Genomic DNA, 43,487 nt, shown 5'->3' with positions numbered 1-43,487 from the left:
AACCGAGCTGGTCAGCATCTCCCAGCAGCGAACCCAGCACGCGGTCCCACGTGCCATCACCGCTGTAGCGTCGATGACGCTTCCACACCGTCTGCCACGGTCCGAACTCCGCTGGCAGATCCCGCCAGGCAATACCGCACCGAAACCGGTAAATAATGCCCTCCACCACCTTCCGGTCATCACCAAACGGACGACCCGGCCGCCCATCAGAAGAAGGCAACAACGGCTGAATCAACGACCACTGATCATCACTGAGAACACTACGAGAAGCCATACTCCCAGCCTGCCCGCCAAAGCCACATCAGTTTAGGAGACACGCCCTAGCGCGTCCGTTCACCGAGATAGCCCCTCGCCTGTATGCGGAAGTCCTCGGCAACGCGATGCGGCAGGGCCCCGAGAACGCGAAATAGTCCCTCCCCGCCGAGGTAGCGGGTTGCAAGGGGCTATTTCGCGGCTCGGGCGCTACTTCGGCACGGCTCGGACCCTACTTCGGCACGGCTCGGGCCCCTCCCCGCGGGTGAGGTGCCACGCCGCGCCGCATACGCTACTTCTTCGGCGGAGCGGTCTTGACCATCTTCTTGTTCACGAACTCGTCCATGCCGTACTTGCCGAGCTCGCGGCCAATGCCGGAGCGTTTCACGCCGCCGAAAGGTAGCTCGGCGGCGGTGCCGGCCGGTTCGTTGATGAACACCATGCCGGTCTCCAGGCGGGAGGCGATTTCCTCGGCCTGCTTGGGATCGGCGGTCTGCACCGACGCGCTGAGCCCGTAGGCAGTGTTGTTGGCCATCTCCACGGCATGGTCCGGTCCGGACACCTTGTACAGCACGGCGACGGGGCCGAACAGCTCTTCGGTGTAGGCGCGCATTTCCTCGGTGACTCCGGTCAGGATGGTCGGCTGGTACCAGGCGCCGTCGCGTTCAATCGGTTCACCGCCCGCCAGCACCGTGGCCCCCTTGTCGACGGCGTCCTGCACCTGGGCGGCAAGTCCGTCGCGTGCAGCCACGGAGGACAGCGGGCCCACGAAGGTGGAGCCCTCGGACGGATCGCCTACGGAAATGCCCTTGACGGCCGAGGTGAAATTTTCGGCGAATTCGTCGTAGACCTTCTCGTCCACGATGATCCGCTTCGCGGCGTTGCAGGCTTGCCCCGTGTTGCCGAAGCGCCCGATCATGGCCAGCTTCGCCGCCTTCTTGGTATCGGCCGAGTCCAGCACCAGGAACGGGTCGGAACCGCCGAGCTCCAGTACAACCTTCTTCAGGTTCCGCCCGGCGGTCTCGGCCACCGAGGCACCCGCGCGCTCGGAACCGGTCAGCGAAACGCCCTGCACCCGCGGGTCGGCGATGATGTCGGCGGCCTGCTCATTGGTGGCAAAGACGTTGACGTAGGCACCCTCGGGAGCACCGGCGTCGAGGAAGATCTGCTCCATCGCCAGCGCCGACTCAGGGCACTGCGGAGCGTGCTTGAGCAGGATGGTGTTGCCGTTCATCAGGTTAGGCGCGGCGAACCGAGCCACCTGGTAGTACGGGAAGTTCCACGGCATGATCCCCAGCAGCGGGCCGAGGCCTTCCTTGACGACTTTGGCGGTCCCGCCGGAGACCACGTCCAGCTCTTCATCCGCCAAGTAGGTGGGGCCGTTGTCCGCGTAGTAGCGGTAAATCGAGACCACAATGTCGATCTCGCCCTCGGCCTGCTTGACCGGCTTGCCCATTTCCCGGGTGATGATGGCCGCCAGTTCGTCACGGCGCTCGGCGTAGATAGCGGCGACCCGGTTGAGCAGGTCGACACGGCCCTGCCGGGAACTGTTCTTCCACGTACCGAATGCCGAATCCGCGCTGGACAGTGCCTGCTGGATCTGTTCGTCCGTGGCGGTGGGGTAGGTCTTGAGCACCTCACCAGTGGCTGGGTTGGTTACGGCGTACTGCGTCATGGCGATCTCACTTTCAGAAGTGTTGGGTCTGGCTCTACGGTAAGGCGATCTTCTGATCAGTCACAACATGGATCAGGGCCGGACGGCGCTGTTCGGTCACCGTTTTCAAGGCGCGTTCGACGGCGTCGGCTGCCTGTTCGTCACCGGTCACCGTCTCGCCGTGCCCGCCGAAGGCCTGCATATACGCGGCGAAATCGGGGTTCGCCAGCTGGGTGCCGCTGACCCGGCCGGGAAAGTGCACCTCCTGGTGGGCCCGGATGGTGCCGTACTGGCTGTTGTCCATCACAATCACCAGCATGGCAGCCCCGTACTGTACCGCCGTCGCCAGTTCCTGGCCGTTCATCAGGAATTCACCGTCGCCGGCTACAGAGACGACCAGCCGCTCCGGTTCCTGCAGTGAGGTGCTGACGGCGGCGGGGATGCTGTAGCCCATGGATCCGTTGCGGGTGCTCAGCTGGCTGGGGAAAACGTTGGTGGGCAGGTAGCGCTGGGCCCACAGGCAGTGGTTGCCGGCGCCGAAGGTGTAGACGGCGTTGTCGGGCATCCTGGCCGCAACTTCGCCGACGACGGCGGTCATATGGGCGGTGCCGGCGGCAGTGGGTGCCAGCTCATCGATAGCACGCGGGGTCTGGACGGCGGCCTGCGCGTCACGGCCGGCTGCCCGCCAGGAGTCCCACTCGGGCGCCTTGCCCAGGTCGAGGTCTGCGATGGCGTCGGCGAAGGCGCCCGGGGTGGCGAGGATATGGTCGCTGACCGCTCCGCTGCGTCCACGCAGTGCGGGGTCGATGTTGACCAGGATATTGGTGGCCTCCATCGACTGCCGGAGGGTGTATCCGTCGGTGGGTACATCCGTGGGCAGCGCCCCGATCGCCAGCAGCACGTCGGCCTCGGCGAACATGTCCGCAGCGTGATCCGCGCGCCCGTAGCCGAGCCAGCCTGCGTTCACCGGGGAGCGGAACGGAACCCGGTCGGAGGCCCGCCAATCCTGGATCACGGGGATGCCGTTGGTTTCGGCAAAGCGGGTGATGGCGGCCGCCGACTCCGGGGTCCAGCGGGGCCCGCCGGTGAAGATCATCGGCTTCTCGGCCGACTGCAGGGCCAGCTTCAGCCGGTCGAGCTGGTCTGCCGAAACGGCTCCGTCGGTGACGGGCAGCACCGGGTGCAGTCCGCCGTCGGCCGCCTGGGTGATGACATCTTCGGGCAGGCCGACGACGACGGGTCCCGGCCGGCCGGAACGGGCCGCGAAGAAGGCTTCGGCCACGACCTCGGAGGCCCGGGACGCTTCCTCCAGCACGAAGACCCGCTTGGATTGGGTGCCGAACCAGGCATTGGGATCGAATTCCTGGAAGGACTCACGCTGCCGGTCGTTGACCGGGATGAGCCCGACGAACAGCACCATGGGAGTGGCGTCCTGCCAGGCCGAATGCACGGCCACGAACGCGTTCGCGGCGCCCGGGCCGCGGGTCACCATGGCCACGCCCGGCTCGCCGGTGAACTTGCCGTGCGCCTCGGCCATGTATGCCGCGCCGCCCTCCTGCCGGCAGACGACGGTGTCGATCGCGGCCTGGTGCAGTCCGTCCAGGACGGCGAGGTAGCTCTCGCCCGGGACCGCGAAGACGCGTTCGACGCCGTGGAGGGCGAGCGAGTCGACTATTACCTGTCCGGCGTGGCTGTTACTCAAGGGTGCGCTCCTGATTCGGGATTGTGGGGCTTGCCTCTCAGTATTGGCCTGCGCAGCCATGCTGTCTAATACGGATTAAGTCTCTGGCCCATATCCGCACGGCATTGTTGCTCGTTTACAGGCCCAAACGGCGTCTTCGAGCGTTTGCCCGTGGCCATCTCACATTCGGAACCGGTCGAACGTCTGCGAAGTGGAACGCATTGCGATCCCCCGGGCCGGGAGTCCGTGCCCGGGCACCTTCCAGATTGGAGACATATGTCCACCGCACTCGTCACCGGCGCCACCCGCGGACTCGGAATGGCCGCGTCGCGTGCCCTGGCCGAAGCCGGGAACCGCGTATTGCTCACCGGCCGCACGTCCGCCGACACCGAACGTGCCGAAGACTCGCTGCGCCGGGAAGGGCTCGACGTCCAGGCCCTCGAACTCGACGTCACATCCCCCTCCAGCGTCCGGGCCGCCGCCAGGGAGGTCGAGCAGCGCCAAGGGTATATCGACGTGCTGGTCAACAACGCGGGAATTCTCCCCGAGGCCACCGACGCGGCCGAACGCCAATTCGCCAACCCCGACTTATTTCAACCGACGTTCGCGACCAACCTGTTCGGAACGGTTGCCGTGACCGAGGCTTTCCTCCCGCTGCTACGTCATAGCACGGCCGGCCGCATCGTCAATGTTTCCACCACGATGGGGTCGCTTAACGACCAGGCTGATCCCGACTCGCCTTACTACGGTATGGTCGTGCCCGCTTATCAGAGCTCGAAGGCCGCCCTGAACAGCGTCACTATCAGCCTCGCGAAGTCCCTGGCCGACACCGACATCAAGGTCACTTCCGTTTGCCCCGGGTTCGTCCAGACCGACTTGACCCCGGTTAACAAGGAACAGGCACCACTTACCCCCGAACAGGCTGCCAGGATCATCGTTACAGCTGCCACCCTGCCAGCCGACGCCGACTCGGGAACCTTCATCGACGACAACGGCCGCGTCAGCTGGTGACTGGCCACTGAGCGCACGGTGTGGGCCATGCCGCCGGCCGAGTTGTCCGGCTCGGCCGGCGGCACTCATGCTTTTGATGCCGTTGTCGGCTGGCCTACGGTGTGGTTCATGTATTTGGAGAATCTCATCATCGACGCAGTCGAGCCCCAACGGCTGGGCAGGTTCTGGGAGGAAGTGGTCGGCGGTGAGCGGCTCACCGACGAGATGGACATCGTCGAGACCCGGCTCGCCATTGACGGCGGACCGGAGCTCGACCTGTGCTTCCAGCGCGTCACCGAGCCGCCGTCGACCGGGTCCCGGCTCCACATTGACCTTCGCGGCGGGGCCCGCCAGGACGACGAAGTCGACCGGCTGCTTGGGCTGGGGGCACGGCACCTCGACATTGGCCAGGGGGACGTGCCCTGGGTGGTGCTCGCCGATCCGGAAGGTAATCCCTGCTGCGTGATGGAAGACCGGGCCGCATACACCGACACCGGACCGATCGCGGCGTTTCCGCTCGACTCCGCCGACCCGGACCGCGACGCGAAGTTCTGGTCCTGGCTGACCGGCTGGACGCCGATGCCCGGATCGCCTCGGGCCCTGCGCCATCGGTCACAGCGGGGCCCGCTTCTTGAGTTGTGTCCTGAGCCTGCGCCAAAGGGTACGACGAAGAACCGGCTGCACCTCGACATCCGGCTTGAGAGCGGCGACGATCCCGATGGAGCCGCGGCAGGCATCGCCGAGCGCGGCGGTCGCGAGCTCCATCCGGACTGGGGCGAACTGCCCTGGCGGATCTACACCGACCCGTCAGGCAACGAGCTGTGCGTGCTGCCGGCACGGTGATCGCCGTGCCTGTCAGTGGCGTCGCGCATCCAGTCACCGAGTTGGCGCTGCAGTCGCCGGGATCTCTCGAGCGCGCCGGTCATTTGGAAGAACCCGTGGATCATCCCTCGATAGCGACGTAGCTCCACAGGTACCCCGGCCTGGTGCAGAGCCTCGGCGTGGTGTTCGCCGTCGTCGCGTAAGGGGTCACACTCTGCGGTCACGATGAGTGTGCGCGGCAGGTGCTCCAGGCTGCGTCCGTACAGCGGTGAAACTGCCGGCGCGCGCCGGTCGAGGCCAGGCGGCAGGTACTGGTCGAAGTACCACCGCGACTTCTCGCCGGAGAAGCCGTCGCGGCCGATCACGAAGCCACCGCCATGGAAGAACAAGATCGGATCCAGCGGTCCTGGATGGGGCCGATACACCCGCACCGGCACGCCGCCCGCCGGACCTGTCGCGTCAACGTCCGCCACCGAGTGCAGTTCCCCGGGATCCCGTTGCAGATCCAACACGGCCAGGTCGTCCGCGCGCACTTCTGCCGCGGTCAGCTCGCTGGCCGGCGTACCTGGCGTGGCCGCCCAACGATCTAGCAGCGCGCGGACTTCAACATCGAGTTCAGGCATCGAGACCACTCCAGGGGGAGCAGGTCACCGTGCCTACAGGTGGGTTCAATGCGGCTCCTTAACAGTGAAGGTGAGAATGAGCAGCAGGACGGGGAGCGCGGCACCCAGGCCGAGAATTGACGGCAGCCCGCCGCGCACCAGCATCGCTCCGCTCATGCCGTACCTCGCTGCGCGTGGTTGCCTGTGGTGTTTTCGGGTGCGTCGTGCCGGGCTTTCAGCGCCTCGATGACCAGCGGGATCTGCCCGGGCAGCTGGACGATCGCCGCGGTCTTCAGGAGTGCTGAAGGTGGGTCTCTGCGCCACCAGTTGAGCGCGAGCTGGACCTTCGCAGGCGTCACAGCCACGAAGAAGATCGCGGCGAGCGTTCCACCCAGCCGCCGTGTTCGCGGCATCACAATCGCTGCCGCGGTGCCGAGCGCCATGGCACCGGAGGCACGCGTATACGCCCGCGCCTTGCCGGGCAGTAGCCGTGGGATGATTCGGTCGAAGAAGTCGGGCGCGGTGAAATGCATGAGTCCGCCGAACGTGAGCACCGCCGCTGTCCGCAGGGCCGGGCCCTGGGTGGCCCGCCCACTGGTACGGGGTCGAGAACCCGGTCTGGTGCACTGCATGCTACTGACGGGCTTTCTCGATCATCTCGGCCATCTTGCGATCCCGCTCGGTTTCCGGGGGCATGGCTTCGAGCAGGGCTTTGCAGCGGGCCTGGATGGGTTCTGCCATGAGGCGATCGGGCTGGCAGTAGAGCCGGTCGTTGTGGATGGCGTCCAGCACCATCGTGCCGACTTCGTCGGGGTCTTGACCCAATGGTTCGAAGAGCGCCTCGAATCGCTCCAGCTTCTCCTTGTACTCCGGATCCATCGACTCAGCTTGAGCTTCTGCCGGGTCGAGCCGGCGGGTCGTCTCGGCGATCCGGGTGTCGACGAAACCCGGACTCACCAGGGTCAAACCAATCCCGTACAGCTTCAGCAGGTTGGCGATGGCCTCGGAGAGGCCGGTCACGGCGTACTTCGAGGCGCAGTACATGAACTGGGCCCCGCCGGTCACAGCGAGCCCGGAGCCCGAAGACGTGTTGACGACATGCGCCGGCCCGCCCCGCTCGACCATGCGTGGCACGAAGGTTTGCACGCCGTTGACGACGCCGCCGAGGTTGACTCCCAGCGTATGGTCCCAGTGCGCATAGCTCATCGTCTCGAGATTCATCCCGCCCATTCCGCTGCCGACTCCGGCGTTGTTGCACAGCACGCGGACCGGACCGAGCTCCCGCTCTGTACGATCGGCCGCTGCCGCCATCGCATCGCGATCACGGACGTCGAGGGTCATGGTGATCACCTCGGTGACGGTATCCAGCTCGCGCTTGACCTCACGAAGGCCATCTGCGTCGAGATCGGCCAGAGCCAGTTTCGCCCCCTCGGCGGCGAAGGCGCGCGCCATGCCAAGGCCTATACCGCTGGCTCCGCCGGTGATGAAGACGGTGCTGTCAGAAACGGTCTGCATCGGATATCTCCTTGTGTCGGGATAGTGGGCTGTCGCCCCTCCCATTTACGATACAGTGCTGTATCGGAATGGTAAAGAGGTGTGAGACGATCGGGATATGGCTGGCCGACCCCGTAGTACTGACGTCGATCGCCGGCTCGAGCGCGCCGCCCTGATGCTCTTCGCCGACGGCGGCCGGGCGGCGGTGAGTTTCGACCAGGTCGCACGACGGGCGGGGGCCAGCCGGACCGCGATCTACCGCCGGTGGGACACTCGTGAGGCGCTGGTCGCCTCCGCTCTGCGCGCCTTCCGCGCCGAGTCCGAAACGGGACTGGAGGATTGGGCCGACCGACCGCTCGAGGAGGTCCTCGATCTGTTCGTCGAACGCGCCGCCGCCGCGCTGGAAGATCAGTTCGCCCGGGATCTTCTGCGTCAGCTGGTTGCGCTGGGTCCGGATGGCGGCGCGATCACGCAGACCTATCTCGTGGAGATGTTCGCTCCCAGACGCGATGCCTTCTCGGCAAAGATCCGCGAGGCCCAGGATGACGGTCAGATCGATCCCGCCCTCGATCCCGATCTCATGCAGGACCTGCTCGCCGGCGCCCTGATCCACCGGCTGCTGCTCTGGGGAGACCTGGCCACGGATGCCGCCCCGAAGGCCTACATCGAAGCCGTGCTCGAGGCCGCAGGGTTTCCCCGCCGACCCGGTCACAAGACGTTGGGGGCATAGTCCGTCCACTCATTGATCAGCAACCCTTGCTCCTCTACGAGTCGTCAGGAACTCCTGCAATCTCAGGGACAGGTCCTCGATGATGCCCGCCGCGAAGTGGTCCGGGAACCAAGCCGCATGCAAGGGGAGCTGCAGCACCTGCTGCTCCGTGGCCGACGTCGTAATGGGTATGGAATATGTGCCATAGTCCGACAGCTCGGTACTGACACCGACACCCTGACCAGCCGCGGCGAGGGCGAAAATGGTCGGTCCGTCGTCGCACTCGGCCAATTTCCGGGCCGATAGTCCGGCCGCGCTCATCGCATTATCCAGAATGTAACGGCTCACGCTGTGATGCGAGGGAAGGATCAGCCCTGCTGCGCAGAGTTCGGTCAAGGGCAGTTCGGTGCGTTGCTCCTTGGCCCATTGATGAGCGGTATGGACGTGGGCCATCAGCGAGACATTGCCCAGCGGAACCCTGTGCAGACCTTCCTCCGGAGGGGCGGGCGAGACGATGAAATCGGCGCCGTGCAACAGCGAATCGCTGATTTCGAAGTGCCCGGTTTCCCGGGTGATGATCAGTGGATCGTCACCCGTCGTAGTGGCGATAAAGGGGGCCAGGAAACTTCGAACGGAGGCCGCCGTAGCTGCCGCCACGAGGCTGGACACCCGGCCCGCCCGCAGCACCTCGACGGCGTCGGCCATTCCTTGAGTCTGTACCAGCAACCGCCGGGCCATCGGCACATAGGCCCGGCCCGCGGCCGTCAGCACCAGCCGGTTGCCGCGGGCCTCGAACAGCGGGATCTTCAGTTCGCGTTCCAATGTCCTGATCTGCCGGCTCAATGCGGGTTGTGCCATGTGCAGCAGCTCTGCCGCAGCGGTGACTGTGCCGGCGTCGACGACGGCCAGGAAGTACTCAATGCGGCGGAAGTTCATGAGCTGATCATGCCGGTTGGGTATGGACCAGCACAAGAGCCGGCAGCGGTCGGCATGCGCATGGAACGCCACGTTGTTGGCGTCCTCGCACGTCATGGTCCTGCCGCGTCGTTGCCCGCCTCAGATGTTGGGGCCGATGCGGGCAACCCACTTCGCGCCGCCGGATGCCACCTCCTTGAGCACGACGGCGGCGGCTCCGGATGCGAAGGACCGCCGCACACTGTCGTCGCGCCGGGTGAATTGGACTACCGCGTCCCTTCGTCCGAGGCTGATGGCCCGGGCGACGTACCGCGTGGAGTGCGGCTTCGGCGTGCGGCCCTGGGCAAGGCGCACCAAGGCATTGGCCGCGTGCGAGGCCTGCGGAGTCGCCGTCTGGCAGGCGGGCCGTGCCCCGGGCACTGCGGCGCAGTCGCCGATGACGAAAATCCGGTTGTCGCTGACGCTGCGCAGGAATTCGTCCACCACGGCACGTCCTTCCGGATTGACCTCGAGACCGCTGCGTGTGGCGAGATCAGGGGTGCCTGAAACGACAGCCCACAGGGTCAGGTCCGAAGTGAACTCCGCCCCCGATTGCAGGTGTACGGTTCCTTCGAATTGCCCTGCGCCCGCGGAAACCTCCGTCACGTCGTCGTCGATAACCTCGGCGTTGAGCCGTTGCAGTCCGGCTCGGATCCGCTGCCGCGCCGCATCGGAGAAGCTTCCGGCAACGGAAGTTCCCACCAGGCGAACCCGGAGATCCGGCCGGGCGCCGGCGACTTCGGCCGCAGTCTCGATGCCGGTCGGGCCACCTCCGATCACCGTGACCGTGGCACCGGAGGGCAGGGAAGCCAGCGCCGCCCGTGCCCGTTCGGCGCTTTCCCAGGTGCCCACCGGGACGGTTCGGTGCATTGGTGTGACCGTGCTGCCCACCGCCAGCAACGCGTAGTCAAAGTCGATGCTCCCGCCGTCGTCAAGTGCCACGGTGCCGTCACCGATCTTCTCTACGGTGCCGATCCGGGCCGTGATGCTGCGGTGCAACATTGACGCCAGAGGCGTCGCGGCTGTTCCGGTTCCTGCGATGTGCTGGTGCAGTCGTATACGCTCCACAAAGTCGGGACGGGGACTGATCATCGTGATCTGCGCAGATTTGACCTTCCGGGCCAGACGGTTCGCGGCGAGCGTGCCCGCGTAACCGGCGCCTATTACTACGACCTTCATGTCTGCCTCCTTGTTGGAAAACTGGCTGTCAGTAACTGACTGCCCACAAGACACCGGTGACCGGTTGCGTGTGACATGGAAGAATTCATGGAAGCCGGGGCGAAGAGACAGGAGCAGGAAATGAGCGAGGACAGGCGTCCGGATCCCGCGACAGAGGCGTTCGTCGCCCACCGCAACCTGCTGTTCACCGTGGCGTACGAGATGCTTGGCTCGGCGGCGGACGCGGAGGACGTGCTCCAGGAAACGTGGATGCGGTGGGCCGACGTCGATCTCGACACGGTGCGGGACCAGCGCGCCTACCTGGTCCGGATCACCACCCGCCAGGCCCTCAACCTGATGCGAACGCTGGGCCGGCGCAAGGAATCATACGTCGGCACCTGGCTCCCCGAACCGCTGCTGACCACGCCGGATGTGGCCGACGACGTCGAGTTGGCTGACAGCGTCTCGATGGCGATGCTGCTGGTGCTGGAGACGCTCAAGCCGACCGAGCGGGCGGTGTTCGTGCTGCGTGAGGTGTTCGATCTGGGATACGACGAGGTGGCCGACGCCGTCGGGAAGTCTGCCGCTGCGGTCCGGCAGATCGCCCACCGCGCGCAGGCCCATGTTGCGGCCCGCCGGCCCCGGGAGATCGTTTCTCCAGCCGAGACCCGGGCAGTGTTCGGGGCGTTCCAGCGTGCGGTCGAAACGGGCGACTTGCAGGGATTGCTCGATGTCCTCGCACCCGACGTCGTCGTGCTCGCCGATGGTGGCGGGGTCAAGAAGGCTATGCCGCGCCCCGTCGTCGGCGCCGGAAAGGTGGCTCGCCTGGCGACCATTGGATTGGAATCGGTCCGTCTCCAAGCGACGTTCGAGCCGGTGGAAGTCAACGGCAATCCGGCGCTGATCATCAGGTTCGACGGCGGGATCGACACGGTCGTGTCGGTGCGGATCGAAGGCGGCCTCGTGACTGGACTCTACGCCGTGCGCAATCCCGGCAAGATGACACATGTGGACAGTGCGATCGTTGTGACCCGTTGAATCCGGTCCATCAGGACAATTGTTGTCCGTCGTGCGCTGGTAATGCCGGCTGCCGGGCGGTACAACGGGAACATGACAGCCGCCAGCCGTTCCCAGGTTCTCGCTTACCGGTGGGAGGTGCAGGGACTGCGCAGCGAACCCGGTGCCCTCGCCGTCAGTGACATTCCGATCCTGGACTCCGGGGTGCAGGACACCGGAGTCGATGGTGCCCGCTGGGCGCTGGTGAACCGCGGCGCCGATCCGCAGCTGCCCTTGGACGATCCGGACACGGCACTGGCGTGGACCCTGCGCAGCGCACCGCATCTCTATCGGCGCCAGGATCTTCCGCAGGTAGCCGCCGCGGTGCGCCCCTTCTCGAACGCCGACGCCGGCAAGCGGATCATCGATGCGGTCAAGCCGTTGAAGGCTGCGGGGATCGAGCCGCTGGATGCGCTCGATGAGGTCGCCGCCGCGGAACGGAAGATCGTGGAATCGCCGACCGTCAAGGGCGAGCTGTCCGGACGGTTGAACGAGGTCCTGGACGAGCCGTACCAGCGATTTTGCCGTCCCTGTCATGCCACGCATGTGTATGAGGTGCCGTTTCGCATCTCAGCGTTACAGGCCGGCCTGGAGCTGCAGCCGGGGAGCTCGCCGCCGGTCCTGCAGCGGATTCCGGGGTGGCCGGATGCGCCTCCTGCCGAGGCGTCCGAACGGGTGGACGTGATCCGGAATTATCTGCATTTCAACGGGCCGGCAACGCCCACGCAGGTGACCGGTTTCCTCGACGGGGCACTGGCCGATGTCAAGGCGCGCTGGCCGGACGACGCCGTCGAAGTGGAGGTGGACGGCCAGGTTCGCTGGATGCTGGCCGACGACGTGGCGGCGTTGGAAGCTGCAGGACAGGACGGCGGGGCCAGCGATCCGGAAAATGGCCGGCCGGCTGTCCGTCTGCTTGGACCGTACGATCCCTACCTCCAGGTAAGGGACAGGGAACTGCTGGTGCCGGATGCGGCGCAGCGCAAAACGTTATGGCCTACACTCGGCAGGCCCGGAGCGGTGCTGGCCGGGGGCGACGTCGTCGGCGCCTGGCGCCCCAGGATGGCCGGAAAGAAGCTCACCGTTCGGATCGAGGACTTTGGTTCCATGGCGACGGCCGGCCCCTGGCTGAGTACCGCCGTCGAACATCAGGCTGAGCTGCTGGCAGGTTTCCGAGGCGTGAGACTGGCCGCGGTTGAGTACAGCCAGTAACTACGCGTCCGACGGCGGGGGAGGTGCCGGGTTGCCGCCGAGGTAGGGGGTTGCCGGCGAGGTAGCCCGTTGCAACCCGCTGACTCGGCGGTAAGGCGCTACCTCGGGCGGCGGTCAGCCAAGATCGATTCCGGAGGGTCGGATGTTCAGCGACTCGATGACTGACTCTTCGGTGGTGTCGACTGCCATCCGGACGCCCTTGGCCACCTGTGCCGGGCGGATCCAGGCGCCGGGGTTATAGTCCTTGCCTTCCCAGTCGTGCAGTTGCTGCTGCATGTCGGTTGCAACCCGACCGGGGTGTATGGAGCTGACGCGCACGCCGTTGGACCGTTCCTCCTGCCGGAGGGCGTCGGTGAAGGCCCGCAGGGCGAACTTCGTACCGCTGTAAATCGCCCCTCCTGCGCCGGAGCTGTAACCGGAGCCGGAGTTGATGGCGATTACTTGTCCGCGTGTGTTCCGCAACGCGGGCAACAGGATGCGGGTCAGCCGGGCCACTGCGAAGACGTTGACGTCGAAGTTTTCCTGCCAGTCTTCGGCGGTGAGCTCGGCAACGGTTCCCATCTTCAGGATGCCGGCCGAATGAACCAGCACGTCCAGGGAGCTGATGCTTGCAGCGGCGGATTCGACCGCGTGCGCGTCACGGACGTCGGCGGCGAAGGGCTCGGCGGAGGGGAAGCGCCCGGCCAGAGGCACCAGACGTTCGCTGTCCCGCCCACCCAGCAGCAGGTGGTGGGTGGAAGAGAGTTCCTCGGCGATCGCCAGGCCGATTCCACGTGAGGCGCCGGTGATCAGGGCAGTAGGCATTTCGGTCATGGTGTTCATCCTATGATGTGCCGGTGGCCGATCATGGGCGGGAACTCAACAGGTGCCAGCGCCTCGTTAGATGCCATCGTCCTCGCGGCGCACCATCTCACCGATCCACAGCGGCACGAACGGGGAGGTGCAGCCCGGAGGAGTCGGGTAGTCCTTGAGCACCTCCAGGCGCTCGCCGATGTCGATTGCGCGGGCACGGTGCTCCGGATGCTTGATGCCGATCTGGCCCAGGCATTCGTTCATCGACCACTGCAGGCGCTCCGGCGCATCCTTCATCTGCGCCTCGACGACATCGAGCAGTGCAGTGAGGTCGAGGCCTTCGGGCTTCTTCATGACGCGTTCAGTGGTCAGCGCCCACCCGGCGCTGGCGACCACGGGATCCGGATCGGCGGACCAGGCCCGGCGCAGCTCTTCGGCGTGCGGGTTCTTCTTCACCACGTAGTTCACCAGCCAGTCGTGCACCTTGGGTGTGCGGGCCTGCCGCAGCATGGTGTCCAGTTCGTCACGCTCGAACCCCTTCGGTCGGCAGATCAGCAGCGCCAGCAGCCTGGCGGCGCTGTCATCCGTCTCCCAGAGCCGGCGCGCGAGTTCCTGCTGCGTCTTCAGCCGCTTCGCAAGTGCGCGCAGCTTGCTGAGGTTCACGCCGTGATCGTCACCGTGTTTCTCGTTCACTTTGCGTGTCTTCGGGTCCTCGAGCTCCGCGAGCTCGGCCATGACTTCGGCCACCGTCGTGTCGGTCAGCGTCGTCTGAGCCACTGCAGCCCTCCTGTCCATCATCTGCTGGATTCAGCTTACGGTGGAAAGCCGGCGGCACGTTGTACAGTGGTACGCGCGGTTCAACGCGGATGACGTTCCGAAGCGCGAACTTGCGGGGTTCAAGCCGGTCACGCCCGGGGCCGGCGATCCTGCCCAAAGAAGGGACGACAATCTCCACGCCCCCGAAGTCCGCTCGCTCCGTCCGGCCGGCATTCCACCCTGAGCTGAAGGCCGGCCGCTTCCTTCCCCCTCTGCCGATCGGACCGCTGCTCACACAGGTGGTGCAGAAGCTGCCAGCGAAGCGCACCGTTACGCCCGAAGACCTCATCGTCGAGGACATCCGTGTTCCGGGTCCTGCGGGTGCACCCGATGTGCTGCTCCGCTCGTATCGTCCACGCGCCGGACGAAGCCCGATGCCCGCGCTGCTCTGGCTGCACGGAGGCGGGATGGTGAGCGGTAACTGCGGTGTGGACGAAGAGGCAAACATTGCCCTGGCCCGGACCTTGGGCATCACGATCGTCTCGGTGGAATACCGGCTGGCCCCCAGGCATCCGGCTCCTGCCGCGGTCGAAGACTCCTATGCGGCATTGACCTGGCTGTTCGCGCACGCCACCGAACGGGGGATCGACTCGAGCCGGATCGCAATCGGCGGCGGCAGCGCCGGTGGCGGTCTCGCAGCCGCCCTCGCGCTTCTCGCGCATGATCGGGCAGAGGTTACGCCCGTGTTCCAGCTTCTGGTCTATCCGATGCTCGACGACCGCACAGTGCTGCGCTCCGATATGGACACCAGGGGGCACCGGATGTGGTCGAGGTCTAACAACAGGTGGGGGTGGACCGCGTACCTCGCCGGGGAACCGGGCAACCCGAACGTGTCACCCTACGCAGCGCCGGCCAGACGGTCCGACTTGAGCGGGCTGCCTCCTGCCTGGATCGGCGTCGGGACCCTCGATCTCTTCCACGACGAGGACCTCGCGTACGCGCGCCGGCTGCAGGAGAGTGGAGTTGCCTGCGACATCGAAGAAGTTCAGGGCGCCTTCCACGGATTCAACGGCGTCTTTCCGCGCAAAGACGTCTCGAAGAGTTTCCGGCAATCCCAGGTCTCCGCCCTCCGCAGAGCTCTGTTCCCGCACCAGGCATGATCGCCGGCGATGAAAAACAGTTTCACTTAAGCATCTATGCGTGAATATCCTTGACACTCTGATCCGCCGTGTGTTTATGTCTTGTCGTGCCATCCCGTTCCAGTGCAGTGCATGACGCGGGAGGGTGCACCCACAGTGACCCACAAAATATCGGCGGTATCGATGGCGATGAAAGACCTCAGCCGGGAGTTGGGCGAGCTCGAAACCGAGCGCTCCCGTGCCGATCTGGCGGACCTCGATGTGCTCGGCACCCGCACCCTGGTGGAGCGGATCGCGGCTGAAGACGCCACGGTGCCCGCCGCCGTCGACGCCGCAGGCGATGCCATCAGCTCCGCCGTGGACGCGATCGTTGATCGGCTGCGCGGCGGCGGCAGGCTGATTTATGTTGGCGCCGGCACCCCCGGCAGATTGGGCGTGGTGGACGCCGCCGAATGCATTCCGACGTTCGGCACCCCCGATGGGCTCGTCGTCGCAGTTATCGCCGGGGGAGCGGAGGCGATGACCCTGTCGACGGAGGGCGCAGAGGACAGTTCAGGCGCCGGCACCGCCGATATGCAGTCCATCCACCTCGGGGCCAACGACGCGGTGGTCGGCATTACGGCCTCCGGGCGCACCCCGTATGTACTGGCGGCGCTGGAATATGCTTCAGCGGCCGGAGCGGCGACCATCGGCATGTCCAATAACCGCGACGCTGCGTTATCCGCCGTCGTCGATGTCCCGATTGAGGTTCCAACCGGTCCGGAGGTTGTCGCCGGGTCGACCAGGATGAAGGCCGGCACCGCGCAAAAGCTGGTGCTCAACACGCTGTCGACGGCTTCAATGGTCCGGCTCGGCAAGACGTACGGCAACCTCATGGTTGATGTGAAGGCGAGCAACGAGAAGCTCAAGGTGCGGGCGCGGCGCATTGTGGCCGAGGCGACCGGGGTGAGTGACGAGCAGGCCGCCGATGCCTTGAACGAGGCGGACGGCCATCTGAAGACGGCCGTCGTCGCACTGCTGGCGGCAGTGCCGACTGGAGAGGCCCGACGCCGACTGGACGCCGCGGACGGATATGTCCGGGCCGCCTTATGAAATCGTGACCTGCTGCACCCTTGACACTCGCGCGGGGTGCTAATAGTTTTTCAAACTATAGGGCAAGCGAGAAATGGAATTTCATCTGATGGTTCGCACGAATCTTCATTAGGTACTTCACAAGGGAGTGGAAAACGTGAGGGGAACAAGAAACCGCTGGATAACCTCCGCGGTTGCATCTATCGCAGTACTCGGCATGGTGGCAGGGTGCGGCTCAGGCTCTGACGGGGGCGACAGCGGAGGCGGCGACGGCGGCAGCGCCGGCGGCAGCGCCGGCGGCGAAGTCTCCGGCACTTTGGAAATCCAGTACTTCGTCGGCGGCTACGGCGACGAGTGGTGGAAGTCGGTGATCTCGGACTTCAAGAAGGAATATCCGGACGTCACCGTGAAGCAGCATGCGGGGCCGAATATTAATAAGGAGATGCAGACCCGCTGGATCTCCGGCAATCCGCCGGACGTTGTCTACATTGACGGCGCGGGCATCAGCCAGACCCAGATGGTCGACGACGGCCAGTTGATGGACCTCACCGAGTGGATGAAGGGCGTCAAGCTGCCCGACGGCACACCGATGATGGACAGCTTCATCGTGCCGCCCAATGAATACGACGGCAAGATCTACAGTCTGCCGCTGATCTTCGACACCTGGGGCACTTGGTACGACCAGGCCTGGTTCGAGGAGAACGGCTGGGAGGTTCCCACGGACTTCCCGTCCTGGATGGACTCCATGGGCCGGATCAAGCAGGACGCCAACATTGCACCGTTTACCACTGCCGGCCAGTATCCGTACTACTTCTCCCGGGGCGTGCTCTACCCCGCATTCGCTGCTGAAGGCGGCGACGAGTTGCTCAACGCCATCATCGACGGCGAAGAGGGAGCCTGGAAGAGCGACGGCGCGATCGCGGTGATGGAACGGGTCAAGAAGATGGTCGAGGCCGGCTACGTTGATCCTGGCTTCGCCGGCATCAGCCATACGCAATCGCAGTCGAACTTCCTGCAGCACCAAAACGCCTACATTCCGGTCGGGTTCTGGCTGCCCAACGAGATGGCCAAGGACACCCCGGAAGGATTCGAATACGGCTTCATGCCTACTCCGATGAATGCCGAAGGGGAGAAGCAGGTGCTGGTTCCGGACTTGCGCTCCCTGGCGATCGCGGACCAGGCGGAGAACCCGGCGGCGGCCAAAGCCTTTGTGGAGTTCGCCTTCCAGAAGAAGTACGCCACACAGTTTGCTGAAATGACCGGTGCGCTGCTCAATATGCAGGGTGTTGACCTGTCGGGGAACAAGAATGTTCCCGGTTACCTGAAGCAGGCCAACCAACTGATCAACTCGGGCGATGTGGCCATCCACCACAAGCAACACCCGATGAGCTCCGAGATGGAACTGCCCATCGGGGATGCTCTGGTGAAGTTCCTGCTGGGCAAGACCACCGTCGAGCAGTTCACCGATAAGGCGGCATCCATCGCCAAGGATTACCGCAGCAGCAACTAGTCAGCACCAGGCGGAGGGCGGCCCTGCCCGTCCTCCGCCTGCCCACCCATAAAGGAAGGCACGGATGGTCCAGTCGAAAAAGCAACGGTTCCTGTTCCTTGCTTTTTGTTTGGGCCCCACGCTGCTCGTCTTTTCGGTCATCACCCTGTACCCGCTGGTGAACGGGTTATACCTCTCGTTCTTCGAGTGGTCCGGGATGAGCATCGAAAAGACATTCGTCGGGCTGGCCAATTACGAGAAGCTGTTCAACGACCCGATCATTCCTCAGACCATCTGGCATGACTACTTCCTGGTGGTCACCAAGGTCATCGGCATTATGGTGCTGGCGACCTATTTCGCGGTGGCGCTGACGCAGTTCCGGATCAAAGAGGCACCGTTCTACCGGATCGTCTTCTTCTTCCCGAACATCATGTCCGTGGTCATCATCGGCATCCTGTGGCAGTTCATCTACAACCCCGACGCCGGTCTGGTGAACTCGGGATTGGAAGCCATTGGGCTGGAGGAATGGACCCAGCCATGGCTTGGCGACCTGAACTGGGCGTTACCGAGCCTGGTGCTGCCATCGGTGTGGGCCGGTATCGGGTTGTTCATGCTGCTGCTGATGGGCGGGATCATGAGCGTTCCCAAGAGCCTGTATGAGGCAGCAGACCTGGACGGTGCAACGGAGTGGCAGCAGTTCTGGCGGATCACCGTGCCGATGATCTGGCCGCAAATCCGGGTATCCATTATCTACATTGTCATCACCACGCTGAACGGATCTTTCATTATCGTGCAGATCATGACCCGCGGCGGCCCCAGCAGCTCCACCGAAGTGATGGGTTCGTACCTCTACGAACAAGCCTTTGAGCAATTCCACTTCGGCTACGGCGCCGCCATCGGCATGATGATCCTCGTGCTGTCGCTGGCGACGGTGGCCGTGCTGCAACTGGTGCTGCGGCGTGAACGGGTGGAGCTCTGATATGAGAAAAGCACTGATGCAGACGGTGTCCCGTATCCCGCTGGTGGTGTGGGCCGTCATCGTCATCTACCCGATCATCTGGATGTTCCTCGGGTCGTTCAAGGACTATGGCGAGATCTTCCGCTCGCCATGGGCGCTGCCGGAAGCCTTCGAATTCGACAACTTTGTCCAGGCGTGGAACGACCACGGTATCGGACGCAGCTTCGTCAACAGCCTGCTGGTCACCGTGCTCGGGTGCACATTGTGCATGTTGTTCTCGCTGCCGACGGCGTACGCCATCGAGCGGATACGGTTCCGTGGCAGCAAGGTATTGTTCAACGTCTACCTGGCGTCGATGATGATTCCGATGGTGCTGGGCTGGATCCCGCTGTTCTTCCTGTTGCTGCAGCTGAACCTGCTGAACAACCTGCTGGCGCTGTCGCTGATCTACGCCGTGACGCAGGTTCCGTTCACCGTTTTCATCCTGTGCAGTTTCCTGTCCGGGGTGCCGAGGGATCTCGAAGAGGCAGCCGCGATCGACGGCATGTCGCAGTACGGCATCCTGTTCAAGATTGTCGCCCCGCTGGTCACCACCGGCATCATCACCGCCTCCATTATGAACGCGGTGATGTATTGGAACGAATACTTTATGGCGCTGATCTTCCTTCAGTCGGATGAAAAGAACACCCTCGGCGTGGCGATGGACCTGCTGGCCAACGAGGCTGAATACACCAACGCGTGGGGCGCTTTGTTCGCCGGGCTGACCATCGCGATCATTCCGATCATGGTGATCTACGCGATCTTCCAGCGGAACATCACCAAGGGGATGACCGAAGGCGCCCTGAAGGGATAGCTGACGAGACCGACCACCGGCTACGAAAGGACCTGCAGGTGACGCACGAGGTAGAGGATCAGCCGAGCTTCGACTCCGATAAGATCTCCGCACGCATCCGTGCCACCCTGCCTTCGTTGTCGCCTGCCGCGGCGAAGGTCGCCCGGCTGGTGCTGGAACAGCCCGAGGTCATCACCCGCTCCACGGTGCTGGACATCAAGGCGGTGACAGGCGTCAGCGAAGCCACTATTGTGCGAGCGGCCCGCAGCATGGGGTTCGACGGATATCCGCAGCTGCGGCTGGCGCTGGCTGCGGCCTCCGGCGGGCGTCCCGGCCCGCAGGCACTGACCGGGAACGTGTCGCAGGACGACCCTGTCGACGTCGTCGTCGGCAAGCTGGCCGGCGCCACGCAGCAGGCGCTGCGTGAGACCGCGGCACATCTGGATCCGCAGGCGCTGGAAGCGGTGGCCGACGCCATCGTAGGCGCCCGGCGGATCATCTGTTTCGGCATCGCCGCCTCCGGGCTGGTGGCAGACGATTTCCAGCAGAAGCTCACCCGGGCCGGGTTCATCTGCCACTGCCCCACGGATATTCACCTGGCCGTCACCGAGGCGGCGCTGCTGCAGCAGGGCGATGTCGCCGTCGTCGTCTCCCATTCCGGTGAGACGCGCGAAGCGCTGCAGGTGCTCGAGGTGGCTGCCGGAGCCGGGGCGGTCACCGTGGTGCTGACCGGGTCCGAGCAGTCCTCGCTGGCCACGCGGGCCGACCAGCTGCTGATCGCGGCCGGGCATGAACGAGGGCTGCGGCCGGGAGCGCTGTCCAGCCGCATCGGGCAATTGTTCGTCGTCGACTGCCTGTTCGTCTCGGTGGCGCAGAAGACCTTCGACACCGCCAGCGCCTCGATCCAGCTGACCCGCCAGACCATCGAGGCCATGTATGACGGGCTGGGGCGATGACCGGCAGCGGTACTGTCGGCGCGTGCGGGGTGGATATCGGCGGCAGCGGATGCCGGGTCGCCGTGGTGGCCCTGCTTCCGCGGACGACGCCGGTGGTGCTGGAGGGCGCCGGCGTCCGGATTGGCGACGGCGGGCTGCAGGTCGCTTCACTGCTCGACCAGATTGAACAACTCGCCGGCCGCGCCGCTGCAGACGCCGGCGTGGAACGGATCGAATCGGTGGTGCTCGGTTCGGCCGGGCTGTTGGAGTTGCTGCCGGACAAGGGCGCCATGCACCGGATGCTTGCCGCACGGGTGGAGGCCCGGGTGACGGTGCTGGCCTCGGACATGGTCACCTCACACATCGGTGCGCTCGGGATGGGATCCGGCGGCGTGCTGGCAGCCGGCACCGGGGCGGTGGCCCTGGGCACCGATTTCGACCAGGTGTGGAACCGGGTCGATGGCTGGGGGCATGTGTTGGGCGATGCCGGATCCGGAGCCTGGATTGGCGCGGCGGGGCTCGACGCGGCGTTCCGTGCCTTGGACGGGCGGCCGGGCGGGTCGGCCGACCTGCTGGACCGGCTGCGGGCGCGGTTCGGTTCGCCGGAACAGGTGGTCCACGACGTCTACACTCGCGACGACCGGGCCGGGCTGCTGGCCACGTTCGTGCCCGACATTGCGGAGCTGGCCGCCGCCGGGGACCGCGTCGCCACCTCGATTCTCCACCACGCCGGAGCCGAACTGGCCTCCACCGGGCAGGCCGCGCTCGCCGGCGGGCTGCCACCGAGACTGGCACTGACGGGCGGACTGTTCAATGCCTCGCCGCTGCTCAGGGAGGGGCTGGTCGACGAACTGACGGCCGCCCGGCCGGAGATCGAACTGGTGGATCCGGCCGGCACTGCGCTGGACGGCGCCGTTGAACTGGCGGTCCGGGCGGGAGAGGGGAACGAACTTCTGCATCATCCACCGTTTGCGACCTCGATGGCCCACTGACGGTCTCCGGCGGCTCGCCGAGGGTGCCTGGCGGCCCGGGGCGCGACACATTCGATCCCGGCGGTGCGGCGTCTTGACCCGTGCGCGTGCTGCGCGGAGGCTGGGTGGATGAGAGGGCAAGCAGCCTTTGGTCCAGGCCCCCGACGGGCGGCGATGGCGTCGGGGCTCGCCGCTGTGCTCGCGCTGACCGGGTGCATGATGGACCCGGAAGGTGCCGGCAGGCGGGGAGCGCAGAGCATCGAGGCGGATTCGGAATCAGGCGTTCCGGCGGTGCAGCTGGCCTCGACCAGCGCCGCTCCGAAGGTTGTCGCGGCGCAGCAGGACGCTCCCGGTCCGGCGATCGAGACCAGCCGGGCGCTGTTCGACTCAAGTCCCGTGGCCGTCGTCGTCGCGCCGCCACCCGCTCAGAACCCCGACAAGAAGTCCGGAGAGCCGGCATCCAATCACAAAAAGTCTTCCCGGGAAGCCCGCAAGGCCGCTGCCGAACTGGGTGCGCCCATGCTCGTGGCCGGCCGGGACGGAATGAGCCAGGAACTCGAGCGGCTGGGCGTGCAGACCGTGCTGGTGTTCGGAAACGACGCCGGGTGGCAGCCGAAGGAGTCGCTTGAAGTAGTGCGGGGCGGGGACAATATTGACCAGCTTCCCGACTTTGAACCGGCATCCGGCGAAGCTCCAGCGGTAGTGCTGACCACCGGGGCGGAAACCACGGCGACGACGGCGGCCTTGGCCACCGCTGAAGCGGCGGGAGCGGTGATTCATCCGGTCGGGAAAGCCGATCCGCGGGCATCGTCGACAACCATTGAGTTGCTCAAGAAACACCGCGGCAAGCCTGTTCTGGCCATAGGTGAGGGCTTCAGCAGCACATCGACCTTCACCGACCGGGTGGAGGTGGCGCGCCATGCTCCACAATTGCCGGGCGGAGGGCAGTTGGTATTTCCCGGCCGCCGGATGGTCGCGCTCTACGGCCACCCGGGGACGTCGTCACTTGGCGCACTTGGAGAGCAAGGGGCCGATGCCGCCGTCGAGCGCGCCACATCCCTGGCAGCGCAGTACCAGCCATACAGTGACGAGCCGGTGATTCCCGCCTTCGAGATCATCGCCACGGTCGCCAGCGCCGCGGCCGGACCGGACGGCGACTACTCGAAGGAAGCCAGTGTCGACGAGCTCAAGCCATGGGTCGACGCGGCGGCTGACGCCGGGGTCTACGTGGTCCTCGACCTGCAGCCGGGCAGGACCGATTTCCTGACGCAGGCGAAGCGGTACAAAGAGTTGCTGAAACGCCCGAACGTCGGACTGGCACTCGACCCGGAATGGCGGCTGGAACCCGGCCAGCAGCACATGGTGCAGATCGGCTCCGTCGATGCTGCCGAGGTGAACCAGGTCAGCGACTGGCTCGCGAAACTGACGCGGAAGAACAACCTGCCCCAGAAGGTGTTCTTATTGCATCAGTTCAGTCCGTACATGATCACCAACCGGGAAGCGCTCAACCTCGGGCACGACGAATTGGCCACCGTCATTCATGCCGACGGTCACGGCCTGCCGGGCTCGAAGCAGCAGACGTACTCGGTGCTGCAGAACGGGCTGGATCCACAGACATGGATGGGGTGGAAGAACTTCATTGACGAAGACACCCCGATGTTCACGCCCGAGCGGACATACACGCAGGTGAATCCGAAGCCGTGGTTCGTCTCGTATCAATAGGGCACCGTCCCGGGCGCACCCCGGGCGTACCATCCCGACCCGGACGCTCGCTGGGCCCGCCGTCCCGACCCGGACGCTCGCTGGGCCCGCCGTCCCGACCCGGACGCTCGCTGGGCCCGCCGTCCCGCCCCGGGCGCACCCCGGGCCCGCCATCCCGACCCGGAATGCCGCAGAGTATGCCCTTCCCTAAGGAATCGCCGGTTGCAATCGGCGATTCCTTAGGCTAAGCCCGATTCTGCTCAGGGGACCGGCTGTTCTTTAGCTAACCGGCGATTCTGAGTCCGGGGGTAACGGGCAGGGCCACCTCCCCGCCGAAGTCTGACGCTCGCAGCTGCTCGTTTCGCCACCCGTAGGGGACCGAGTCTCGAATACAGCGCCGGCGGAGGTGGCGGACCTATCAGCACCGCGCGCCGCTCATGACCAGGCGACCACCAGCCGGGCGGCCTGTTCAGGGACCAGCACGTCAATGCCGGTGAGGTCGCCGAATCGGCGGAGCCGGTTCATCACCGTATTGCGGTGGCAGAACAGCCGGCGCGAAGAATCCGCCACACTGCCGGTCGCCAGGTAGGCTTGCACAGCCTCGACCAGCCGTGTCCGCTCAGCGCCACCGCAGCCGGCCAAGGCAGTATCGACGTCGGCAGCAACCGGAATGCCGGTCTCGGCGAGCCTGGTGCGGGCGATCCGCGCCCACGCTGCCTTGAGCGTGAGGGCACCTTGCTCGCCGTCGTGCAGTTGATCCGCCAATTCCCGGGCGATGCGTGCCGCCGGCGCCAGCGATGCCAGCCCGCCGGCGCCCTCCACCAGGCCGCAGCGCAGTTGGCGGATCTTGCCCGCTGCCTCGCGCAGGATGGATCCTGGTGCTTCCACCGCGGGCCAGAAGGCCACCAACCCATCCGGCAGCGGGTGGGTGAAGATCTCCTGCCCGTGCTGGGACGCGAACGTTACCGCAACGCGAAGGCCGGGAACTTCCTCGCCGGCGGCGACCGCCACGTTCATCGGCTCATCCTGCTCGACGCCCAGCGCCCCGGAGATCTGTGCCAACCGCTCCGCGGTGGGGGTCGTGGGGCCGAAGATGCCTGCGATGTATCCCTGCCGCACGGAGGACGCCTCGTTCTGCATCCGCTGCCGTTCGGCAACGTACGTTGTCTGCACCTGGCCGGCGTAGGAGTCGACGGTCAACCAGACGCTCTCGGTATGGCGGACCAGCAGGTCAGAATCCGTGTTGTCGGCCAGGGCGCGCAGCTCAGTCCAGAGCACCGAAAAGTCCTGTCGCACGGCTGTCATCAGCGACTCGACCGGCACTTCGGCGCGGGCGCGGGAGACGCCGACGTCGGCAGCGATGCGGAACCGTTGGGCCGCCAACTCTTGGGTGTCGACGTCGTGCCTGAGGCTCTGGATCAGCAGCTGGAACGACGCCGCGCCGGTGCGGCGGAGTTCGCTAAGCGGTAGTGGGGCATCGTTGTAATCCGGCAGCTTCAGCAATTTCGAGATGAAGATGTCCGTGAGCCGCGGTACGGAGAGGCGGTCAAGGAGGGTGTGCCAGCGGGCGGTATCGCCGGCATCGGTGGCTGCGGTATCGGCGGCGGTAACGGAATCGATGTTTTGCGGAGGCGGGATGGGCTGCATATGCCTCATAATATGTGCTTTTGCACAAGTTGGGGCAAGAATCCAGTGCCTTTCCGTGAGGCAATGAGCTGGCTCACAGATGCAGGCTGTTAACCAGGAACAATAAGCCGGGTCCACCCCTATGGGTCCGGCTTCAATGCGATTGCGGAGGCTGCCGATGGCTCAAACAGCAAACGTCGAGGCCGGGACCACCCGGACCCTGACCGACAAGGAAGCGACAAAGGTCGCCATAGGTGCGCTGGTCGGTACCGCGATGGAATGGTACGACTTCTTCCTGTTCAGCGCTGCCGCCGCACTGGTCTTCAATATCCAGTACTTCGTCTCCGAGAACGCGACAGCGGCCATTCTGGCGTCTTTTGCGACGTTCGGTGTCGGGCTGGTCGCCCGTCCCCTGGGTGGCATGTTCTTCGGCGCCATGGGTGACAAGATCGGGCGGCGCAAGACACTGATGATCACCATTGTGGGGATCGGCGTGATCACCGGCCTGATTGGCCTGCTGCCCTCCTACGCGGCCATCGGCATTGCTGCGCCCATCCTGCTGGTGCTGCTGCGCGTATTCCAGGGCCTGTTTGTGGGCGGCGAATGGTCCGGGGCGATGACGATTGTGGTGGAGAACGCGCCGCTGAAACGCCGCGCCCGCTACGCTGCACTGCCCCAGATCGGTTCGCCCATCGGGACCATCTTTTCCTCCGGCGGCTTCTACCTGATGACGCTCTTCTTCTCCCAGGAAAACTTCGCCGCCTTCGGCTGGCGCATCCCGTTCCTGGCCGCGTTCCCCATCGTGCTGGTCGCGCTCTACATCCGCAGCAGGCTTGATGAGTCACCGGTCTTCACCGAACTGAAGGAACGCGACGCCACCGAGAAGGCGCCCATCCGTGCGGTGGTGTCCAAGCACTGGGGACAGATTATCGTCGGGATGGCCGCCGCCCTGCTCGGCGTCGGCGGGTTCTACCTGGTGACCGCCTTCGTGGTGTACTACGGCAAAGCCATTCTGGACTATTCGGCGTCGCTGATGCTCCTCGGCGGTCTCGTCGCTGCCGCGTTCGAGATTCCGGTGCTGATCGCCGGCGGGCGGCTGGCCGAGCGGTTCGGCGCGAGCAAGGTGATCATTTATGGCGGGCTGCTCTCCGCCGTCGTCGCCGTTCCGGCCTTCCTGTTGATTGAAAGCGGCAACAGCTTCCTGGTGGTGTTTGGGATGACGGTGGCCGTTGCTGCACTGTCCTTCCCCTACGCCGCATCGGGAACCGTGCTGACGGGATTGTTCCCGGCCAGCACCCGTTATACCGGGGTTGGTTTCTGCCAGAACGTTGCGGGGATGATCAGCGGATTCGTCCCCCTGATGGCCACGGCCTTGGTCGCGTCCGCGGCAAACCATTGGTGGCCGGCGGCGGCTATGCTGGTCTTCCTGTCACTGTTCACCACGGTCGCGGGCATTATCGCTCCGCGGATGAGCGTGGACCTGCCCGGGTTCAAGCACTGATACTTGACGGAAAGATTGGGGGCGGCCAATGTTGCTGGATCTGATTTTGCGTGACGCGGAGATCATCACGCTCGACGACGATCGGCCGACGGCGCACAGCGTGGGCGTGCTGGACGGGCGCATCGCGGGATTCGATGAAGAGCTGGACGAGTGCACTGCCGAGCGGGTCGAGCATCTGGATGGCGCCACAGTGGTCCCGGGATTTATCGACGCGCATTGCCACACCACGTGGTGGGGGCTTGGCCTGCAGGCGGTCGATCTGGGGCAGGCCCGCGGGCTCGAGGAACTGTACGCGCTGCTGGAAGCGGAGACGGAGCGGTTGGCTGGGCAACCGGATGCGTGGGTGAACGGCACCGGCTTCAACCACAAGCACCACGACGGCCGGCACCCGGACATCGCCCGGCTCGATGCCATCACGGGCGACCGCCCGTTGTACCTGCGCCACGTCTCCGGGCATTCGTCCATCACCAATACCGCCACGCTGCGGCTGGCCGGCGTCTTTGAACCGGATTTCGAGGACCCGACCGGGGGAGCAGTGCTCCGTGACGCGGAGGGGTATCCGACCGGCGTCGTGGAGGAAGCGGCCCAGGCGTTGATCCAGGACATGCTGATGCCCTATCCGGTATCGCAGATTGTCGACGCGCTGGATCAAGCCACCACTCGCTACGCCGCCCAGGGGATCACCAGTTTCACCGAGGCCGGCATCGGCGGCGGCTGGATCGGACACAGCCCCATCGAAGTGCAGGCCTACCAGACCGCGCGCCGCACCGGACGGCTGCACGCCCGCGCGCAGTTGATGCCTGCGCTGGACGCGCTCCGTCCGGTCTCGGGCAACGACGACGATATGCACGGTGAAGGCGCCGGGCTTGGGCTTGACCTGGGCGCGATGGCCGGGTTTGGGGACGAATGGGTGGCGCTGGGACCGACCAAAGTGTTCATGGACGGCTCGCTGCTGGGAGCGACGGCGGCGGTCACCGAAGAATACTGCGGGCACCGGCATAACACCGGTTACCTGCTCGACGACGCCGATTCGTACAAGCAGCGGGTGGCTGCGGCGTACCGGGCGGGATGGCCGATCGCGCTGCACGCGATTGGCGATGCGGCCATCGACTTGGCCGAGGACATCATCGCCGACTGCCAACGCCGCTACGGACGCAATGCGCTGCCCAACCGCATCGAGCACTTCGGCATTGCCCGGCCCGACCAGGTCGAACGTGCGGCCGCCGAAGGTATCGCCGTCACACCGCAGGCCGCCTTCATCGGACCGCTGGGTGACCAGTTCGCCACCCTTGTCGGTCCTGACCGCGAAGGATGGCTCTACCGCGGCCGTTCACTGGTCGACGCCGGCATCGTGGTGGCGGGCAGCTCGGATCTGCCGGTCGCGGACAACAATGTGCGCCGCGGAATGCAGTCCTGGGTGGACCGGACGACCGACAACGGCCTGGTGCTCGGCGGGGCGGCCGAAGGGCTGACTCCGGAGGAAGCGCTGCGCACCTATACCGACTGGGCTGCGAAGGCGACCGGCAACGACGTCGACCGCGGCACCCTGCAGCCCGGGAAGCTGGCCGACTTCGCCATGCTCTCCGGCTCGCCGCTGACCGCGCCCGATATTGGTGACCTCGATGTCCTCGCCACCATCGTCGGCGGCGAGATCAGTTACGACGGCCGCAGTGAAGCGCCACGAACTTAAAGACAGCAGCCAAAGGAGAAGAAATGGCATATGAAACGCCCCCGGACGACGCATTCCTTGCAGACTTCAGGTCGCTGAGCACGATCGGTGCCACCGCCGGAGGCGGCGTGGACCGGCAGGCGGCGACGCCCGTGGACGGCCAATCCCGCACCTGGTTCCGCGGGCTGATGGAAGGGCACGGCTTCGACGTCCACTACGACGAGGTGGGGAACCAATTTGCGCTGCTTCAGTTGGTCCCCGGTGCGCCGTACCTGGTGCTCGGCTCCCATCTGGACTCGCAGCCTCTCGGCGGACGATTCGACGGGGCCTACGGGGTGCTGGCCGGCGCGCACGCGGCACTCCGGCTTGCCGGGCGGCTGGCGGCCGAGGGCCGGACGCCGGCGCTCAACATCGCAGTGGCCAACTGGTTCAACGAGGAAGGATGCCGGTTCAAACCCTCAATGATGGGCAGCTCGGTGTTTACCGGAAAACTGCCCGCCGAACAGGCGCTGCAGACCACCGACCCGCACGGAGTGACGGTCCAGCAGGCCCTTGAGGATATCGGCACCCACGGCGACTTCACCCTGGATATCGCATGCTACGCGGAGATCCACATCGAACAGGGCCGGTCGCTGGAGGATGCCGGACTGACCATCGGGCTGGTCGAATCGACCTGGGGCGCCAACAAGTACGAGTTCGTGGTGCACGGCGAGCAGGCCCACACCGGTGCCACCGTTATCGCCGACCGCCACGACGCCTTGCTGGGGGCCTCCTCGCTGGTGGTGGCCGCCCGGGAAATCGCCGAGCAACACAGCACCGACGACCACATGGTCATCACCTCCTGCGGTGAGTTCACCGTCTTTCCCAATTCGCCGGTGGTGGTGGCCAGCCAGGTCAAGCTGCTGGTGGACGTGCGCAGCACCGACGCCGACGTGCTGGCCGCCGCCGACGCCGAACTGCATCGCCGGATTGCCGACATCGAACAGCGGGCCGACGTGCGTATTGAGCGCGGGGCGGAGCACATCTGGGATGCGAAGGCCTACGACCAGGCAGGCATGGAGCTCGCCGCAGCCAGCGCCGACGAACTCGGACTCAGCCATGGCACCGTCCGGACGCTGGCCGGGCACGACTCCACCAATCTGAAGGACATCGTCCCCACGATCATGCTCTTCGTCCCCAGCGTCGAAGGCATTTCGCACAACGAGCGCGAGTTGACCAGCGACGAGGACATGCTGGACGGGGTGCGGATGCTGACCGAGGTGGCCGGCCGGGTGCTGGCCGGTGAGTTCGTCCGGTAACAAAGTTAGGGTTACCTAACCAGGCGGTGCTAAGGTGGCTCTGGCCGCCCGACGTCGGAGGCGGACCCCAACCGAGGACGATGCATGACCAGCGATTCGCGCCCCGCACGGCCGCAAACCATTCTCACCGTGCAGGAAACCGAGTGGATTAACCCGCACACAGTCCGCCTGATTGCGGGTGGACCAGGTTATGCGGCCTTCCAGGACAAAGACGCAACCGACAAGTACGTCAAGATCTACTTCACCCGGCCCGAACTCGGCCTCGAGCCTCCGTATGACATGGCTGCGCTGCGGGAAGTGCTGCCGCCCGAGGACCTTCCGACCACGCGCACCTACACCGTGCGGTGGTCGGATCCGGCGGCACAGCGGCTGGCCATTGATTTCGTCGTCCACGGCAACGAAGGGCTGGCGGGGCCATGGGCGGTGTCGGCGACGCCGGGGGACAGGCTGGTCTTCGGCGACCCCGGCGGGCAGTATGCTCCGGATCCGGCTGCAGAGCGGCACCTGTTCGTCGGCGATGACTCCGCCGTGCCCGCTATCGCCGCCGCATTGGAGGCATTGCCCGCCGATGCCCAGGGAGATGTGCTGCTCGAAGTGGACGGGCCGGAAGACTGCATCTCTCTGGTGAAGCCTGAGGGGCTGCGGGTGCAGTGGCTGTACCGCGATGGTGCTGTCCCCGGCACGCAGCCGTTGCTGCCCGAAGCGGTGAGCCGATTGGAATGGCAGGCCGAGGGGACCCAGATCTTTGCCCACGGCGAGCGTGGGGCAATGAAGTCATTGCGGTCCATCTTTAAGGAACGCGGTGTCACCCGGGACCAGCTCTCGCTGTCCGCCTACTGGGCACTGGGCCGCGACGAACTGCGATTCCAGGCCGAAAAGCGCGAACCCGTGGGCGTCATCGCCCCGGTGTAGGACCCCGACCGCGCTCGGAAGTTTCTCCGGACGTCTCATTGGCGCCATCACCGTGCCGCTGCGATACGGTATCCCTGCAGCAGACGAATTGAGGGTTTCCTGGTGGACAGATTGAGGCAGTCGGGTGCGAAGCCGACTCCCGGAGCCGGCTCATCGCATCTTAATACCGGACGTGCACTGGTTTACCTCGCGGTCTGTATCGTGCTGATCGGGCTCAACCTGCGCACGTTGTATTCCAGCTTCTCGGCGATCCTGCCCGAGATTACCTCCGCCACCGGTATGTCTGCGGCGCTGGTGAGTGCGCTGACCACCGTGCCGGTATTGCTGCTCGGTGTCTGTGCGCCCGCGGCTCCTTCCCTGTCGCGGCGGTTCGGCGCGGAACGGGTGATCCTGGCCGCCATGGTCGTGTTGACCGCCGGACTTGCGGCCCGCGGACTCGGCGCGGCGCCGGCGCTGCTGGCCGGAACCATTGCCTGTGGTGCGGCGATCGCGGTCGTCAATGTACTGCTTCCCTCGCTGGTGAAACGGGATTTCCAGCACCGGCTGGGAACGATGAGCGGGCTCTATACCGGTGCGATCTGCGCCTCCGCCGCCCTGGGGGCCGGCTTCACGCATCCCATCTACGCCGCCACAGAATCGTGGCAATTCGGGCTGTTCTCCTGGACGCTGCCGGCCGCCGTCGTCGTCCTGCTGTTTGCGCCACTGGCCCTGCGCCGCAAGCCGGCCAGAATCTCCAAGGCCGTGGGCGGGCCGTCGGTGTGGCGCTCGCACACCGCCTGGCAAGTGACAATCTTCATGGTTCTGCAGGCCATGATGTCGTTCAGCGTCTTCGCGTGGCTGGCGCCGATCCTGCGCGAACGCGGGGTCGACGGCGGCACGGCGGGACTGATGGTCGCCGTCTCCATCCTGCTGCAGGTGGCCGGTTCCTTCCTGGCTCCCGCCATCGCCGCCCGCTGCTACGACCAGCGGACCATCAATCTGGTGATCGCGCTGCTCACCGGTGGCGGTTTCGCGTTGAGCATCTTCGGGCCGTTGGAACTGATTTGGGTCTGGATCGCCATGCTGGGCCTCGGGCAGGGAAGCATGACGGCGCTGGCGCTGACCATGATCGTGCTGCGCACCCGCGACGCCGCAACAGCGTCCCACCTGTCCGGCATGATGCAGGGCGTCGGCTACGGCGTTGGCTCATCCGGCACATTGCTGGTCGGGGTGCTGTACGAGGGAACCGGGACGTTCACCGCCGCGGGGGTGATGTTCCTCGTCGTCGGCGTGCTTGGAGCCGTCTTTGGATATCGGGCCGGGCGGCGGCGGATTGTTGGAGAGGACATGCAGTCGTAGCCACCGCGGCGTAGGCCCACTCGTCGCGGCTGCGTGGCCGATAGTCCTTACCGATATGTTGTTATGACCCATATTCGATCAAACTGGATATGGATGAATCAATGCCGCATTGAGGGGTGGTCGATTATGGAGGAGCCGGTTGCGCACCAAGCCGACGTAGACAAATGGATGCGCGAATATTCGGACGATGACAGCAAGTACAAGAGCGCGTCCAAAGCGATACTCGCGGCTGTGAGAGCCCGGTTGGATGATGATGGGCTCAACTATCACGTGGTCGACGAGCGGGTGAAAGAGAGTAAGTCTCTCCGCCGTAAACTAAGCCGCACCCTTTCCGACGGATCTCCGAAGTATATCAATGGGACCGACGACATCGACGATATTATCGGACTTCGAGTGATTACCTATCTCAACGAAGACGTCGAACTGGCAATGGCGGCGCTTCGCGGAAGTTTCAATGAGATTGAGCATGTTGACAAGACTTCCGAGCAGAAACGCAAGGGCGAATTTGGGTATTCAGGGCAGCACTTGGTTCTGCAGATTGGCCAGACCAAGCCTCCCAACGGATGTTCCGCCTACACAGGGCAGCGGTTCGAGGTTCAGGTTCGGACAGTCTTGCAGCACGCCTGGGCTGAGTTTGAGCACGATGTGCGGTACAAGGCGGCCAGCCGTGCGCGCCCCGAGATAAATCGTGCGTTCACCCTGGCATCGGGTCTGATCGAACTGGCAGATCAGCAGTTCACCGAAATCAATAAGATGGTGTCGGGGCAAAAGGCTGAGGGCGAGGTCCCCATCGACGATGACGACGATGTGCTTACAGGAAGTGGGCTGCTGACGATACTGGAGGGTAATTTGCCGGATAATCCCCGGAGCAAGATGGAGCAATACGGGTGGCTTGTGGAGCTGTTCAATGCGAATGGAGTCACCACAGCCAGTAAGGCCTCGTCAATCCTGGGATCCGCCGATTGGCAATTCATCAGGGACAGGATCAAGTACAAATTCGACCCCGGACATGTACGAATTGTTGATGACTTTCTTCTAAACCGCTGGAAGCACGATTACATAGATCGGACCGAAGATCTCGGCGAAGACGGCCGGAGGAGAGATAAGTTGGAGTACCGGTTGCATCAACTCGAAGGATCGACCGTGGGATAGCAGGTCAGGGCACCAACGACTACCCAGCCTCGCCCGCGTCCTCAATGTCGACGACGCCGGGGATCGGCGTGGAGTCCGGGAAGTCATCCCTCATTTCATTGACGCCGTGCTGCGGGTTGGCATGTTCGACAAACGTTTGCCGGTCGGCTCGCTTCGCTTCAGTGTCGAGTTCCATAGCAGTGTCACGGTCTTGCTGCAGGTCCTCGTCGCATTCGCCGTCACGGTTGAATGACCACATCAGCTTGGGGTCGCCGTACGGGAGGTCCATGCCAGGGCGGCCGCCATGGTTGCTGGTGTGCCAGGTATGCCAGGTCTTGCCGTAGGAATTCAGCAGCAGCTTGAACAGGGCCTTCTCCGCGGCCTCGGGAAGGCCCGGTGCCACCAGCTGGCCGGAGAGCAGTTCGTAATTGTGGGGATGCCAGTAGGTTTTCTCCGCGTCCGGCATGGTGTCGAACAGGCGTTCGGAGACGATGTACTCGATGCCGATTAAGTTGGCGTCCTTGGTGTTTCCATCGAACAGGACGCACTGCAGCAAGTCGTCATTGACCACCCGGCAGTAGTGGTGGGCCTCCATTTGGAAGCCTGGTTCGCCCTTGGCGCAGTGGAACCCGACCACGTAGGCGTTGAATCCCTGCATCGGCGCGTTGTCCTGCAGCAGATGCGCGCCCTGTTCAAGCATCCCCAGCCACGCTCCGGTGCCTTGGCCCGCCGGAGTGCGCTGGCGTCCACGGTCTTTGATGCGCGGATTCAATCTCATGTGCCGCTCCCTCCCCGGACAAGCATCCCACACCGGCCCGTCGTGCGAAAAAGTAAGGCTGCTTGTGATATGGGTGGATCGGTTTTACCGTAAGGAGAGAAAGCTGTGTCGTCAGGAGGCTGAATATCGATGACTGAGCCCAACGTGAACCGGGACCGTGCCGCACAGGACGCGGAACCGGACAAGGATCCGCCGGTCAAAATCGACATCGGCCACGATGAGATCATCATCAGCAACCGGTACGAGTCGCTGTCGATCATCAACGACATCCTGATCGGAATCTTCTTCTTTGTCGGCAGTGTTTTGTTCTATTTCAAGCCACTGGAATTTTGGGCGATAACCTTCTTTGTCCTCGGGAGTATCGACTTCCTGTTGCGTCCCGTGATTCGCCTGGCGCGGCGGTTCCATCTGCAGCGGATTGGCATGCGGCAGGGCGACAATGCGTCGCAATACTACTGACAGGCGCACGGGCGACGATGATTCCACTATGAGCTCGTGATTCCCCGAGTGTAGTCGGGCCAGGGCGCCGCTGGCATGGCGGTCGTCCTGGCCCAGCATTTTGTGTGTGGCGCCAGCGTCACGTGATTTACATTATGAGATTCAGCTCATAGTATGGGTTCCGTTCTGTGCTGGTGGTCACACGCGGCGCGAGGACCTTCGATTCAATGACCTGAAACGAACGGATCAGAATATGTCTGACATCGCTATCATCATCAATACCGCCGTCGCCGTTCTGGCGGTCGTGGTTTTGATCGTCCGATTCCGGACCAATCCGGTCATCGCACTGGTGATTGGTTCTGTCTATCTCGGGCTCTCCACCGGACTCGGAGTGACAAAGACCGTCGAAACTATCGCCGGAGGATTCGGCGACATTATGACCGACGTCGGTCTCCTCATCGCCTTCGGCGTGCTGATGGGAGCCATCCTCAATGAGACGGGCGCGATCCGGCGGCTCGTTGATCGGCTGCTGGATGTCTTCGGTCCGAAGCGACTTCCCTACGCACTCGGGCTTTCGATGGGAACCTTCCTGCAGTCGATCTTCCTTGACGTGCTGCTGGTCATCTCGGCCCCGCTGGCCAGAAAGCTGGCCCCGAAGATCGGCAAGCTGGGACTGCCCCGGGTCGCCACATCGATGGCTATCTCCCTCGAGTGTGGCATTGTGCTCATGGTCCCGGGCGTTGCAGCCGTTGCCCTGGCCGGTGTGCTGGGCGTCCCGTTGGGAAAGATGCTGCTGTTTGGGCTGATCCTCATTGTGCCAACCATCATCATCTCCATTGCCATTATGACCTTCTTGTTCCGCAGAGGCTTCTGGAATGAAGAGAAGGACCAGATCGCCGACGTCGAAGATGACGACGACCCAGCCGTAGACGACGAAGAGGCCATGTCCGGCGCAGCGCCCGCGCCCGCCGCCGGCGGCCCGGCGGATACCAACGACGGGGAGCTTGCAGGTGAGCCGTCATCAGTGCAGGTGCTGGACCGGCAGGAACGGAGCACTCCGCTGATGGTGCTCTTCGCCCCGATGCTGTTTGCCCTGGTCCTGATGGCCGCCGGTGCCATATTGGAGATCGCCAAGATCGAGATTTCATGGCTGAAATTGATCAGCGAACCGACCATTGCCTTGCTGATTGGCCTGATCGGTACCGCGTTGGTGGGCCGCTACAGCATGGGACAGAGCCGTGTGGAAGAGGCAATCGGCAGCGGCTTCAAGGAAAGCGGCCAAATCCTGATCCTCACCGGCGTCGGCGGTTCTCTCGCCGCGACCGTTTCAGCCGCCGGAATGGGGGACATCCTCGGGGGCTTCTTTTCCGCCAATACGGTGGCCCCACTGATCATGGTCTGGGCCATCGCAGCGGTGCTGCACATTGCCGTGGGATCTGTGACGATCTCGGCCATCACCTCAGCGGGGCTGCTGGCGCCGGTTGCTGCAACCATCGGGCTGGAGCCGGTGCTGCTTGCGCTGGCGGCCGGCGCAGGTTCGCTGTTCATGGTCCACGTCACCAGCAACACGTTTTGGTTGCTGCAGTCGCTGCTCGGCCAGAGCGTACGAGGAGCGCTGAAGTCGGTATCCGTCGGGGTGTCAGTGGCATCCGTCGTCGCCCTGTTGCTGATCCTGCCGATGAGTCTCTTCTTCTAAGGAGCCTGGCCATCCATACTGACAAGACAAACGAAAGAGGGGACATGACTGACGAAACTATCGCTCCGCTGGAAGGCGTGAGGGTGCTGGAGCTGGGGAACTATATTGCGGCGCCCACCGCCGGCCGGCTGCTGGCCGACTTCGGCGCCGAAGTGATTAAGGTCGAGCGCCCCGGCACCGGTGACGAACTGCGCAACTGGCGGCTGTACAAGGGCGACACGTCAATGCTGTACCGGACCCTCAACCGGAATAAAAAGTCGATCGTGCTGGATCTGCGCAGCGACGCGGGCCGTCAGGCGGTGCTGGAGCTGGTGAAGCAGTGCGACATTCTGCTGGAGAACTTCCGCCCCGGAACATTGGAGAAGTGGGGCCTGGGACCGGACGTCCTGAACGAGGTGAACCCGGAGCTGATCATCACCCGGATCTCCGCCTTTGGCCAGACGGGGCCGATGTCCAGCCGCCCGGGCTTCGCCGCCGTCGCTGAGGCGTACGGTGGATTCCGCAATCTGGTCGGCGATCCGGACCGGCCACCGGTACGCGTGGGGGTTTCCATCGGAGATTCCATCGCCGGGCTCTATGCAGGATTTGGTGCAGTGATGAGCCTTTACCGGCGGGAAGTGAAACGGCGCGAGGCCGGGACGGCATCGCCGCTGCAGGAGCGGATTATCGATGTCGCCCTGAACGAAGCGATGCTCTCCATGATGGAGTCCCTGGTGCCCGACTACGAAGCCTATGGTGTGCATCGTGAACGGGTCGGCGGCCGGTTGCAGGGGATCGCGCCGTCCAACGCCTACTTCTGCAAGGACGGATCCAGCATCGTCATCGCGGGTAACGGCGACTCCATCTACCAGCGCTACATGGAACTCATTGGCCGTCCTGACCTCGGCTCAGCGCCGGACCTGCAGAGCAACGCCGGCCGATGGGAACGGCGGGAAGAACTCGACGGAGCCATTGGCAACTGGACGATGCAGCGTACGGCCGCCGAAGCGCTGGAGGCACTCGACGCGGCCGGAGTCCCGGCGGGGCCGATCTACAGCGCTGCTGACATCTCGGCGGACGAGCAGTACAGCGCCAGGGGTATGATCCAGAAGTTCGACGTCTCCACTGGCGAGGAAGTGCTGACCGACGTCGGATTCCCTGGAGTGGTGCCCGTGATCGGCGAAACATCACTGCCTGTCCGCAACCTCGGGCCGGACCTGGGGGAAAACACCACGGAGATCCTCGGCGGGCTGTTGCGCATGTCCGACGAAGATATCGATGCCGCATCCAATCCTCAGGAGGCTGTCCAGCCATGAACTTCACCATGGAACCTGCCGCGGAACTGCGCGACGTCACCCTGCGGGACGGACTGCAGCTGACAGGGAAGATGCTGTCCGCCGAACGGAAAGTGCAAACCGTCCGGGAACTGCTGCGCCTGGGAGTGACATCCATCGAACTGGGATCCATGGCGCGGGGAGACCTGGTGCCGCCCATGGCCAATACGCTTGAGGTGGTCCAGGCCCTGAGTGCGGAGGAGCTGGATGCGTGTTGGATCTGGGTGGCCACTCCAGGGCACGTGGCCAAAGCCGCGGCTGCCGGAGCGCGGAATTTCCAGTATTGCCTGTCGGCAACCGATTCACACAACAAAGCCAACATCGGACGCACCACCGACGCGAGCCTGGAAGCGTTGCCGGAGGCAGTAAAGCTGGCAGAAGACGTCGGCGGAAGGATCCAGCTGTGCATCGCGACGTCGTTCACCTGCCCCTTCGAAGGGATGGTGCCCGAACAGCGGGTGCTGGACATCGCAGCTGATCCACGGGCCGATGGAACAAGCGATGTGGTCATTTGCGACACGTTGGGCCAGGCCGTTCCGGCCCAGGTCGCCGGCCTGATTGAGCGTGTCCGGGACGAAACTCCCGCCCGCCGTGTCGTCTACCACGGGCACGACACGTGGGGCCTGGGCGTGGCAAACACCCTGGCCGCGATCCAAGCCGGAGCCACGATGGTCGACGGAGCCCTGGGCGGACTGGGCGGCTGCCCCTTTGCCCCGGGCGCCAGCGGCAACACCTCCAGCGAGGACATTCTGTTCGCCACCCGTCCGCCATGGCTCACGCCCGCGAAGTTCGGCGACCTGGTCCGGCTCTCGGAAGGACTGGTCAGCGAGCTGGCCGAACCCAATCGTTCGAAGTCCGCCCAAGGCGCCCGGTCCAAGGCAGAAGCGTTCGACTGGGTGATGAGCCCCGCTGCGTCCGCGGATGACGGCGCACGGACCAGCTAACAGCCACCATACGGTTGACGGCGGCTCACGCTCCGGCTTCGCCGGGGTAGCGTCCGCCGATCAATCGTGTCATCTTTTCGGCTGTCTGCAGCAGGATCTCCACCCAGTCTTCGCACACGGACAGCGGCATGCGCAGTGTCGGCCCGCTGATGGTCACAGAGCCGACGAGCCCGACGGCGGAGTCGAACACCGGTGCCGACAGGCCGGATGCTCCGTCCTCGCGCTCACCGGTGGTGATGGCAAAGCCATCCCGGCGGGTATGCTGCACGGCCGTTCGCAGGCTTTCCGCAGTGGTGATGGTGTAGTCGGTGATAGGTTCCAGCGGCCCCGTGACGATGCGGTCGAGCAGCTCGGGCTCCCATGCCAGCAGCACCCGGCCCGCCGAGCCGGCATGCAGCGGAAGAATCTTGCCCAAATGCATTTCGCGGCGCAGGGCGTGGTTGGTTTCAGCAATTCCGACACACACCCGGTAATTCTGCTCCGACTTGAAGAAGCATGCGGTTTCACCCGTGGCGTCCCGCAGCTCCTTCAACAGCGGGCTGATCAGGTCCAGCACCTCGATCCCCTTGGTGGCGGGGGCCGCCCAGTACGCCATTTTCAAGCCGATCCGGTACGTTTCGCCGTCCCGCTCCAGGAATCCCTGATCCGTGAGGTTCCGTACCAGCCGCTGCACGGTGGAGGTGGGCATGTCCGTCGCGGCACGGATGTCAGCCAGGCTCAGCTCGGGGCGGGTCAGCGAAAAGGAATCCAGGATCGCACTGATCTTGTTGAGGACGAGCAGCGGACTGGCACTGGATTTACCCGGGGTCTGGCTGGCTGGCATAGCACCACGCTAAACGGTCCCTCGGCGACGGTCCAACACATCGGCGGCTACACCAGCTCCGGCTGATCGATCCTGGACAGCGTCGCGGCAGGTTGTACGCTTCAGACTATGAGCCCATCCCGCTCCGTGCCCGGCGATGCCTCACTGCCCAAGGTGCCGGCGCTGTCCGAACCCACGGTGAACGTGCGCGCCGGCTGGGTTGCCGCCGTCGTGCTGGTCAATGTGGGAATCAACGCTGCCTTCTTCGGGCCGCTGCAGGTGCTGCTGGCCCAGCAAGCGCAGGCTTTGGACCCGGTGAATAAGGAAGCCATCCTGGCGCTGGTGACCGGCTGTGGTGCCGCCGTATCGCTGGTCGCCAACCCCATCTTCGGGGCTTTCTCGGACCGGACGACGTCACGATTCGGCCGCAGGGTGCCGTGGGTGCTGGGCGGGGCCGTCCTGGGCGTCGCCGCCCTCCTGGGTCTGGCCGGTGCCCCGAACATCGCCGCGATGACGATCCTGTGGTGCCTGGTGCAGACCGGATGCAACGGCGCCGTGGCCGCGATCACCGCAACCGTGCCGGACCGGGTGCCGCGTGCCCAGCGCGGGCGGATCGGCGGGCTGGTCGGGATGGGGGTGACCGTGGGGCTCGTCGGCGGGGCCGTCATCGCTGCGGTCGTGGCGGGCTTCGTCGCCGGGTACATCGTCTGCGCCGTGGCACTGTTCCTCAGCGTAGTGCCGTACGTGGTCAACAGCCACGACGCGCGCCTCGATCCGGCCGACCGGCCTCCCTTCTCCTGGTCCAGGTTCGTCGCCGGCTTCTACATCTCGCCGCGCCAGTACCCGGATTTCGGATGGGCCTGGTTGACCCGTTTCCTCGTCAACCTGGGTAATCACATTGTGACGCTCTATCTGTTCTACTTCCTGCAGGATGCGGTAGGATATCCCGAGCCGGCCAATGGGGTGTTGATCCTGACCGGCCTCTACGCGGCGATGACCATTGTCACGGCAGTCCTCGGCGGACGGCTCAGCGACAGGATGGGGAAGCGCAAGCCAATCGTCATTGCCTCGTCGGCGGTGATCGCGGCTGCGTCCCTGATCCTGGCTTTCTTCCCGACGATGACCGGCGCGATTATCGGTGCGCTCGTGCTGGGGATTGGCTTTGGTGCCTATCTGGCGGTGGACTTTGCGCTGCTCACCGAGGTGCTGCCGACGGCGGCGGACCGGGGAAAGGACATGGGCGTGATCAATGTGGCCAATTCGCTGCCGCAGGTGCTCGCCCCGGTCATTGCAGGTCCGTTGGTGCTGACCGCAGGTGGCTACTTGACCCTGTACGTCACGTCCGCAGTCATCGGTCTGCTGGGGGCGGTCTTCGTCGTCAAGATTAAGTCCGTCGCATGAGCTGGGGCTGCAGCCGGACCATCCGGAGGAGCCCGGCCGCGACCGTCCGCTACGTCCCGTTCGGCGGTCGCAGTGCGGCGTAGGAGGACTGTGCCCCGGAGCGGGTCGCGGCCATCGCCCCGGCCCGTGCCGCCACGTGCGCGGCGTCCGTCAGGGCAGCTCCCTCGGCCAGTTGCTGCGCAATAGCCGCCGTGAAGGCGTCCCCGGAACCGGTGGTATCGACGACGTCGACCGCCGTCGGTGCGATCGGCTGGATCCGGGATCCGACGTCGGCCGTGGCGTCAAGTACGACGGCGCCGTCGGCGCCAAGCGTGACGACGGCCCGTGGCACCCCGAGCCGGCCGAACCCGGCCAGCACCGCCTCCCATCCGGAGGTGTCCGGCCCGCCGGCGCCCATGCCCTCCAGGGACTCGCGTCCCAGCACCTGCGCGGCCTCGTGCGTGTTGACCAGCAGCACATCGGTCAGCGCCAGTAGTTCGTCAGGGGCCGATTGGTAGGGCGATAGGTTGAGCAGCACCTGAGTCCCGGTGCCGGCGGCGGTACGGGCGGCGGCGAGCACGGTGTCCATGGGGATTTCCAGGCACAGGCACAATACCGCGGCATCATCGAACAATTCGGTCCGGACGTCTTCGGGTTTGAGGGTGCCGTTGGCGCCGGGCGAAAATACGATGGTGTTCTCCCCGGCGGCGTCGACCACGATCATGGCGGTGCCGGTGGACGTTTCCTCACGACGCAACACCGCGGAGACATCGACCGACGCTTGGCGGGCCGCGTCCAGCAGCATGTCGCCGTGCCCGTCCGCGCCCACGGCCCCGAGGAGGACGACGTCGGCCCCCAGCACCCCGGCGGCGGCGGCCTGGTTGGCGCTCTTGCCGCCCGGGGCGAGCACCAGCTCAGATCCGGCGAGAGTCTCACCGGGGGCCGGGTGCCGCTCGGTGCGCACGGTCAGATCCATGTTCAGGGACCCAACGACGAGCACTCGCCCGCTGACGTCCGCTGTCCGCTCGTTGGCGGAGCCGGCGCTCACAGCCCGCCCCCGCCGAGCCGCTCGACGGCGTCGACCACTAAGGCCCAGAATCGCTCCGTGTCCAGGTCCACGGCCACCGACGTCGTGCAGTCAGCCGAGGGAGGGGAGCGGAAGTCGGCGACCGTCATCCCCAAGGTCAACGTGCCCGAAAGCTCCACATCCAGCGGTGCGGGCCGGGTGGTCATCACGGCGGGGTCGATGACCCTGGCCACCGCGCAGGGATCATGCACCGGCGGGAAACCGGTGCTTTGGGAGTCCCGTGGGTTCCGGGCGTGCCGGTGCGCGCCGGAGTAAAAGCCGAGCAGTTCGCTGACGAAGCGTGCCGGGCCGGTCCCGACGGCGGCGATCCGGGCGGAGACGTCCTCGGTGGCCAGCGCCTGGTGGGTCAGGTCCAGGCCGACCATGGTCAGTGGCCACTGCTCGTTGAAGACGATATGCGCGGCCTCGGGATCGACGATGATGTTGAATTCCGCCGCCGCGGTCTGATTGCCGGCGTGGTATCCGCCGCCCATCAGCACCACCTCACGGACCCTGTCGGCGATGCGTGGTTCCTTGCGCACGGCCAGCGCAATGTTGGTCAGCGGTCCGGTCGGCACCAGGGTGACCGTTGACGCGTCGTGGTTCATCACCGTGTCGATGATCAGGTCAGCGGCGTGCCGATGGTCCAGCGTGAGGGCAGGATCCGGCAGGGCCGGGCCGTCCAGGCCGGTTTCTCCGTGGATGTCCGCCGCCGTCCGAAGGGTCCGGACCAGCGGCCGGGCGCTGCCGGAGGCGAAAGGGACGCCCGTCATCCCGGCGACGCGGGCGACGGCCAGCGCGTTGCGGGTGACTTTGTCCAGCGTCTGGTTGCCGGCGACGGTTGTCACTGCCAGCAGCTCGATGCCGGGGTTGCCGTGCGCCAGCAGCATCGCGATGGCGTCGTCGTGGCCCGGGTCGCAGTCCAGAATGATCCGTTGGTGCATTGTTCTCCGGTTCACAGGGCCTCGTCGGAGCAGGCCGGATGGTCGATAGCGCTGGTCAGCCGCGGCCGATGAAGGGCATCCCGCTGGCCGTGATCACCATCGTGCCAACCGAGGCCGACGGCGGCAACTGCGCCATGAACAGCACGGCCTCGGCTGCCTCCTCGACGGGGAAGGTCGGCTCGGTCCTGCGAGTGCCGTCGGGCTGCAGCGCTCCCGGGCCGCTGCCGATGTTCTCCATCAGCGCCGTTGCCGCGTTGCCGATGTCGATCTGGCCGCAGCTGATGCCATATGGGCGCCCGTCCAGTTCAATCGACTTGGTCAGCCCGGTGATGGCATGTTTTGTGGTGGTGTAGGCGGCGGACAGGGGGCGCGGGGCATGGGCCGATATTGAGCCGTTGTTGATGATCCGCCCGCCCTGCGGCTGCTGCGCCTTCATCAGCCGCACCGCCGCGGCCGCACACAGCATCGAGCCCGTCAGGTTCACCGAAACGGTTTGTTCCCACGCCGCCATCGGAATCTCATCCACGGCTCCGGCGGGACCGAACGTGCCGGCATTGTTGAACAGCACATCCAGCCGCCCCACTTCGGTGCCGATATAGTCAAAGAGCCGCTCGACGTCGGCGGGGTCAGTGATGTCTGCGGGGATCACATGGGCGTGCGGATGGTCTTCGGCGGTTTCGTCCAACGCTGGGCGGCCGCGCCCGGCCAGCACCACCGTCCAGCCGGCATCGAGGAAGCCGTGTGCACTCGCGCGGCCTATCCCTGATCCGCCGCCGGTGATCAGAATGGTGCCGGAGGCAGGTATCGTGGTGTGCTTCATGTGACATGCTCCTTAGCCGTAATTGACATATCCATTGTGGGGGCAGTTCACTGTATTTAGCATAGCGGAAACTGTATTCCGTATCATGAAATGAGCAAGCACGTCCCTGTGGCCGAGGCCGCGGGTGAAAAGAGGTAGTCATGTCCGCACACGATGAAACAGCGGAAATCCTCACTGGCCTGATCGGCACCCGGGCCGACGCCGATCCGGAGGAGACGGCTGAGTGGGTTCAGTCGTGGGATGAGTTGGTTGCTGTTCAGGGTACGGAGCGGGCGCAGTTTATTATGCGGTCGTTGTTGCAGCGTGCTGGTGCGCAGTCGGTGGGGGTGCCGATGGTGACGACGACTGATTATGTGAATACGATTCCGGTGGATCAGGAGCCGGTGTTTCCCGGGGATGAGGAGATTGAGCGGCGGTATCGGGCGTGGTTGCGGTGGAATGCTGCGGTGTTGGTCCATCGTGCGCAGCGGCCCGGTATTGGGGTGGGGGGTCATATTTCGACGTATGCCGGTGCGGCGACCCTGTATGAGGTGGGGTTGAATCATTTCTTTCGGGGTAAGGATCATCCCGGTGGTGGTGATCAGGTGTTTTTCCAGGGTCATGCTT

At 65.0% G+C, this 43,487-nt stretch carries 40 protein-coding genes and 1 pseudogene; 25 read left to right on the top strand and 16 right to left on the bottom strand.

All coding sequences use genetic code 11. The annotated features are described in order from the left end of the window. The 3 genes from H535_RS28720 to H535_RS0120320 all read right to left on the bottom strand — a co-directional run. Window positions 1–274, bottom strand: a 274-nt coding sequence (locus H535_RS28720) for a transposase (RefSeq protein ID WP_026820990.1), incomplete at its 3' end; no start/stop codon positions are given. A 270-nt stretch (window positions 275–544) separates the two neighbouring features. Further along, window positions 545–1,927 carry an NAD-dependent succinate-semialdehyde dehydrogenase gene (locus H535_RS0120325; protein WP_026820989.1) on the bottom strand — a complete coding sequence of 461 codons (1,383 nt, stop codon included), beginning with the start codon at window positions 1,925–1,927 and terminating at the stop codon, window positions 545–547. A gap of 34 nt (window positions 1,928–1,961) precedes the next feature. After that, window positions 1,962–3,608 carry a thiamine pyrophosphate-dependent enzyme gene (locus tag H535_RS0120320; protein ID WP_026820988.1) on the bottom strand — a complete coding sequence of 549 codons (1,647 nt, stop codon included), beginning with the start codon at window positions 3,606–3,608 and terminating at the stop codon, window positions 1,962–1,964. Window positions 3,609–3,863: 255 nt separating this feature from the next. Here H535_RS0120320 and H535_RS0120315 point away from each other — a divergent pair, with 255 nt between their 5' ends. Both H535_RS0120315 and H535_RS0120310 read left to right on the top strand, forming a co-directional pair. Next, complete coding sequence (locus tag H535_RS0120315; protein WP_026820987.1) at window positions 3,864–4,598, top strand: SDR family oxidoreductase; 735 nt, start codon at window positions 3,864–3,866, stop codon at window positions 4,596–4,598. A gap of 27 nt (window positions 4,599–4,625) precedes the next feature. Then, the gene (locus H535_RS0120310) at window positions 4,626–5,420 is read left to right on the top strand and encodes a VOC family protein (protein WP_342667742.1); all 795 of its coding nucleotides are present in this window, start codon (window positions 4,626–4,628) and stop codon (window positions 5,418–5,420) included. Here H535_RS0120310 and H535_RS0120305 read toward each other — a convergent pair. The 3 genes from H535_RS0120305 to H535_RS0120290 all read right to left on the bottom strand — a co-directional run bounded on the left by H535_RS0120305 (window position 5,372) and on the right by H535_RS0120290 (window position 7,516). Then, window positions 5,372–6,022, bottom strand: coding sequence for an alpha/beta hydrolase fold domain-containing protein (locus H535_RS0120305; protein WP_026820985.1), 651 nt, complete (start codon window positions 6,020–6,022; stop codon window positions 5,372–5,374). The two genes, H535_RS0120310 and H535_RS0120305, sit on opposite strands and share 49 nt — an antisense overlap. A gap of 152 nt (window positions 6,023–6,174) precedes the next feature. Beyond that, window positions 6,175–6,555 (bottom strand): DoxX family protein, encoded by a 381-nt coding sequence (locus H535_RS26990; RefSeq protein ID WP_211236649.1) that lies wholly within the window; start codon window positions 6,553–6,555, stop codon window positions 6,175–6,177. 79 nt (window positions 6,556–6,634) lie between these two features. Then, complete coding sequence (locus H535_RS0120290) at window positions 6,635–7,516, bottom strand: SDR family oxidoreductase (RefSeq protein WP_026820984.1); 882 nt, start codon at window positions 7,514–7,516, stop codon at window positions 6,635–6,637. Between the two features lie 97 nt (window positions 7,517–7,613). Here H535_RS0120290 and H535_RS0120285 point away from each other — a divergent pair, with 97 nt between their 5' ends. Next, window positions 7,614–8,225: a TetR/AcrR family transcriptional regulator gene (locus tag H535_RS0120285; protein ID WP_035770339.1), complete on the top strand. Its 612-nt coding sequence runs from the start codon at window positions 7,614–7,616 to the stop codon at window positions 8,223–8,225. Window positions 8,226–8,234: 9 nt separating this feature from the next. Here the strand turns inward: H535_RS0120285 and H535_RS0120280 are convergent, their stop codons facing one another. Both H535_RS0120280 and H535_RS0120275 read right to left on the bottom strand, forming a co-directional pair. After that, the gene (locus tag H535_RS0120280; protein ID WP_162144921.1) at window positions 8,235–9,140 is read right to left on the bottom strand and encodes a LysR family transcriptional regulator; all 906 of its coding nucleotides are present in this window, start codon (window positions 9,138–9,140) and stop codon (window positions 8,235–8,237) included. A 120-nt stretch (window positions 9,141–9,260) separates the two neighbouring features. Then, entirely contained in the window at window positions 9,261–10,337 is a 1,077-nt protein-coding gene (locus tag H535_RS0120275) for an NAD(P)/FAD-dependent oxidoreductase (RefSeq protein WP_026820981.1), read from the bottom strand. A gap of 120 nt (window positions 10,338–10,457) precedes the next feature. Here H535_RS0120275 and H535_RS0120270 point away from each other — a divergent pair, with 120 nt between their 5' ends. Both H535_RS0120270 and H535_RS0120265 read left to right on the top strand, forming a co-directional pair. Further along, a complete protein-coding gene (locus tag H535_RS0120270) occupies window positions 10,458–11,354 on the top strand; it encodes an RNA polymerase sigma-70 factor (protein ID WP_051299604.1) in 897 nt (298 codons plus the stop codon). Window positions 11,355–11,426: 72 nt separating this feature from the next. Next, the gene (locus H535_RS0120265) at window positions 11,427–12,581 is read left to right on the top strand and encodes a winged helix DNA-binding domain-containing protein (protein WP_026820979.1); all 1,155 of its coding nucleotides are present in this window, start codon (window positions 11,427–11,429) and stop codon (window positions 12,579–12,581) included. A 114-nt stretch (window positions 12,582–12,695) separates the two neighbouring features. Here the strand turns inward: H535_RS0120265 and H535_RS0120260 are convergent, their stop codons facing one another. After that, window positions 12,696–13,394 carry an SDR family oxidoreductase gene (locus tag H535_RS0120260; RefSeq protein ID WP_026820978.1) on the bottom strand — a complete coding sequence of 233 codons (699 nt, stop codon included), beginning with the start codon at window positions 13,392–13,394 and terminating at the stop codon, window positions 12,696–12,698. A 66-nt stretch (window positions 13,395–13,460) separates the two neighbouring features. Further along, entirely contained in the window at window positions 13,461–14,108 is a 648-nt protein-coding gene (locus H535_RS0120255) for a DNA alkylation repair protein (RefSeq protein ID WP_425387309.1), read from the bottom strand. Between the two features lie 323 nt (window positions 14,109–14,431). Between H535_RS0120255 and H535_RS0120250 the strand changes: the two genes are divergently transcribed. From H535_RS0120250 to H535_RS0120215, 8 genes are all read left to right on the top strand, one after another. Next, window positions 14,432–15,289 (top strand): alpha/beta hydrolase, encoded by an 858-nt coding sequence (locus H535_RS0120250; RefSeq protein ID WP_245580401.1) that lies wholly within the window; start codon window positions 14,432–14,434, stop codon window positions 15,287–15,289. Window positions 15,290–15,424: 135 nt separating this feature from the next. After that, on the top strand, window positions 15,425–16,360 hold the full coding sequence (gene murQ / locus H535_RS0120245; RefSeq protein WP_245580400.1) for an N-acetylmuramic acid 6-phosphate etherase: 936 nt from the start codon (window positions 15,425–15,427) through the stop codon (window positions 16,358–16,360). 136 nt (window positions 16,361–16,496) lie between these two features. Next, window positions 16,497–17,849, top strand: a complete 1,353-nt coding sequence (locus tag H535_RS0120240; RefSeq protein WP_211236647.1) for an extracellular solute-binding protein — start codon at window positions 16,497–16,499, stop codon at window positions 17,847–17,849. Window positions 17,850–17,913: 64 nt separating this feature from the next. Then, complete coding sequence (locus tag H535_RS0120235) at window positions 17,914–18,807, top strand: carbohydrate ABC transporter permease (RefSeq protein WP_026820973.1); 894 nt, start codon at window positions 17,914–17,916, stop codon at window positions 18,805–18,807. A gap of 1 nt (window position 18,808) precedes the next feature. Then, a complete protein-coding gene (locus tag H535_RS0120230; protein WP_026820972.1) occupies window positions 18,809–19,639 on the top strand; it encodes a carbohydrate ABC transporter permease in 831 nt (276 codons plus the stop codon). Between the two features lie 38 nt (window positions 19,640–19,677). Continuing rightward, a complete protein-coding gene (locus tag H535_RS0120225) occupies window positions 19,678–20,574 on the top strand; it encodes a MurR/RpiR family transcriptional regulator (protein ID WP_155838799.1) in 897 nt (298 codons plus the stop codon). Beyond that, complete coding sequence (locus H535_RS0120220; protein ID WP_026820970.1) at window positions 20,571–21,545, top strand: N-acetylglucosamine kinase; 975 nt, start codon at window positions 20,571–20,573, stop codon at window positions 21,543–21,545. The genes H535_RS0120225 and H535_RS0120220 overlap by 4 nt, the downstream gene beginning before the upstream one ends. Window positions 21,546–21,653: 108 nt before the next feature. Further along, window positions 21,654–23,246 carry a hypothetical protein gene (locus tag H535_RS0120215; protein WP_026820969.1) on the top strand — a complete coding sequence of 531 codons (1,593 nt, stop codon included), beginning with the start codon at window positions 21,654–21,656 and terminating at the stop codon, window positions 23,244–23,246. Between the two features lie 414 nt (window positions 23,247–23,660). Here H535_RS0120215 and H535_RS0120210 read toward each other — a convergent pair whose 3' ends face one another. Then, window positions 23,661–24,872, bottom strand: a complete 1,212-nt coding sequence (locus tag H535_RS0120210) for an RsbRD N-terminal domain-containing protein (RefSeq protein WP_081416852.1) — start codon at window positions 24,870–24,872, stop codon at window positions 23,661–23,663. Window positions 24,873–25,029: 157 nt separating this feature from the next. Here H535_RS0120210 and H535_RS0120205 point away from each other — a divergent pair, with 157 nt between their 5' ends. The 6 genes from H535_RS0120205 to H535_RS0120180 all read left to right on the top strand — a co-directional run bounded on the left by H535_RS0120205 (window position 25,030) and on the right by H535_RS0120180 (window position 32,721). Beyond that, window positions 25,030–26,352, top strand: coding sequence for an MFS transporter (locus H535_RS0120205; RefSeq protein WP_026820967.1), 1,323 nt, complete (start codon window positions 25,030–25,032; stop codon window positions 26,350–26,352). A gap of 28 nt (window positions 26,353–26,380) precedes the next feature. Then, window positions 26,381–28,042: an amidohydrolase gene (locus H535_RS0120200; RefSeq protein ID WP_026820966.1), complete on the top strand. Its 1,662-nt coding sequence runs from the start codon at window positions 26,381–26,383 to the stop codon at window positions 28,040–28,042. A gap of 23 nt (window positions 28,043–28,065) precedes the next feature. Next, window positions 28,066–29,319, top strand: a complete 1,254-nt coding sequence (locus tag H535_RS26985) for a M20 family metallo-hydrolase (protein WP_035770336.1) — start codon at window positions 28,066–28,068, stop codon at window positions 29,317–29,319. An 84-nt stretch (window positions 29,320–29,403) separates the two neighbouring features. Further along, window positions 29,404–30,231 carry a siderophore-interacting protein gene (locus H535_RS0120190; RefSeq protein ID WP_026820965.1) on the top strand — a complete coding sequence of 276 codons (828 nt, stop codon included), beginning with the start codon at window positions 29,404–29,406 and terminating at the stop codon, window positions 30,229–30,231. Between the two features lie 111 nt (window positions 30,232–30,342). Beyond that, window positions 30,343–31,569 carry a CynX/NimT family MFS transporter gene (locus tag H535_RS26980; protein ID WP_035770333.1) on the top strand — a complete coding sequence of 409 codons (1,227 nt, stop codon included), beginning with the start codon at window positions 30,343–30,345 and terminating at the stop codon, window positions 31,567–31,569. A 126-nt stretch (window positions 31,570–31,695) separates the two neighbouring features. After that, complete coding sequence (locus tag H535_RS0120180; RefSeq protein ID WP_051299597.1) at window positions 31,696–32,721, top strand: GTP pyrophosphokinase; 1,026 nt, start codon at window positions 31,696–31,698, stop codon at window positions 32,719–32,721. 19 nt (window positions 32,722–32,740) lie between these two features. Here the strand turns inward: H535_RS0120180 and H535_RS0120175 are convergent, their stop codons facing one another. After that, a complete protein-coding gene (locus H535_RS0120175; RefSeq protein WP_026820963.1) occupies window positions 32,741–33,478 on the bottom strand; it encodes an OBAP family protein in 738 nt (245 codons plus the stop codon). A 129-nt stretch (window positions 33,479–33,607) separates the two neighbouring features. Here H535_RS0120175 and H535_RS26975 point away from each other — a divergent pair, with 129 nt between their 5' ends. The 4 genes from H535_RS26975 (at window position 33,608) to H535_RS0120155 (ending at window position 37,869) form a co-directional block, all read left to right on the top strand. Then, on the top strand, window positions 33,608–33,937 hold the full coding sequence (locus tag H535_RS26975) for a YrhK family protein (RefSeq protein ID WP_051299596.1): 330 nt from the start codon (window positions 33,608–33,610) through the stop codon (window positions 33,935–33,937). A 232-nt stretch (window positions 33,938–34,169) separates the two neighbouring features. Beyond that, on the top strand, window positions 34,170–35,612 hold the full coding sequence (locus H535_RS0120165; protein WP_026820962.1) for a GntP family permease: 1,443 nt from the start codon (window positions 34,170–34,172) through the stop codon (window positions 35,610–35,612). A 44-nt stretch (window positions 35,613–35,656) separates the two neighbouring features. After that, window positions 35,657–36,907 carry a CaiB/BaiF CoA transferase family protein gene (locus H535_RS0120160; RefSeq protein ID WP_026820961.1) on the top strand — a complete coding sequence of 417 codons (1,251 nt, stop codon included), beginning with the start codon at window positions 35,657–35,659 and terminating at the stop codon, window positions 36,905–36,907. After that, window positions 36,904–37,869: a beta/alpha barrel domain-containing protein gene (locus H535_RS0120155; RefSeq protein WP_026820960.1), complete on the top strand. Its 966-nt coding sequence runs from the start codon at window positions 36,904–36,906 to the stop codon at window positions 37,867–37,869. The genes H535_RS0120160 and H535_RS0120155 overlap by 4 nt, the downstream gene beginning before the upstream one ends. Window positions 37,870–37,894: 25 nt before the next feature. Here H535_RS0120155 and H535_RS0120150 read toward each other — a convergent pair whose 3' ends face one another. After that, the gene (locus H535_RS0120150) at window positions 37,895–38,692 is read right to left on the bottom strand and encodes an IclR family transcriptional regulator (RefSeq protein ID WP_026820959.1); all 798 of its coding nucleotides are present in this window, start codon (window positions 38,690–38,692) and stop codon (window positions 37,895–37,897) included. 108 nt (window positions 38,693–38,800) lie between these two features. Between H535_RS0120150 and H535_RS0120145 the strand changes: the two genes are divergently transcribed. Beyond that, a complete protein-coding gene (locus tag H535_RS0120145) occupies window positions 38,801–40,072 on the top strand; it encodes an MFS transporter (protein WP_026820958.1) in 1,272 nt (423 codons plus the stop codon). 49 nt (window positions 40,073–40,121) lie between these two features. Here the strand turns inward: H535_RS0120145 and H535_RS0120140 are convergent, their stop codons facing one another. The 3 genes from H535_RS0120140 to H535_RS0120130 are packed head-to-tail and all read right to left on the bottom strand — an operon-like array spanning window position 40,122 to window position 42,881. Then, on the bottom strand, window positions 40,122–41,099 hold the full coding sequence (locus H535_RS0120140; protein WP_081416847.1) for a ribokinase: 978 nt from the start codon (window positions 41,097–41,099) through the stop codon (window positions 40,122–40,124). Continuing rightward, complete coding sequence (uriH, locus tag H535_RS0120135) at window positions 41,096–42,061, bottom strand: uridine-preferring nucleoside hydrolase UriH (RefSeq protein WP_026820956.1); 966 nt, start codon at window positions 42,059–42,061, stop codon at window positions 41,096–41,098. Before uriH ends, H535_RS0120140 begins: the two co-directional genes overlap by 4 nt. A gap of 55 nt (window positions 42,062–42,116) precedes the next feature. Continuing rightward, the gene (locus tag H535_RS0120130) at window positions 42,117–42,881 is read right to left on the bottom strand and encodes an SDR family oxidoreductase (RefSeq protein ID WP_035770330.1); all 765 of its coding nucleotides are present in this window, start codon (window positions 42,879–42,881) and stop codon (window positions 42,117–42,119) included. A 140-nt stretch (window positions 42,882–43,021) separates the two neighbouring features. Between H535_RS0120130 and H535_RS26970 the strand changes: the two are divergent. After that, window positions 43,022–43,487, top strand: a pseudogene (locus H535_RS26970) (pyruvate dehydrogenase (acetyl-transferring), homodimeric type); the annotation flags it as partial.

The sequence above is a fragment of the Arthrobacter castelli DSM 16402 genome (assembly GCF_000430705.1).
Classification (GTDB): domain Bacteria; phylum Actinomycetota; class Actinomycetes; order Actinomycetales; family Micrococcaceae; genus Arthrobacter_C; species Arthrobacter_C castelli.
The sequence above is the reverse complement of the archived record's forward strand: the minus strand, read 5'-3'. Positions and strand labels throughout refer to the sequence as shown.

What these genes read in the sequence shown, in the direction of transcription:
- H535_RS0120285 (WP_035770339.1), top strand. Translation starts at nt 7,614, where the DNA reads ATGGCTGGCCGACCCCGTAGTACTGACGTCGATCGCCGGCTCGAGCGC.
- H535_RS0120305 (WP_026820985.1), bottom strand. Translation starts at nt 6,022, where the DNA reads ATGCCTGAACTCGATGTTGAAGTCCGCGCGCTGCTAGATCGTTGGGCG.
- H535_RS0120210 (WP_081416852.1), bottom strand. Translation starts at nt 24,872, where the DNA reads ATGCAGCCCATCCCGCCTCCGCAAAACATCGATTCCGTTACCGCCGCC.
- H535_RS0120310 (WP_342667742.1), top strand. Translation starts at nt 4,626, where the DNA reads ATGCCGCCGGCCGAGTTGTCCGGCTCGGCCGGCGGCACTCATGCTTTT.
- H535_RS0120290 (WP_026820984.1), bottom strand. Translation starts at nt 7,516, where the DNA reads ATGCAGACCGTTTCTGACAGCACCGTCTTCATCACCGGCGGAGCCAGC.
- H535_RS0120175 (WP_026820963.1), bottom strand. Translation starts at nt 33,478, where the DNA reads ATGAGATTGAATCCGCGCATCAAAGACCGTGGACGCCAGCGCACTCCG.
- H535_RS26975 (WP_051299596.1), top strand. Translation starts at nt 33,608, where the DNA reads ATGACTGAGCCCAACGTGAACCGGGACCGTGCCGCACAGGACGCGGAA.
- H535_RS0120190 (WP_026820965.1), top strand. Translation starts at nt 29,404, where the DNA reads ATGACCAGCGATTCGCGCCCCGCACGGCCGCAAACCATTCTCACCGTG.
- H535_RS0120220 (WP_026820970.1), top strand. Translation starts at nt 20,571, where the DNA reads ATGACCGGCAGCGGTACTGTCGGCGCGTGCGGGGTGGATATCGGCGGC.
- H535_RS0120160 (WP_026820961.1), top strand. Translation starts at nt 35,657, where the DNA reads ATGACTGACGAAACTATCGCTCCGCTGGAAGGCGTGAGGGTGCTGGAG.
- H535_RS0120205 (WP_026820967.1), top strand. Translation starts at nt 25,030, where the DNA reads ATGGCTCAAACAGCAAACGTCGAGGCCGGGACCACCCGGACCCTGACC.
- H535_RS26985 (WP_035770336.1), top strand. Translation starts at nt 28,066, where the DNA reads ATGGCATATGAAACGCCCCCGGACGACGCATTCCTTGCAGACTTCAGG.
- H535_RS0120145 (WP_026820958.1), top strand. Translation starts at nt 38,801, where the DNA reads ATGAGCCCATCCCGCTCCGTGCCCGGCGATGCCTCACTGCCCAAGGTG.
- H535_RS0120230 (WP_026820972.1), top strand. Translation starts at nt 18,809, where the DNA reads ATGAGAAAAGCACTGATGCAGACGGTGTCCCGTATCCCGCTGGTGGTG.
- H535_RS0120165 (WP_026820962.1), top strand. Translation starts at nt 34,170, where the DNA reads ATGTCTGACATCGCTATCATCATCAATACCGCCGTCGCCGTTCTGGCG.
- H535_RS0120200 (WP_026820966.1), top strand. Translation starts at nt 26,381, where the DNA reads ATGTTGCTGGATCTGATTTTGCGTGACGCGGAGATCATCACGCTCGAC.
- H535_RS0120280 (WP_162144921.1), bottom strand. Translation starts at nt 9,140, where the DNA reads ATGAACTTCCGCCGCATTGAGTACTTCCTGGCCGTCGTCGACGCCGGC.
- H535_RS0120180 (WP_051299597.1), top strand. Translation starts at nt 31,696, where the DNA reads ATGGAGGAGCCGGTTGCGCACCAAGCCGACGTAGACAAATGGATGCGC.
- H535_RS0120275 (WP_026820981.1), bottom strand. Translation starts at nt 10,337, where the DNA reads ATGAAGGTCGTAGTAATAGGCGCCGGTTACGCGGGCACGCTCGCCGCG.
- H535_RS0120325 (WP_026820989.1), bottom strand. Translation starts at nt 1,927, where the DNA reads ATGACGCAGTACGCCGTAACCAACCCAGCCACTGGTGAGGTGCTCAAG.
- H535_RS0120315 (WP_026820987.1), top strand. Translation starts at nt 3,864, where the DNA reads ATGTCCACCGCACTCGTCACCGGCGCCACCCGCGGACTCGGAATGGCC.
- H535_RS0120260 (WP_026820978.1), bottom strand. Translation starts at nt 13,394, where the DNA reads ATGACCGAAATGCCTACTGCCCTGATCACCGGCGCCTCACGTGGAATC.
- H535_RS0120215 (WP_026820969.1), top strand. Translation starts at nt 21,654, where the DNA reads ATGAGAGGGCAAGCAGCCTTTGGTCCAGGCCCCCGACGGGCGGCGATG.
- H535_RS0120150 (WP_026820959.1), bottom strand. Translation starts at nt 38,692, where the DNA reads ATGCCAGCCAGCCAGACCCCGGGTAAATCCAGTGCCAGTCCGCTGCTC.
- uriH (WP_026820956.1), bottom strand. Translation starts at nt 42,061, where the DNA reads ATGCACCAACGGATCATTCTGGACTGCGACCCGGGCCACGACGACGCC.
- H535_RS0120255 (WP_425387309.1), bottom strand. Translation starts at nt 14,108, where the DNA reads ATGGCCGAGCTCGCGGAGCTCGAGGACCCGAAGACACGCAAAGTGAAC.
- H535_RS0120130 (WP_035770330.1), bottom strand. Translation starts at nt 42,881, where the DNA reads ATGAAGCACACCACGATACCTGCCTCCGGCACCATTCTGATCACCGGC.
- H535_RS0120155 (WP_026820960.1), top strand. Translation starts at nt 36,904, where the DNA reads ATGAACTTCACCATGGAACCTGCCGCGGAACTGCGCGACGTCACCCTG.
- H535_RS0120270 (WP_051299604.1), top strand. Translation starts at nt 10,458, where the DNA reads ATGAGCGAGGACAGGCGTCCGGATCCCGCGACAGAGGCGTTCGTCGCC.
- H535_RS0120235 (WP_026820973.1), top strand. Translation starts at nt 17,914, where the DNA reads ATGGTCCAGTCGAAAAAGCAACGGTTCCTGTTCCTTGCTTTTTGTTTG.
- H535_RS0120265 (WP_026820979.1), top strand. Translation starts at nt 11,427, where the DNA reads ATGACAGCCGCCAGCCGTTCCCAGGTTCTCGCTTACCGGTGGGAGGTG.